Here is a 57,671-nt window from a genome sequence, read left to right on the forward strand (position 1 = left end):
AAATCTCACTATACAAAATAACCTTAATCCTCTCTTTTTGTTCTTTCTGTTTATGTACTTAAATTTAAAACTTTATTAATAAAAGCTAACTTAAGATATACCAACCGATAAGCCCAACTACCAAAACCCACAAAAAAACCTCTTTAAGTAAATCTTTTGATACTATTAAGTAAAACAAGATGTAAACAAAAAAAGTCGCAATAAACCCATCTTTCCACATATAAAAGCAAAACAAGTTAATGTTAGAAAAAAACGACATTAATATCCATTTTTAATTTCAGCCTAATTAAAAAAAATTGATAAATGTGACAAAAGTCACTTTTCAGTCCAAAAACCAATCGTACATTTGCGATAAGCAATATGAAAAGAAGTTTAGAATCTATAGCATACAAAGAAAATACCGAAGCCTTGGCAAAATTTGCTAAAGCCTTAGGTCACCCTACACGTATTGCCATTTTAAAACATCTTGAAAACCAATCCTGCTGTTTTACGGGCGATTTGGTAGATGTGTTTCCTTTGGCGCAATCTACTATTTCCCAACACCTTAAAGAATTAAAAAATGCGGGGTTAATTCAAGGCGAATTGAAACCACCAAAAATAAAATACTGTATTAATCAGGAAAACTGGAACATTGCAAAATCTCTATTTCAGCAATTTTTTGATTGATATTTTTTAATAATCACATCGTCTATTGGCGATAAACAAAACAAATATTATGAGTAAAGTAATTAAAATACTAGGAACAGGTTGCCCAAAATGTAAAACCATGACCGGAATTGTTAAAGAGGTCGTATCAGAAAACAACATAGATGCCACCGTTGAAAAAGTAGAGGACATTATGGAAATTATGAAATTTAACGTGATGACCACACCGGCATTGGTAATTGATGATATTATCACCATAAAAGGTAGAATCCCTTCAAAAGATGAAGTATTGGCGCTTTTAAAATAACCATGCCGTTTGTTTAAAAAGCATATTGAAAAATTTGGTGCCATTTACAATACCGTAAAATTATCATGCGCTATTTCTGGAACCATTAATACGATTGAAAATGTTTGATTGGATACAAAATTTAGCAGATTGGTTGGTATACGATGTTTTAAACTTAACCAAAGGCGTACATCTGGCAGAAGCCCTCAATTTTTTTATTTATGACTCTATAAAGATATTACTGTTACTCTTCGTCATAATCTTTTTTATGGGCATTGTAAACAGTTATTTTCCTATAGATAAAGTTAAAAATTACCTTTCAAGAAATAAATTGTACGGCTTGGAATACTTAATGGCGAGTCTTTTTGGTGTCGTAACGCCTTTTTGTTCTTGTTCTTCGGTGCCCTTGTTTATTGGGTTTGTTCGTGGCGGCATTCCTTTAGGGGTTACTTTTGCCTTTTTAATTACGTCGCCTTTGGTGAATGAAGTAGCCATCGGACTTTTTATTGGCTTATTCGGATTAAAAACTACCATTATTTATGTAGTTAGCGGCATTTTATTAGGTACTATTTCGGGCTTTATTCTTCAAAAATTAAAATTAGAAGCTTATTTAACACCTTGGGTGAAAGAGGTTTTGGCAAACGCCCAAAAAGAACAAGATATTTTTATTGCAGAAAAACAGAGCTTAAAACAACGATTATCAGTCATTTGGAGTGAAGTGTTAAACATACTAAAAGGTGTTATTCCTTATGTTTTAGTGGGAATTGCCATTGGTGGGTTGATGCATGGTTATATTCCGGAAGGTTTTTTTGAAAAATACATGGCAAAAGACAACCTTTTTGCCGTACCAATTGCTACTATTTTGGCTGTACCTATGTATTCAAACGCATCTGGCATCCTTCCAGTAGCGCAAGTTTTAGTAGCAAAAGGCATTCCAATAGGTACTGCCATCGCTTTTATGATGGGCGTTGTTGGTTTATCTCTACCGGAAGCCATGCTTTTAAAAAAGGTAATGACCTTTAAACTAATTGCCATCTTTTTTAGTGTTGTTACGCTATGCATTATCATTTCAGGGTATTTATTCAATATCATATTATAAACTATAAATCAATAAAAAAATGAGTAAAACAATTAAATTTATTACCGTATTAGCCATCGGCTTCATGCTAACGGCTTGCAATGGTCAAAGCAAAAGCAAAGACCAATCTCCTGCGCAATCCATTTCGAAAATTGAAGTTTTAGACTTCCACTCTACCCACAGATGTATGACGTGTAATGCTATTGAAGCCAATACAAAATATACATTGGACACCTATTTTTCAAAGGAATTGAAAGATAAAAAAATTACATTTCAAACTATAAATGTAGATGAAAAAAAGAACGAAAAAATAGCTGAAAAATTTGAAGCATCTGGTACTTCATTAATTTTAAATGTGATTAAAAACGGAAAAGAAAAACAAATAAATTTAACCGAATTTGCTTTTATGAATGGAAACGATCAAGATGTTTTTTCCAAAGAATTGAAAGACAAAATTAATACCGAATTAAAAACACTCTAAATGGATTTTTTACAATCACTTTTAGAAAATTACAATATTCCCATTTTATCGGCCTTTGTACTCGGACTAATGACTGCCATTAGTCCGTGCCCATTGGCAACCAATATTACAGCAACCGCATTTATCTCTAAAAATATTGCGAGCAAACGAAAAGTGTTTTTAAGTGGTTTATTGTATTCTTTAGGAAGAGGATTTAGTTATACAGCCATTGGTTTAATTTTATATTTTGGTGCTAGCAAGTTTCATATCGCTCGATTTTTTAACCAAAATGGCGAAAAATATTTAGGTCCTTTATTAATAATAATTGGTTTGATTATGCTAAACGTTATCAAACTTAACTTTTTAGGAACCTCGAATTTTCAAGAAAAACTATCCGATAAATTTAAAGATAAAGGTCTTTTAGGTTCTTTTTTAATTGGGGTTATTTTTGCTTTGGCTTTTTGTCCCTATAGTGGCGCCTTATTTTTTGGTATGTTAATTCCGATGACAATCGCATCATCAGAAGGACTTTATCTGCCCATAATATTCGCTTTTGGAACAGGATTACCTGTTATTTTGTTTACCTATTTACTAGCCTTTACAGCAGGAAAAGTGGGCGTTTTTTATAACAGAATTACAAAAATTGAAAAAACCATGCGATTAGTGGCCGGTGTTGTTTTTATTCTAACAGGATTGTACTATGTTTCCATTTTTTTAGGCGTATTGTAATGACCAAATTTAAAAACCAGAAACGTAGCCATCAAGTGAACTCTAAATGTTTATTTTCTTTTTTTCAGTATAGTTTAGTTTTCCTATACTGGTAAAAAATCAGCGATTATCTGTTAAATCAGCGGGAGACCAAATATAAGTGTATGGAAAATTTATCCCACAGATTTCGCGGATTTACACAGAATAAAAAATAATTTTTTTCTACGTTATAAAGAAATCACCATCAAACAATCAATTTATGTGTTTATGATACTTTGCGGACAATCAATCTTTCCTAAATCAAGATCTAAAGAATTACATGTCATTTTGTTTCAATAGTATTTTCCAAAAGCAAACCGCCTTTGTACATCCCTTTTAAAACGGGACGAATGGCTCTTCCCAATTCAGTTAAACTATATTCTACACGTGGTGGTACTTCAGGAAAAACCGTTCTTTTAACCAATCCATCTACTTCCAATTCTTTAAGTTGCTTGGTCATCATTCTTTCACTAATATCCGGCATAAGTTTTACCAATTCATTATATCGCTTATCACCTTGATACAGATGTAAAATAATGGTTCCTTTTCTTTTTCCTTTTATAGAATTGATAAAGGTATCAATTGGACAATAACTTTTTTTCATTTTTTTTCCTTTGGATGTGCAGGATATATTCAAAATAGCACAAAATGTTCGTTAGGGCAAAAATTGTAAGGTCTTGTATACCAACATATTTTCACCGAACTTTGTTGTAAAATTAAACAAAAGTTATAACATACTATCATGAAAACCGAATCAACATTTAAAGCATTTCGTGTAGAAGAACACGAAGGAACCTTTAATACCGCTATAAAAGACATGCCTTTTAAACCCTTAGAAACGGGCGATTTACTTATAAAAGTACATTATAGTTCCATAAACTATAAGGATGCGCTATCGGCAAGCGGAAATAAAGGAGTTACGCGACAATACCCACACACACCTGGCGTAGATGCCGTTGGAACTGTTGTTACTTCAAAATCAGATTTATTTAAAGCAGATGAAAAAGTGATTGTAACCAGTTACGATCTAGGTATGAATACCGATGGTGGCTTTGCCGAATATATTAAAGTACCTGCAGCTTGGGCCGTAAAATTACCCGAAAATCTTAGCATGAAAGAAGCCATGATATTGGGTACTGCAGGGTTAACAGCAGGTATGTCTGTATTACGCTTAACACAATTGGTTAAACCAAAAGATGGAACTATTATAGTATCTGGAGCTACGGGTGGTGTAGGTGCCTTAAGCGTATCTATACTTAGCAAATTAGGTTATGATGTAGCAGCTATTACAGGTAAAGAAACCGAAACCAATTACTTAACACATATGGGTGCAAAAAGCATTATAAAACGAAGCGATTTTGAAGCTTTAGATAACAAACCGCTTTTAAAACCACAATTTGCCGGTGGTATAGATACTGTGGGCGGTGTTATTCTTGAAAATATAATTAAAACAACTAACCATATGGGCGTGGTAACCAGTTGCGGTAATGTAGCGTCTCCAAAACTTAATTTAACCGTATTTCCATTTATATTACGAGGTGTTACTTTAGTTGGCATAGACTCTCAAAATTACCCGATGCATTTTAGAGAGGAAGTTTGGAATAAATTAGCATCCGATTGGAAACCGAGTACGCTATCTGAAACATGTAATGAAATAACATTAAACGAATTGGATAAAAATATGGCGCTCATTCTTAAAGGGCAATTAAAAGGGAGAACGGTTGTTGCTTTGTAAGCACAAAATTTCAACCACCTACAAAGGAATCCTTTAATTTTAAAGGGCACTAAAAAAGTAGCATAAATAATAAAAGCAGTAAAATATAGAGGTATCTTTATTTTTACTGCTTTTTTCGTATTTGATTATTAAAAATACAAATTATGCTAGCTTAAAAGAAAAACCTGCTTTTAAGTACTTACTAAATGATGGCAAATAATACTATATTTACTCAATAATTTATTTCAATTGAATTCAAAACTAATTGCAAACGGTATTTTAAGGGCAGTAGCTATTATTTTAGGCATTACTTTGCTGCTATGGTTTTTATACAAAATACAATCGGTTATTGGGTATATTGCTATTGCTGCCGTTATTTCTTTAATTGGCAGACCTGTTGTGTTGTTTTTAGAACGCCGCCTCAAGTTTAAAAACACCTTTGCTGTTATTGTTACCATGGTCATTCTTATAGGGTTATTTATTGGCCTATTGGCTTTGTTTATTCCTTTAATTATGAAACAAGGTCATAATTTATCGTTGTTAAATATCGAGGAACTTCAAAGTAACATGGAGTCTTTATATATTGAAATTACCGACTATTTCAATATGCATCAAATTGATTTAGAGCGATCTATAAAAGAATCCAACTTCCTTTCAAAAATAGATTATTCATTAATACCTAATTTTTTAAATTCGGTTGTTAGTGGTTTGGGAAGCTTTAGTATCGGTTTGTTTTCTGTATTATTTATTTCCTTTTTCTTTTTAAAAGACAGTCGTTTATTTGAAAGTGGCGTCCTTACTTTTATTCCTGAAAACAAAGAATCGGGATGGAAAAACTCTTCAACAAAAATAAAAGATTTACTTTCAAGGTACTTTGTTGGTCTTATTTTTCAAATACTAATCTTATTCATTATTTACACCATCGGGCTATTAATTTTAGATGTTGAAAACGCTATTGTTATTGCCTTTTTATGTGCTTTATTAAATCTTGTTCCCTATGTTGGCCCGCTAGTTGGAGGCTTTTTAATGTTAACACTTACCATGACAAGTAACCTTGGCGAAAGTTTTAGCGCCGTTATTTTGCCTAAAACATTTTGGGTGTTTATTGTATTCATTATCGGTCAATTGGTTGATAATTTTTTCAGCCAGCCCATCATATTTTCAAAAAGTGTGAAATCGCATCCGTTGGAAATATTTTTGGTCATTTTAATTACAGGTATTTTATTTGGTATTATTGGATTAATGCTTGCTGTACCAGCTTACACAGCTATTAAGGTTATTTTGAAAGAGTTTTTATCTGAAAATAAAATTGTAAAAAAACTGACTAAAAATTTATAAAAACCTTTTGAATACTTCTGTTTTAAATATTGAAATTCAAAAATTTATAGCTGAAAATTTAAATGCTAATATTGCTTCTTTGCTTTTAAAAGGAACCCACTTTGCCGATATTGAAACTAAAGCCATTATTGAACAAATTGAAGCTAAAAAACGTTGCGAAAAGAAACTGCCCACTTGGTTTGAAAGCGAAAATATTTATTACCCCAACAAATTAAACATTGAACAAACCTCGTCTGAACTAACGGCTGAATACAAATCGAGTTTAATGAATGGTGAAACTATCATCGATTTAACCGGTGGTTTTGGAGTCGATTGTTATTATTTTTCGAAAGTTTTTAAAACGGTTGAACACTGCGAAATTAACGAAGCACTTTCTAAAATAGTAACACACAATTACAAACAATTAGGAGTTCAAAATATAAAAACCCATGCTATTGACGGGATTAACTATTTAAAATCCAGTCACAAAAATTACGATTGGATTTATATAGACCCTTCCCGCAGACATGATAGTAAAGGAAAAGTCTTTTTTCTGAATGATTGCCTACCAAACGTACCAGAACATATCCATTTACTTTTTAATCACGCTAAAAATATTTTAATTAAAACATCGCCGCTGCTCGATTTTTCGGTTGGTATTAATGAATTAAAACATGTTAAAACCATACATGTAGTAGCTGTAAATAATGAAGTTAAAGAGTTATTATGGGTATTGGAAGCTGGATTTAACGATGCTATTTCCATAAAAACCATCAACCTTAAAAAAGACACCCATGATGTTTTTAATTTTTATTTGGAAGATGAAAAAAGTGCTACTTCAACCTATAGCGAACCACTCACCTATCTATACGAGCCTAATAGTGCTGTTTTAAAAGCTGGTGGATTCCATTCTGTTTCTAAGCAATTGAAGGTTTTTAAGCTTCACAAACATTCGCATTTATATACTAGTGATACTTTGCTGAATTTCCCCGGAAGGGTTTTTAAAATTGAACAAAGTATTCTTTATAACAAAAAGAATATAAAAAAACTAGGCATAAAAAAAGCTAATATTACCACCCGAAACTTTCCCGAAACGGTGGAACAATTGCGTAAAAAATTCAATATTAGGGATGGAGGCAACACCTATTTATTTTTCACGACTAATACGGAAAATAATACCTTGATACTTCTAACTACAAAGGTTGATTAATTATTTATACAATCTAATTTATCTATAAAAATAGTCTTGTAATCAATGTCTGTGATGGTAGTAGATAGCTTGGTTCCTTTTAAAAATATTGATTTTATTGGTGATGTTTTTAAGCTATTAATTTGAGATTTAGATAAAGTACCTTTAAAGCTAAAGTCGCCACAATCCATACCCCATGTATGATAAAAAGTGATGGTGCGATTATTATCCAGCCTTACTTTTACATACGACCTATTGCTTGGTAAGTAACTTGCACAGCCCAAATCTTTCTTTAAATTAAAAAAAATATTAACACTTTTACCTCTTTTAAACAACTCAACCGATAGCATATCATTAATATGATAAGGATCCGTTCTAACAATTTCAATTCTGTTAATGTCATCATATTCATTCATTGCATAATGACATGTGTTTCTAAATCTAATAAGTTCTAGCTGCTTTGCTTGTTCTCTTTCATCTGTAATTTGAAGAACAGCAACTTCTTTAACCTCTATTTTTTCCTTAGCTTTTTTAGCGTGTGCAATAGCTTCTTGTTTAATTAATTCAATACGTTCAGCCTTATAATCTCTAACAGTATCAGCTTGTTGTGCTTTTGCAATACGTTCTGCTTCCAACTTTCTTGTAGCAGCCTCTTGAGCTTTTTGTAATCGCTTATCTTCTTCTACTGATTTTGCTTTAGCAATTGCTTCCTGTTTTGCCTTATCTATACGTTCTGCTTCCAACTTTTTTATAGCAGCCTCTTGAGCTTTTTGTGTGCGTTTTTCTTCGGCTCTTACTTTGGCAATAGAATCTACCCGATTTTTCTCAAGAAGTTCTAATGCTTTTTGTCTTTTAAATTCCAATAATTTTAAGCGTTCCTTTTCTGCTTTAGCTTTCGAAATTGCTTCCTGTTGTTTCTTTTCAATACGAGCTGCTTCCACCTTTCTTGCAACTGCTTCCTGAATTTCTCGTATGCGTTTTTCTTCTTCTACTTTAGCTTTAACAATTGCTTCCTTTGTTTCTTTTTCAATACGCGCTGCTTCTAACTTTCTTGCAGTTTCTTGAGCTTCTTGTAAACGTTTTTCTTCTGCTCTTACTTTTGAAATAGAATCCAGCCTATTTTTTTCAATAAGTTCTAAGGCTCTTTGTTTTTCAATTTCTAATAATTTTAAACGTTCCTTTTCTGCTTCAGCTTCTTTTACAATTTCCTGTACCACTGCTTTTCGTTTTGTTTCTTCAGCAATAATCCGAAGTCTTTCGCTGTCTTGAAAATCGTAATATAAATCCATAATGGCTTCATTCAAATTCAAATATTGAGAATCCACAAAGCCCACAAAACTATTATACTTCACTTTATAAATTTCTTTTCCAAAATAACCCAGCACCATACAAGCATCACCCTCTTTAAATTCTGTTAAAGCACCCGATGTTTTATCAAAATTTTTATATAGCGTTCCGTCTAGTGAAAAATCACTAGCTAAGTTTGCTTCTTGAGAAGACACCTTAATTGATAAACTTAAAAAAATTAAGATTATGTACTTGACCATAATTATCCTTTTAAAGCATGCTTTGTTGAACAAAGTAACCTTTACGAATTCTAAGATATGAAAAACAAAAATCTATTTATAGCTTATTCATTAGTTTTTAAATTCACATTAAAAAATAACTACATATTTAAGTAATTATAACTTATATTTGTAGCACGATGGAAAATATTTCAAAAAATATAAAGCATTTAAGGAAGCTAAAAAACCTATCTCAAGAAGTTCTTGCTAAGGAACTAAAAGCAACGCGCTCTAGAATTGGATCTTATGAAGAAGGACGCTCTGCTCCTACAATTGAGTTTCTAATAAATTTATCTGATTATTTTAAAATACCTATTGATATTTTAGTTAGAAAAGACTTGACCAAAGCCAAAGATTTCTCATTCATTGAGTTAAATAATCAACGTGTTTTATTTCCTATTATGGTTGATAACGACCATGATAATTTAATTGAAGTAGTCCCCGTAAAAGCATCTGCTGGTTATTTAGCAGGTTATGATGATCCTGAATATATCGAGCAATTGCAAAAAATTAAACTGCCATTTTTACCCACAGGAAAACACCGTGCGTTTCCCATTAAAGGTGATTCAATGCTACCAATGAAAGATGGCTCGTTTGTAATTGGGCGTTTTGTTGAAGATAGAAGCGACATAAAAACCGGAAAAACCTATGTTTTAGTGACCTTAAACGATGGTATGGTTTATAAAAGGGTTATGAATAATATTGATTTTAACAACTCCTTATTGTTAATGTCTGATAACAAAAAATATAACGATTACAGCGTTTCCATTGAAGAAGTATTGGAACTTTGGGAATTTACATGTAGTATAAACACCCAAGAGTATAGCGAAGAAGAACTGAAATTAAGTAGCATTATAAACATGTTTAACGAGCTTGGTGTGGAATTAAAATCTTTAGAAAAATTAATGTGATGGTTTATACAGTCATTGATGTTGAAACCACGGGAACTGGAAATAAGATCACCGAAATATCTATTTTTAAGTATGAAGACGATGTTTTGATTGATGAATTTACATCGCTTGTAAATCCTGAAATCCCTATTCCAGATTATATAACAGCTTTAACAGGTATTGATGATTATATGGTAGCCAAAGCACCTACATTTTCTGAAATTGCTGAACAAATTTTAGCCATCACCCAAGGTGCTGTTTTTATTGCCCATAGTGTCAATTTTGATTATAATGTCATTCGAAATGAGTTTAAAGCTATTGGCATCCATTTTAATAGAAAGAAACTTTGCACCGTTAGGCTTTCTCGAAAATTATTACCTGGTTATAAATCGTATAGCTTAGGAAAATTATGCGACCAATTAGATATTCCTATCAATGGAAGACATCGAGCCAGAGGTGATGCTGAAGCCACCGTTACACTATTTAAAATTATATTAAACCAACCAAATGCCCAAGATGTTATTCAGTCTTTTTTTAAGAAAGAATCGAAAGAAGCGACACTGCCATCGCATTTAAACCATGATACTTTTAACCAGCTTCCCAATACTACGGGTATTTATTATTTTAAAGATAAAAAAGGGACTATTATTTATGTTGGAAAAGCGAAAGACATAAAAAAGCGGGTGTTGAGTCATTTCTATAGTAAAACAGAAAAGGAGTTAAACTTATCGAGAGAAACAGCCGATGTAGATTTTGAACTCTCTGGCAGTGAAACTATTGCTTTACTTATGGAAGATGCCGCCATAAAGCATCATTTCCCAAAATACAATCAAGCTGCAAAACGGATACCTAAAGCCTATGCTCTATTTAATTATAAAGACAGAAAAGGGATTATCCATTTAGCCTACAATGTGCTAAAAGCAACACCACAGCCCATACAAATATTTTATAGTATTCAAGAATGTCGCCATTACTTAGAAATTCTGTGTAAACAATTTAATTTATGCCCAAAATACTGCCATTTACAAGAAGGTGTTACACAATGTTCGCATTATGAAATTAAAACCTGCAAAGGTATTTGTAGAGAAACTGAATCTATCGCCTTATATAATATTCGGGTGAATCAAGCCATTGCGTATTTTAAAAACATTTCGAAAGATGTTGTCTTAAAACAACAAGGAAGACACGAAAACGAAGAAGCTTTTATTATGATTGAAAATAGCTGCTATCGTGGGTATGGCTTTGTTGATAGAGAAGAACAAATTACCACCAAAGAAGATTTGGAACGGTTTTTAATTCCTCAAAAGGATAATGTAGATATCCAACGGGTTTTACAAAAAATACTATTAGAATAAACCTGTTGAAATTTTATTTTGTTTACCAATTTTTTTTCAAACTCAAAATCTACATACCATTTAATTGATTAAGAAGTGTTCTATAATCGTTATTATTCGGATATAATTCAATTAAACGAATGGCTATATTTTTTGCTTTTTCTTTTTCATTATTTTTTGAATACAAATAGGCTAATATATATAATAAGCTTTCGTTTTGAGGTGCTTTTTTTAATCCTTTAACAGCAATGTCTTCAGCTTTTTTAAAGTCCCCTACTTTATCATATAATAAACTCAAGTTGTAATAAGACCTCGTGTTTTCTGGCATGTACTTAATGGCCAAATTTAATTGTGCAATAGCATCTTCGGTTCTATTTAACTCTGCTAACAATAATGCGTAAGAATAATAGGTTTCTCCATATGCTGGTTCTTGTTTAATTATTGTTTTAAAAGCGGCTTCTGCTTTATTAAAATCTTTGTTTCTGTAATATAAATTAGCCAAATTTGTTCTAACAATATTATTTATATTATCAATTTCCAAAGCACTTTCATACCCTTTAATGGCAGCTTCCAAATTGCCTTTTTTCAAATTATAATCTGCTTTTTTTATTCTCCCGCCAACAAAATCTGATGTTGATTTTAAGTTTGTTTCAAACTCCGTTTTTACTATTTTATAAACTTCTTTGTATTCTTTTGGTATATCATTTTCACTTAAAGCACCAATAGCAAAAAAAGCTTTTACTCTAACTGCTCGCTTTTCATCTTTGAGTAATGGTAAAAAATAATTTACATAATCGTTAGTATGCATGGTACCAAGAGCATCTAAAGTTGCGGCTTTTACCAAAGGCGATTCGTCTTTCAAAAACTTCAACATATCATCTATGGTATTTGAATTAACATAATTGCTTATGCCTTTTATTGCAGATGCTCTTGCTATTTCTGGATACGACGTATCGTGCGCCAGTTTAAATAAATCTTGTAATCCGTGTTCACTACCCGTTAATCCTGGAGCTAGCAAATCGGAAAAATGATTTTCCTTTGGTTCGCCATAATGTTTTTTGAAATTCTCTAATGCCCATTCATTACTTTTATCGGTATGGCATCCTGTACAGGCGTTTGGTGTACCATATTTTATACTTAAATCTGGTCTTGGAATTCTAAAACTATGGTCGCGCCTAAAATCGTTACCCATATAATATCTTCCCGTCATGTGGCAATTTATACATTGTGAACTTTCTGTATTGATTGGGTGAAAATGGTGCTTAGGTGTATCGTAATTAGCGGGCACATGACATTGAAGACACAAAGCGTTACCATCAAACTTAAGCTTTGTAGAGTGCGGATTATGGCAACTGGTACAAGTAACATTATTATGGTACATTTTACTTTGTACAAATGAGCCATAAACATAATCTTCATCTAAAATTTGTCCGTCTGGATAGTAAGTATTTTGAACAATTAATTGCGGAAAATAATGATCTAGCATAGTACCTTCAAAATTATAATGCTCTGAAATTTGCTCACGTCTCATGTGGCATCTAGCACAATCATCAACCAACTGTTTTGGGTCTGTAGCATGAGTCATTTTCAAATCATTAGTAAATTTGTAATTATCACCAAGCTTTGTTGCCTGTTCAACATGGTCTTTACCAGGACCATGGCATGCTTCGCAACTCACATTAATTAGAGCATATTTGGTATCATAACTATGTGTTTTTTGGTCGTAATTCTTTCTAACGTTTGTTGAATGGCAATCAGAACACATGGTATTCCAGTTTAAACCACCTCTAGACCAATGTAACCACTCAGAATGTACAACCTTAAAATCTGGATATAAATCAAACCACTTGTTTTTTTCGGTATCCCAAGCTGTTCTTAAACATTGAAAATGACCATTTGGGAATTTAACTATGTACTGTTGTAAAGGTGTTATCCCAAAAGTGTAAACTATTTTATAATCGTGATAATCGCCATCAGGCCCTTCGGTATTCACATAAAAATCTGAATCTTTTTTATAAAAACGAGACGTAACACCCTGACTTGTAAATTTTATATCATTGAAATTTCCTAAAATGGTAGAATCGTTTGCAATTTCCATGGCTTTATCATGGTGAGATCCCTGCCAATCCTTAAATTCTCCTTCATGACATTTTTTACAAGCCTCATCACCTAAAAAGTGGTTATCAGGTATCAGTTTAGTTGATACAAAAATAGCCTTATCATGTTCTGTAACAGACACATAATCTGATTTTTTTTTACAAGAACTATATATAAGAGCTATCAATATGAATACAATAAATTTGCACCGTGGTAAAAAACAATTCATCTGTTTTATATATTCAGAAGTTAAAGAAAATATGTTTGATTATATAAAATCATTCATCTTGTAATTATGCAACCAAAAATAACCACTTTATAAGTGTTATCAAAAGGTTATATCATATTATTTAATGCTTAAATGAAGATTTAAAAACCTTATAAAACAAAAAAGCCTCACTAAAATAGTGAAGCTTATTGTGAGCCCGACAGGATTCGAACCTGTGACCGCCTCCTTAGAAGGGAGGTGCTCTATCCAGCTGAGCTACGAGCCCTCAACACGATTAACAAAATATTTTTGTTTTCCGGTGTGCAAATATAAAATTAACTATATATCTAGCAAAGATAAAGTTGATATTTTTATCATTGTGCTCTATTTTTTTATTAGCAGGTTAATATTCACCTAAATACTCTTATTAATATATTAAATTCGTCGGTATTTTCATTATAAGTCAATATCTTTAGCGTTCAAAATCATCTTGAAATGATTAAAGAATTAAAAGAAAATTATGGCTACCTGTTTGAAGATAGCCTGTTAATGGAAATAAACAGTGTTGGAACTTTTAAGGAAATGCCTGAAGGTTTCCAGCTCATTGATATTGGCGATTATATAAAATCGATGCCTTTATTAATTAGTGGTGCGATAAAAATAATGCGCGAAGATAATAAGGGCGATGAACTTTTACTCTATTTTATAGAACGTGGCGACACGTGTGCCATGACTTTATCCTGCTGTATGGGGCAGAAAAAAAGTGAAATTAGGGCTATAACCGAAACCCCTACCAAACTTATTATGATTCCTGTTGAAAAAATGAGCGAATGGATGGGAAAATATAAAAGTTGGCAAAATTTTATTCTCCAAAGTTACCATGATAGAATGACCGAACTTTTAGAAGCCATTGATACGATTGCTTTTTTAAAAATGGAAGATCGTATTTTTAAGTACCTTAGGGATAAAGCTATGGTTAACCATAACGAAGTTATTCTTGTAACGCATCAACAAATTGCTTTCGATTTGCATACGTCTAGAGTCGTTATTTCTAGGTTATTAAAAAGCTTAGAAATTGAGGGTAAAATTCAACTTTTCAGAAATAGCATCAAAATCTTAGACCTTTAAAAGTATGTAACTTATGTTACTGTTTTTAACTTATAAGTAGTATAGTTTTGAAACTTAAAATATAACTATGTCTGTTATAGATTTTTTAGGTTTTTTAGGAGCATTCATAATTGGTACGGTACTCGGGCTTATAGGTGGCGGTGGCTCCATATTAACAGTGCCCCTTTTAGTTTATCTTTTAGGTTACAATCCCGTTGTGGCAACCGCCTATTCTCTTTTTGTAGTGGGTACGTCTTCCATTTTTGGCGTATATAAAAAACATAAAAAAAAGTTAGTAGACTTTAAAACCGGGTTAGCATTTTCTTTTCCTTCTTTTTTGGCTGTTTATTTTACAAGACGGTATTTGGTTCCAAATATTCCAGAAGAAGTTTTCAATTTAAACGGCTATATTATTACCAAAGAAATAGCCATCATGGTATTTTTTGCTATTGTAATGCTAGCGGCATCAACTTCCATGATAAAAGAAAAAAAGAATACAACCCAAACTTTTATAAAACAAGTTTATTATAAAACATTTATACAAGGTTTGGTAATCGGTGTTATTACTGGGTTAATTGGTGCTGGCGGAGGCTTTTTGTACGTACCCGCGTTAGTGCTTTGGGCTGGTTTATCAATGAAGAATGCCGTGGGTACTTCGCTGGTTATTATAGCCATAAATTCCATTATAGGTTTTTTAGGAGATTTACACGCCTTAAATACAGACTGGGTATTCCTATTAACATTCTCAGGATTAACCATTTTAGGTGTGTTTTTAGGAGATTATCTATCTAAATACATTTCAAACAAAAAACTAAAAAAAGGATTTGGATGGTTTATAATGGTCATGGCCATTTATATCATGATTAAGGAATTTACCCAGGGCTAAAAACCGTAACTTTTATTACTATTAAGGTTTTATTAATATTTTATTTTTACAATTAACAAACTATTTTGACTATGAAGATTGAACAAATATATACAGGCTGTTTAGCTCAAGGGGCTTATTACATTGAAAGTAATGGTGAGGTTGCTATAATCGATCCATTAAGAGAGGTAACACCATATACAAACAAAGCTGAACACAATGGCGCAAAAATTAAATATATTTTTGAAACGCACTTCCATGCCGATTTTGTAAGTGGCCATGTAACCCTATCTAAGTTAACAGGAGCTCCAATAGTTTATGGCCCAAGTGCAAGCCCAAGTTTTGATGCTATTATAGCCAAAGATGGACAAGTTTTTAAGTTAGGAAACATAACCATTACTGCCTTACACACACCGGGCCACACTATGGAAAGTACCACCTATCTTTTAAAAGATGAAAACGGAAACGACCATGCCATATTTAGTGGAGATACCTTGTTTTTAGGTGATGTGGGTAGACCAGATTTAGCACAAAAGGCTGCAAACATGACCAAAGAAGATTTAGCGGGCTTACTTTTTGATAGCTTAAGAAACAAAATTATGCCTTTAGGAGATGCTGTTATAGTTTATCCCGCCCATGGTGCAGGTTCTGCATGCGGAAAAAACCTAAGTAAACAAACTATCGGGACTATTGGCGAACAGAAGAAAACAAATTACGCATTGCGCGCTAACATGACCAAAGCTGAATTTATAAAAGAAGTGACCGATGGTTTATTACCGCCACCACTATATTTCCCTTTAAATGTAAAAATGAATAAAGAAGGTTATGAAGATGTTGAAGATGTCATAGAACGTGGCACCACACCTTTAGCACCGCTGCAATTTGAGCGTATTGCAACCGAAACAGGCGCCATAGTTTTAGATGTACGCCATCAAGATGATTTTGCAAAAGGACACATTCCTAGATCTATTTTTATAGGTATTGAAGGCAATTTTGCCCCTTGGGTTGGCGCATTGATTGCCGATGTAGAACAGCCTATTTTATTAGTAACTCCAGAAGGTAAGGAAGAAGAAACCATCATCCGATTATCGCGTGTTGGTTTTGATAAAACCTTGGGGTATTTAAAAGGTGGTTTTGAAGCTTGGAAACATGCTGGGTTGGAATATGACACCATTACATCTATTTCTGCTTCAGAATTAGAACAGGCTTTAGAAAAAGAAAATGTTCCCATTTATGATGTTCGAAAAGATGGTGAATTTAAATCGGAACATGTTAAAAATGCACACCACACTTCTTTAGATTATTTAAATGAACACCTTAACGAATTTCCTGAAGACAAACCTTTTTACCTACATTGTGCAGGTGGTTACCGATCTATAATTGCGGCCTCTATTTTAAAAAGCAGAGGTATTCATAACTTAATTGATATTAAAGGTGGATTTGATGCCATTAAAGAAACCAATATTCCAGTAACAGATTACATATGTCCAACAACATTATAGTTTTTTCCGTTTTTTTCCTTCTTTTTGGGTGTCAAGTTAATAACAGGCATGTTAAGATATTACCACCAGAAATGTTCAAAAATCAAATCACAGATCCTTCAGTACAACTCATTGATGTAAGAACGGCTAATGAATTTAAATCTGGACACATTAAATCCGCCACAAACATTGATTATTATTCAAGTAATTTCAGTAATCAAATGAGTAAATTGAACAAAGAAAAACCTGTTTATATTTATTGTAGAAGTGGAAACAGAAGCATCAAAGCCGCTAACCTATTAGCTAAATTGGGTTTTACCGAAATTTACGATTTAGAAGGAGGCTTTCTAAATTGGGAAAATAATGAATAAGAATAGGCTTTTTAACTGTATATAGTTATAGCTTGTTTTTATAAATTTACTATAATCTTATATTTAAATGAAGGAGATAACATTTGTTAATTAACAATTGTAACAATTTAAGTAATTTTGGTCTGTCTTAACAGACTCTTTCCCAATGAGTGGAATTAATAGCGCTAAAAGCATTCTTTTGTTAAGAATGCTTTTTTTTATGATAGAATATAGTTTTTTCTACCATAAGTATTAATTCCTTAATCTTTTTTTCAGCTGATATTCATACAATGAAGGTATATCTTCCATAGGTGTATTAGTAAATTCAATATGAGCCTCAGGTTTGTAAGAAATAGAAACTTCTTGATTTCCGCTTACACCAATTAATCGCGCAAAGGGACCATCTTCTACCCCATTTAAAATAATAGGCTTATTAACATCTATACTTCCCAAAAAGTTTACTTTAATATTCCAAAATGTATTGTATGCCCCATGAGAAGGTTTCCAATAACCTGCACCTCCTCCATAAAACAAAGGGTAGCTCCTATCTTCATTTGGCGTTAAATGAACTTTAACATTATCAAAAAGATTTTGGTGATTTGCTCCAGAATGTTGATCAAAATAAGGTGCTACAAATACTTCGCAGTTTAAATAAACACACTTTGTAGTGAGCGTGTTTATGCTCAAGGAATGTACGGCTTCATTATAAACATTAATATTTTCGGCCAAAACATTGTAAGCTCCAGATAATGCTACAGTGTAATGCGCTATTTTGCTACCTGTAGTTGTAATATTTTTAATTGTAACGTTGGCTATTTCTTCACTTAAAACACCACTGTCTGCATTATCAATAGCTACGTTTTTAACCCAACCATTATACAAACGTGTTAAATAAATACCATTGTAACCTTGTTCCAAATGATGAGCGATTCTAGCGGAATGAGGAAAAGTTATTTTAAAATGCTCCATCCCTACTTCTTCAAGATGCTTCCACTCTACCAATTGCGCTTCATAATTTGGCAGAATATCCATTGTTAAAGGAGCATTTATGGTAATGGTATTACCCGAAATAGCAATAATGGTAACTTGTTGTTTTACTAATGGTAAGTTTGGAAAATTCCAATGATGCGATCCAATTTTGGGTACCAGATTTTTGTATAAATCTTCAATAATCTTCCCTTTCTCACCTTCTTTATTGAAAAGTTGCAATTCTACAACATCTCCTATTTTTAAATTTTTTATTTCTGAAGCTTTAAATTTAAATTCACCACGCTTTCCATTTGAAATTTTAGCAAGTACGTTGTATGGTTTTTCATAGGTTTCAAGATAGGACTTTACGCGTTCACCAGGCACTCTTGTCCAAATAAAACCTCCTGCCCAAGTGTATAGTGAAAATGGTAAATCAACATTATTTTCCTTTTCTATCTGGCGTTTATCAAATTTTATCATGTACTCTCTAAGTTCTTGTAAATCTTCTGGATCTTTACAGTACATTAGGGGTCGCTGACAATAAATTTCTGTACCATTCTCTCCAGTACCAGTACCTCGCAAAACAAAATGACTCCGCTCTAAATAGAGAATATCACTCAATATAATACGTCCCGCAGGTAATTGCAAAACAACATTACCTTGAAATTTTGACGCTTCGGCAATAGCTTTCTTTAGGGATTGGGTATCATCAAGTAAATCATCGGCAATTACGCCGTAATCGGATGCATTAAAAATTCTTCCCTGACTAATCGGTATATCAACTTCACCATTTCTATAGCCTGCAAAACTAAAATCTGGTAAATAATTGGCATCATTAATCACCTTATTCTGAAGTATTTTAGGTAATTCTTGTGCTAAAATTGTAGCATTGTTGCAAATAAGTAATAAAAGTAATGTAACTATTGAATTAAAAGTAGAATAAGAATAATTCATTATAATTTGTTTTTTTAACTTCTAACAAAATAAGCTAATTATTGCTTATTAAAAATAAATTACAAATAAAAAATGCTGATAAACAAATTACCAGCATTTTTTATATTAGAAAAACTTAATGTTAGATTCCTAAAGCTTGTCCACCACCAATTTGGATAGTTTCAGCTGTAATAAAAGAAGCATCTTTACTAGCTAAGAAAGAAACAACACCAGCAACTTCTTCTGGCTGACCTAATCTACCTAATAAAACACTATTTGCCCAAGAAGCAAAAACTTCTGGTTTAGACGCTTTAATTTGTGCGTGGAAAGGCGTATCAATAGTACCAGGAGATACTGCATTTACTCTAATTCCATATTCAGCTAAGTCTTTAGCTAAAGCTCTCGTGATAGATTGTACTCCCCCTTTAGATACTGCATAGATTCCAGCTCCAGGTCCTGCACCATTCCAAGCTGCATTAGACGTATAGTTAATTATGCTAGGGTTATCACTTTTCTTAAGGAAAGGAATAGCTGCTCTTGATGCAAAAAATACCGAATCTAAGTTTAAAGCCATAACAAATCTGTATTGTTCAGTTGTCATTTCTTCAAATCTAGCTCTAACACCAATACCGCCAGTGTTGTTTACAAGAACATCAATTTTCCCGTATTTTTCACCAATTTTAGTAATGTTTTCTGTTACTGCTTCGTCTTTTGTCATATCAAATCCATAATATTCAGCAGGGATATCCAATGCCGCAAGCTCTTTTACTCTTTGTGCGCCTACTTCATCTTCGATACCGTTTAGTACTACTGTGTATCCGTCTTTACCTAATCTTTTTGCTACTTCGAAACCTATTCCACCTGTTGCTCCGGTAATAACTGCTACTTTTCCTTTTGAATTACTCATATTCTTAAATTTTGATTTATTAATTTTTATTTACTCTACTAATTTTAATTATTCTACTGACTCTATATTTTTTGCGAAATAGTAAATGGCTCCAACTCCTAATGGTACAAATACTGCAATAATGACAAATATTGGTGTATAAGAGAAATTTTTAACGATTATTGGAACTAAAAAGTTCATAATAATTACGGAGAATACACCAATCATACCTCCTAATCCAGCTAATGATCCTACAGATTTTCCACTAAAAAAGTCACTTGGTAATGTTTGTACGTTACTGATTGCAAATTGGAACCCGAATAGTACAAAAAATACGATAGCCACAAATTTTTCGGCTGTATCCCCAAAAAGAACGGTTGCTATAAGACCTAATAACATAATGATTCCTCCAATAAGAATAGTTGTTTTTCTTCCTTTATCTATCGAGTTTGTTTTGGCAATAATTTTTCCTGAAACATAACCTCCAACTATACTACCTATAGCAGCACCTACATAAGGTACCCATAAAAACAGTCCAACTTCTTTTACATCAAACTTATATACATCAAATAAATAAATTGGCATCCAACCAACAAATACCCACCATATAGGTTCTAAAAAGAATCTACCAATAACAACAGCCCAAGATTCTTTGTATGAAAGAATTTCAGTCAATGATTTTCCTTTAGTATCTGCTGTGGCATTTTGATCTGCTTGACTTTGACCTTCTACAATATATTTTTGTTCTTCTTCAGTTATCCAAGGGTGTTTTTTTGGACCCGCTTTGTTAATTAGCAACCAAGGAATAATCCAAACAATTCCAAAAGAACCCACAACCATAAAAGTAATTCTCCAGCCATAAGCCACAAACAATGCAGCAATAAATGGAGGGGCAATTACCGAACCTATAGAAGCTCCAGCATTAAATAATCCTTGTGCAATAGCTCGTTCTTTAATAGGAAACCACTCGGCATTACTTTTAACACCACCCGGCCAGTTACCAGCTTCAGATAATCCTAAAGTCGTTCTAAAAAAGGCTAGTGAAAAGAACCCTCTTACCGTTGAGTGTAAAAATGAAGATAATCCCCATACACCAATACTAATTACATAGCCTATTCTTGTTCCCACTTTATCAAACAATTTTCCTGAAAATAATTGTCCTAAAGCATAAGCTACCATAAAAATGTTTAAAATGTAACTATAATGTTCTTTTGTTAACCCTAAAGATTGCGAAATTGAACCTTCAACGTCCTCACTTCCCCACATTATGGCCAGGGCGCTCCGATCTATATAATTTATGACCGTGGCCAAAAATATTAATCCGATAATAAACCAACGTAATCCTTTTACTTTCATATTTATTTATTTAAAGTTACTCTACGTTATAACAATATTGATATAGCGTTTTAAAATGTATTTTCATTTTTTCCCTAGCCAATGTTGGATTTTGATTTTTTATGGCTTCATAAATAGCTGTATGCTCCTGAATTCCTTTAACAGATTTATTTTCATTACAAACATGGTGCTTTTCAAAATTTGTAATAATTTCAGGTGTTATTGACAACATAAACGTATTCATGGTACTATTTTTACTGGCTTTGGCTATGGCCAAATGAAACAGTAAATCTTCCTGCACTGCACTTTCATTATTTAAAACTTTTTCTTCGAATGCTTTTAACGCATTTTCTAAAGATACCAGATCCTCTTCTGTTCTTCGTAATGATGCTAGTTTTACAGTTTTTAATTCCAACAGAATTCTAGTTTCTACCAACGATTTAAAATCTGGACTTTCTAATTCTAAAATATCATCAACAATACCATTCATGGCAATAGCACCCACATTTGCTACAAAGGTGCCGCTTTGAGGAATGGACTTTAATAATCCATAAAACTCTAATTTGTGAATAGCGTCCCTTACAATACCTCGGCTTACTCCAAACTTATCCGACAACATACGCTCTGAAGGTAGCTTGTCGTTTGGCTCTAAGTTTTTGTAATTGATCAATTCACGTATCTTATCAATTACAATATTTTGTATACTTTGGTTCTCGTTTGTTGATAATACTTCTAAATTCATACCATTTAAATTATAATTGGCCTCCCCTTTTTATGCTTTAACCCTTGGCTCCCTTAATCCACTAAAACTAATGAGAAACCTCTAACTCATAATACTTTACTTTAGCAAAAGCATCTTTATCTCTTGATTGAAAATAATTACCTGCTTTAAAATAGTTTTCAAAAACACCCCATCTTCTCATGTGTATATCTTCGTAAACTTTATATTCATTTCCATTTAAAACAACGACCATTTTCCCTTCTGAAACTTTTACTTCTAAAGTAAATTTTCTAAAACCAACTTCTTGTTCGAAATTAAAACCGTCATCATCATCCCAAGCATCTTCGTGCAATAATTGATTATCAGATGCACTTAAATTTTTAAGAACTTTTGTTTTTACACGCACTTTGCCATCTTGCCAATAAATTTTTAAAATGGGTGGTGCATTATTATCTTTTTGTCCTATTAAATCGCGTTGCTCATCTGTTAATCTACCATGAATTTGCATGATAATTACTTTATGGTATTTGCCTTCAGAATCTTCAGTAATTTCTTCAATAGCCAATTTACCTTTCATGGTACCACCTTGAGCAAAAGTCCAGTTAACATCATTATTTCCCGGTTCCATTTGTTCTCTTAATTCTGAACGGGTGTATTTTGTATTTGCCGTTGTAGCTTTACTTGGAAAAGAATAAAAAACCAAAGATCCATCTGTTGAATCATTATACATGTAAGGGATTAATCTTTCATCTGTGGCATAATTCAAAATTTCTGGTGGTTCAATATTCATAGCACCGCCTTTATCATTAAGTTCTGGTGTGGTAACACTCCAATGGCTTAAGTCTATTTCAGGTAACTTGTACTTCTTTTTCTTTTTCTTTTTGTCCTGTTTTTCGACTTTAGAATCCGAATCTGAAACGTTGCTTTTTTGTGCATAACAAGCAACGTTTACAGTTAGAAATGCTAGTAATAAAATGCTTAAAATTCCTTTTCGGGTTTGTTTCATTCTTCGTTTAATTTATTATTATAAAATTAAAATCCAGGAGTAATAATATCTATATTATCAAAAAATACTTCAGTATTGCTATCAACAGCATTAGGTGATCTAACATAAATCACAATTTGATTTGTTGATGGTTTAAATGTAAATGTATTAGTTGTAAATGTATTCTCTGAAGCCGAACCTTTACTTGTATTGAAGTCATTTGTGATTTCAAAATAAGCATCAGCATTATCTAAAATACTTGTTTCAGAAGTAATTTCGGTATTTAAAATAAATACATCTGTGTTAATACCTTCCGCCTCCGAGCGAGAATCAATCGTAAACGTATATTCAACCCCCACTTCAACTGTTACCACTTGGTATAAACGACGGCCAGGAGAATAAAGCTTAAGACCTCTTGTTTTTACACCATCAACATAAGAACCATCACTTGTTGATCCCGGTTGTTGGTTACTATCACCTGTATTAGCTGAAAGCCAACCATCCAAAGCAGAATTGGTCCAAGTACCTATCATATTCCAATCGGAAATATCACTAGTATCGGCAGTACCATTTAAAACAATAGCTTTAAACGAAGCTTCGACACCTCCCACAGGAACTGCTTTAGTAACACTTTTAGACACACCTGCATCATTTGTAGTTGTTAATTTCACATCATAAATACCCTTAACAGCGTAAGTATGTGTTGGATTAAGTTCCGTTGAACTAGTACCATCCCCAAAATCCCAACTATGAGAAACTGCTAAAAGTGACGCATCTGTAAAATCTACTTTTAGTGTAGAAACACTAAAAGTAAAATCTGGAACTGTAGATAATACTAATCCTTCTATACTTTTGGTAACAGAAGTTTCAATATCTAAATAATTAGTTGCTGTTAAAGTTACTTTAAAAGTATCTGCTGTAGCATAAATGTGTACAGGACTAAAATCTGGATTGTTTTGTGTATCCTCTGCATTCCATTCTACAGTATTTCCATCACCAAAATCCCAAACTAATTTTTTGGCACCATTGGTTAAGTTTTCAAAAATTACTTCTGAATCTTCAGTAGTAAAATTGAAACCAACAAAAATAGGAGCAACTATAGCTGATGCTTCGGCAACTAAACCATCGGCACTTGTTGTTTTTAACGTTACTGTATATTCCCCACCTACTTCATATTTATAATTTGGATTTGCTTCTGTTGATGTATTACCATCGCCAAAATCCCATAAATATGACGTTGCATCTGTTGAATAGCTTCTAAAGACAACCGACAAATTATCACCAGCTTTTAAACTAGTTGTAAATAATGTATTAGGTTGGATATTATTTACGTTTCCTGTTGGAGGAACAAACTCTTCATAACCACTATCATAACAAGATATAAGGCCTAAAAACATTATGGATAGCATAAAAACACTTCCATTAAATTTTTTAATTAATTTATAATTCATGATTTTAAATTTTAGACGTTTATATTATTATTGTTTAACTGATATAGCAAATGCATCTAATCTACTCTCTACACCTGAATTAGTCATCAAAATTATAACATTTTCATTGGTTCCAGCTTCAAATGTAATGGCGTGTTTTTTGAAAACATCTGCTACTCTTCCTACATTGGTATCTGTTCTAGAGGCAATAATATTTGCTTCTAACTTTGCTTCTGCAAGCGTTGTAGCATTTGTACTTACTATAGATACCGTTACATCACCAAAAGTATTGGTTTGAAATTCAGTAAAGTAAGTTAACACATAAGTTGCTCCAGGAGTCACCTCTATTTCTTGATACCCCACTCTGCTACCATCTGAAGGAAATTTGGCTGCTTGATAACCATCAGGCAAAATACCCAACTCAGATTTTGTATTAATCTGAAAAACACCTCCCCATGCAGAAGTACTAGGAGCTCTCCAAGAGTCTCTACCATCACCAGTTCCATCAAACAAGGTTCCATCATCAAAACCAGGTTCACCTATCTCAGGTATAGGAATTGTTGGTACTGCTTGAGTTATAGTAATTGTTTTTTCTGTATAATTAGATTTGCCAAGATTATCAGTTACTGTTAAACCAACCGTATATTCACCTGGACCAGGAAATGAAAAAATCAATTCTCTATCTTCTAAAGTTGCAGGAGCTAACTCTGCTATTTGACTTTCTAAATTTGAAACATTTTGCTGTATTGCAGGCGAAACATTAGCTTCAGCTGCTGCTAATTTAACTTCTAAAGCATCAATTTGATCATTTAAAACAGTCAATTTAGCTGGATTGGTTTCACAAGGGATTTTGAACTCTAGTTTAGCAATCTCATTTTCCAATGCAACGACTTCTGCCAATTGAGCATCAATTAATTGTTCTAAAATTGGTAGCTCTTTATTAATTAGTGTTACGCCTTCTGCAGGTGAAACTTCCCATTTATAATATATACCATTTACAGATAAGTTTGAACCTGCTTGAAAATTAATTTCATATTTGGCCCATAATTCTTCTTTCTCACAGTTGAATTCTGAACTCGAAACATCTGTAGTGTTGTAAAAAGGCGTGGGACCTGTAAAATCTTGTAAATCGCCTACATTTGCTAACTCATCGCTAACACAGGCCGTTAAAGAAACAAATGCTCCTAAAACTATATACTTTAAATTAAACAAATATTTTTTCATAATTATGTTTTTTTAGTATCCGTTATTTTGGTTGTAAAAATTAGGTAGATTATCTATTTCTCTTTGAGGGAAAGGAAGATATTTCTTTTCATTTGTATAAAACAAACTGTTGCTAGTTGAAAAAGCTCTTAAAACATCATCTGCTTTTCCAAATCGTATTAAATCATATAAGCGTTGATTTTCATATACAAATTCTACTCTTCTTTCTGCTAATAATTCATCCTTTGTTAAATTTACAACTTCTTCAAGACCTGCTCTTAATCTCACTTTATTAAATGCATTTATAGCTCTTGAGTCTGTAGTACTTGAATTATTACCTAAAATAGCTTCTGCGTATAATAATAATACATCTGCATATCTTAGCACTATCCAGTCGTTACCTCCAATTTCACCATTAGTTGGGAATTTAGCATTAAATGTGTCATTTGTAATTACAGTTGGATTATAAGATATGGCATCAATACTAGCATAAAATCTTACTGGTTGTAATTCTGGAGACATTACGCTTAAGAAATCAAGCGATGCTATATTAACACCATTAGATGGGCCTTGTAATGTCATAGCAAAACTAAACGATTCTGAGTCTGTTTCTACTTGATCTCCTAAACCACTATCGCTAGTTGTATAATTATCACTACTAACAAGATCGTAAGCAATTGAAAATATAACTTCTTCATTAATTTCAAAAGCTGAACTGTTCGACCATGAACCATCAAGCACCCCATCTGTATAACCTGATGAAATGGCATTACCAAATACATGTCCATAATCTACAACTAAATTTGCATAATATTCAGCGTCAGTTATTACACTAGTATCATTATCAAAGTTTACCGCATTACTTCTGTCAGTATATAATAAATCGTAACCGTAAGATGCGCTATTTTCTACAACAGATGCTAACAAAAGCTCTGCTTCTTCGTAATTAGGACTAGGTTGACTTAAATATGCTTTTGCAGCTAAACAAATAGCAGCTCCTTTTGATGGACGGTATCTGTTTTGTTCTACTCCATCTAAATAAGCTATAGATGTTTTAAAGTCCGCAATAATTTTCGCATAAACTTCAGCCTCAGGCAATTGTGGATAATCTAAAGCTTCGTCTTTTGTTATGTCCAATACTTTATCTACATAAGGTACATTTTGATAAGCTCTTACTAAATTAAAATGGCATAAGGCTCTCATAAAGTAAGCTTCACCAACCGTATATTGTTGATTTTCTGGAGCTAAAAAACGGTTATCTATAATGGTATTGGCATGTTTTATTGTAGACATATTGTTTGAATAATACGTTGCTACATCACCATTATTAGGATCTACATTATAAGCATTTATTGCAGGAAAGTTTCCATTTTCTGAATTGGCTCTTACATTGTCAGATCTTAATTCTATTAACAAATACTCATTCGCAGGAACTTTTTGGTAAGCATCTAAAACACCATTTGCTAATAATTGAAACCCATTACTTGTTTGTAGTAACTCTTCAATTGAAAGTGCTGTAGGGTTACTAAGGTCTAGTTCTTTCTCACAGCTTGTAAATAAAGCTACGAGAGAAAAACAAACTATTATATTTTTATATATATTTTTCATAATTAATTAAAATTGAAAGTTAATACCAGCTGAAATTGTTCTAACTATTGGACCATCTCCTCTTTGATAACCTGAAGTTAAAGGTGTATTAGCATTCTCTGATGTTTGCCCTGAAGCATCTGGGTTGAAGCCTTCGTAACCTTTAGCGGTAAAGAACAATAAATTCTCACCTGTTATATAAAATCTTAGTCTATCAATATTATTTCTTGAAGTAAAAGATTCTGGTAATGAATAACCTAAGGTTATGTTTCTTAACGTTATAAAAGAAGCATCTTGAATATGGTCATCTGTAAATCTTCTATGTACAGTTAAATCTCTGTCTGGGAAACTTGCAAGCTCATTTACTGCAGATTCACTAGCATAATATAATTGATCTAAATCGGCAACCCTTACTTCGGCACCATGAGATCCTTGCCATTGGAATGCAAAATCAAAATCTTTATAAGTAAAATCTGAACTGAAACCCCATTCAAAATCTGGATAAGGGCTTCCTAATTCTGTTCTATCTTCATCATCAATAATACCATCGTTATTTAAATCTTTTACATAAACATCTGCAAAATCATTATTAAATCTGTTAAATGGATTGTCTACCCATTCTAAAGGTATTTCTTTTTCATAAACCCAACCATAAAAGGAAGTGATTGGTTGCCCTACTCTAGCTATAAATTGTGTTGCTCTGGTATCTTGTGAAATTTCAGAAATAATTTGTTCACTTTTACCTAAACTTTGAACTGTATTTCTATTTAAAGAAAACTGGCCTGATGCTGCCCAACTAAAATCTTGGGTAGTAATAAGTCTTGAATTTAATTCTATCTCAACACCTTCATTTTTAACTTCACCTATATTTTGCAACCAGTTATCGGCACCATACGTACCTGGTACTGGAGCAAAAAGAATTAAGTCTTCACTGGTTCTTGTATAATAATCTAATGTTAAATTTAGAAGACTTCTACCAAATGTAACATCTATACCAGGATTAAACTCGACTAATTTCTCCCAGCCTAAATCTTGATTCGCTAATGTTAAGCCTTTTACACCTGTTTGTCCATTATAACCAACGGTACCATAAGTTTCTTCAAATCTGTAAAGCGATTCAAATATATTGTTAGATATCTCATTAGATCCTGAAATACCATAACTTGCTCTTAATTTTAAAAATGTAACAATATCACTTGAAGACATAAAATCTTCTCTTGATATTATCCAACCTGCAGATGCTGCTGGGAAGAACCCAAATCTTGAATTAGGACCAAATCTTGTACTACCGTCTGTACGAGCTGATAGTTGTACTAGATACTTTTCGTTATAATTATAATCTATTCTTCCAAAATAAGAAACCAATTTATCTGTCCCATTATCTGTATATGTGGTACCACCATCTGCAAGTGCTATATTGTTGTTAAAATCGTTGGTGTAACCTACAGCTTCTGTTTCTTGTAAGTAAAAATCTCTTTGTGTGTACTCAAATCCAAATACCGAATTGAAATTGTGCTTTCCAAAACTCTTATCATACGTTACAAGTGATTCGAATGCGTATTGATTTAATTCATCTCTTCCTTCATTTCTATAAGTTTCTTGATCTCTATTTTCTTGACCATACAAATAGTCAAAATCATTACTCTTACCATGTCTAAAAACACCTGAAATACTTTGTCTGAAATTAAGTCCTTTTGCTAATTCGAAATCAATATATGAAGATACGTTTAAGCTTAATTTTTTCTTTGTTCTAGATCTTTCTAAGAAATGCACTAATGGGTGCACATTTTTAGTTGTAGATAAAGTTAATCCTCCTGAAGTTAATCCACTATTTATTGGAAGTCCTGAAGCGTCTCTAAGAATATGTCTTGGATCATTTGGGTCTTGAGTAAAAACGTGATCGAAAGCGCGTTCAAAACCATAACTTCCTACTCCAAGGTTTTCAAATAGTTTTCCTGCATCTGTTGAAACTCCTACATCTGTAGAGAAATTTGTAACATATTTTAAATGCTCCTCATTTAAGTAAAGTGGGACGTGTCCATATTGTCTTAATGGATCTGTAAATCTTGCCGGTAATTTAACTTGATCGTTATAATTTGCATTTAAATTTGCACCAAATTTAATTTTTTTGTTTTTTGATTTACTATCAACTTTTATTCTAGCATTATACTTTTTAAAGTTATCTTTTAACGCAATACCCTCATCTTCAAGATATCCTAAAGATGCCGTATAACTTGTTAGTTCTGTTCCTCCTCTCACTGCTAAAGAGTGACTGGTTATAACACCTCCAACAAAAATTTCGTCTTGCCAGTTTTTTTCTCCATCACCTAAAGAGGCAATAAACTCCATAGCTTCAAGCTCTGCATAAGCTGAGTTATAATAACCGTTATTTTGAGCCGCATTATCTCCAACAATTCTGCCAAAATTAGGACTGTCTGGAGAAATAGCATCAATAACACTCTGTAATCCATCTAACCTTGCTCTTTCGTCTGCAATTGATGTATTAAAATTTTTATTATTATTAGAATACTTATATCCTGTAAATGTATTAAAAGAGAATTTGGTTTGACCAGAAACACCTTTTTTAAGCGTTACTAATATAACACCATTTGCTCCACGAGAACCATAAATTGCTACAGATGATGCATCTTTTAAAACACTTATTGATTCAATGTTATTATTATCGATAGTACCCAAAATATCAGCATCATTACCCAACACAACGCCATCTACAACAATTAAAGGAGAAGAAGATCCTGTAATAGATCCAGGTCCTCTTAAAGTAATTTTAGGGTCTCCACCTGCTTCTGATGCTACAGTTTGGATTCTTAAACCAGCTACTTTTCCTTGAAGTGCGTCTTCTACACGAGCCACAGAAACATTTTCAATATCTTCACCTGTTACCTTAGTTAAAGCACTTGTTAATGTTTTTTGTTTTTGGCTTCCATAACCAATAACCACAACTTCATCTAGTTTAGCGACATCTTCTACCAATGAGATGTTTATGCTTTTTTGATCGTTAACCGTTACAACTTGAGAAATAAAGCCAATGTACGAGAATTGAATGACATCTCCTTTTTTTGCTTGAATCACATAATTACCATCAAAATCGGTTGTGGTTCCTTTAGTGGTATTCATTATAATAACATTTACACCAGGTATTGGTATGTTATCTGTTGCAGACACAACCACACCACTTAAAGTTTTGTTTTGCGCAAATACTGCAACATTGAAAAGCAATATTGCAATTAGAGCCAGCTTGTTTTTTAAATTCATAATTAATTGTATAAAGTTTGTTTAGCTTTTGTTGTACTTTTCACATGCACAGTACAACGTAATTAAATATCTAATTAAAACACTCTTTTTCTCGTTTTGTGAGTTTTAAAAGGTTAGCTTTAATTAAATAATAGCATGTGGTATGTTTCAATTATGGGTTAACCCCTGACTTTTTTGTTTTAAAAAATTATAAAATAAACTTTCAAAATTCCTTTCAAGGAAAACCAGATTGGGAAACCAGATTGGTAAACCAGATTGGTTGTGTAAATATATATAATATTTTGTTAAAAACAATAAATTAAAATTAAAAATGCGGATTCTTTCAACTTTAATTTCAATAACGTAGGATAATTCTAAATAACTTCCAAAACGATTGCAAAGCAATGAATATCAAAAAAGAAGCTTAATTTATACTAATAAACTGTAGCTGCAAACTATTTGCAGGATTCCCTATCTTACTTTTCTTTTAAACATAAAAAAGGATAACTATTAAGTTATCCTTTTTATGTAAACTATAAAATTGAACTTTCAAAATTCCTTTTTTTAAAAGGATATTAAACAGCTAAACCAATTTGACAAACAATACATATACATATGGTCTTCTCAAATTGTACTATCAGATTTTTTTCTTATTACTTTTTATCTCCAAAATAAGATGGTCCAACGCCAGTTAAGAAATCTTCTCTTACAGGACTAAAAGTATCAATTAATTCTCCTTCTTCTAAACAAACCGCACTATGCAATAAATTAGGTTCAATATACACGCCATCTCCTGCTTCTACAATTTTCTTTACTCCATCAATTTCAAATTCAAATTTACCTGAAACACAAAAGGTAGCTTGCGTATGAAAATGTTGATGTGGTGCACCTAGTGCGCCTTTATCAAATTTCACTCTTACCATCATGATTTGATTATCATAACCTAAGAACTTTCTTGATACGCCTCCACCAAGTTCTTCCCATGTCATATCTTTTGTGATGATGTACTTTTCACTAAATCTTTTCATAATTTTTTATTTATTTATTTCTGTTAATTTATAAGTCCCTATCCATTCATAGGTTTTATTCTCTATTTTAATTTGATGCGTACTGGTTTTTGAATTGTCTTTAAATGAAAACATAAACATTTTTTTATCGCCATTTTCATTTTCTATATTTACTGCTAGATAAGCATCATCACTATAAACTATACTTAGGTTTTTTATGTTACTAAAGGCATTTGTTGCTATTTCACTAACTGGTGCGTAATGCCCGTGAGACTCTATAATAGATACAAAATAAACATCTTTACTATTATTTTTTCTAATAATAAACCCAGGATCGTTTCTTAAATTAAAATTAGGGTCGTTAGCGCCAATACGTGTAAACAATAAATCATCATCATTTGAAACTACCGACGTAAGTGTATAAAAACGTTCTTTATTAAACCAAGAAAGTTTAGCATTGCCTGTTCCAGATTTTCCTTCGGCTTCTTTCCATAAATGTTGATAGCCATTTTTTGTCCCTAATGGTTTTAAGTTTTCTGATTTTGTGTATTCAAAATTAGCCGACATTATTTGCCCCAAATAATAATAAGGCAAATCATATTGATGCTCATTTTCAGCATTTATTTTGATGATGTCTAGAAGGTATGGATTTTCAAAAGTCTCATCATTAACAAACGCCATAGTTCTGTGCAAATTAGTACCGGGATATGCATTTATTTCTTTGGCACTTACTACTTGTAGGTTAGAATTGGAAACATCAAATAGATATTTTTCCGAATGGTGCATGCTTCCTGTTTCAAAATCGCCACTAAAATGTGAAATTTCATCTTGATTTACAGTGTTATGAGCAATAGTTTGTTTTGCCCAAGTTGTATTTTCTTTTAAATAATTACCACCGCCCTTTTGTTGTATGTTCACATAGCGAGACATGCCGTAATCTTGGATTACCTCGTTACCTCCTTCATATAATGAAAATGATAATTTATCATAATGCCCATGGCTTAGCCCTTGTGCAGAATACTTCATTACTAAAGTTAGTTCTTCCTTAGATCCTTTTGCGCGTAGTATCGCTACGCCACCTTCATCTCCATTTTTTCCATCAGATAAATTCATCGATTTTTTTACAAATGGTGTCGCTAAACCATCACGTACACCAATAGCAACAGATAATCCTGTATCATCTAATAATACCTCGCCTTGGTCCTTGGCTATAGACAGTAAATCTGTTCTGTTATCTCCATAAAAGTAACCAATATTAACGGCAGAAACCAATTCTCTAGAATAATAGGACATCCCTTTTTGTCCATCATTTAAAGGAAAAAAATTACCATCAGCATCGGTTAAATTCAATAATGTGCTTATTGATTTTAACAAAACACCATCTTTATATTCAAAAATTTTAAGTTCTGGTTTTACATTTTCCAAGGCCTCTGCAAAAACCAAGAACGGATACATGGCATAGCGTTGGTAATAAGGACCTTCTGTATAATAACCATCAGGTGAAAAAGGTTCTTCTAAATTGGCTAGAAAACCAACTTTTTGACCTTTCTTTTTAATGTAACCGCCATCATTGTCTTTCTCGTTAGGGTCAATATTATCCTTTTTTAATCCATGCAAAGCGGTTTCCAATAATTTATCATCATCCATAACCAAGGCAATCATGCCAACTGCCACATTACCCCATGTACTATGGTTATGTACCCTGTTAAAAAACTTTGGATTTTCAACTGAAATAAATTTTGCAAACGGTCTAAAAAGGTCTTTTTCTAAATGTTTGCGTTCATTTTCGCTTAAATAGTTATAAACACAATCATAAGCTTGACTTGTATACACCAACCAGTTAGAATCGTTTAAACATTGCCAAAAAAGTTTGCCTCTAGCATACGATCGTGTTTGTGGATGTACAGGTAAGGTTGGGTATACTTTGGCATATTCCAAAAGCATATCTTTTACGTATTTTGCGTAGGTTTCATCATCTAATATTTGGTATAAAACACCAGCCTTTTGTAAAATTATAAAGTTTTTTTTGTGACGCTCGTGTGTATATCCGCCAGAAAAATCTTTAGGAATAGGCACTTCAATACCATTTAATATTTCGGCATCTACTTCCGCTTTTACTTTAGCTAAAGTTTCATCAAATAAAGGGACAGTACCTAATTGTGATTTAATTTTTTCGACACCAGTTTTGGTTAATATCAAACTAGGATGTTCTTGTTTGTTTGATTTCTTTGCGTTAGAAATTGATTTGGTTTGTGCTTTACAAGAAGCAACAACCAATGTTAAACTAACTAAAATTATTTGGAACTTTTTTTTTAAAAACATCTATTATATATTATATTTTTTTGTCAAAATCTCAATTAAAATTTCTATTCGTTTATACTTCAGATGGAATAAATCAACAGAAAAAACTAATAAGCATTTATTTTGCTTTATATCAAGTTATATTAGTGGTTTACCAGATTGGTTTACCAAATATAGGGTTATTAAATTAGTTAACCAAAATTTGAATGGTAATTTATCATTTTAAAGGTTCTTAAAGAAACTATTATTGACTAAAAATTTATTTTTAGACGTTTATAAAGACATAATAAACACCATTAAAAACAATTAATAAATTAAACTTTACTAATAATAAGTATGAAAAAGCATAAAAATATTATGCTAAATATAATTATTTATGGCTTTTTGCACTAATTTAAAATGTGAAAGTTAAGTGGCTTGCTGGTTGTAAAACAACTTTTCCTTTTTCCTTAACACCCGAAATTTCCATCTGTAATGGTTTAGGGTCTAAAGATTGTACAGTTATTGAATTCTTATTGAGCTTTACAAATACGTCGGCTTCTTCTGATAAGTTAATTTTGAGTTTGTCTAGTTCGAACGATTTCACAGAAAAAAACATGGAATAATCTTCCTTAGTCAATGCAGTTGGTTGTATACCATTTATTTTCCATTTGGAATTTTTTACGTTCCAACCTTTTAAATCTGGATTGGTTTTATCTGTTTCAATACTACCATCAAACTTTTCAAAAGGAAAAATAACAGTTATAAAACTAAAATCTGTTTTATTGTTTTTTGAAACTACTGCCCATTCTTTTCCTTTGATTCCTGAAATAGTAACCGAATCTGTAACTTGTAATTGATAAATATCACAACCTGAGCCATCATAAAAAGTAGAACGCAATACGTTTGGCGCTTCTTCCAAACTATAATGTCCTTGCCAAACTTGTTTGTAAATGTGTGGTTTATTAGCTTTAAAATTATCTTTTACAATCCAGAAATCGTCTTTTATGTAAATAACTTGACGGTTATAATTTACCCCTATATTTTCAAAACCATTATGACTTCCTATATAAACATCTAAATTTTCATTACTGCTCCAAGCGATTGTTGTTGGTTGTGGTAAGGATTCAAACTTACCAAAACCACTACCTCCTTGGTTGGAAGTGTACTTTTTTCCTTGTAATTCATCATCTACCAGAGCAACATTTTTAACCATAGAATTTTTAAAAAACTCATAATCTTTAAGCGAATAACGCACTTGGTAATTTGGCAAAATAACATGTCCGTTCGCCATGGCTTGAACGCCCAACATATCACCGTGTTGATGGTCTGGTTTGTTCCTATCTAGTCCGTTAGAAACCACCATCATGTTATCTTTTTCGTTCCAACCTTCACGCATGATGTAATAACCTGTAATTGGAAATTCAACCGACTTAAAATCTGGTGTTTTTGTTTCAATAGCATTCAACATTTGTAATTGAAAATCGCTTACATACCAAAACATATTTTGTTCTACATGGCTATTTGCAAAATAGCCCATTTCGGGATCATCAAATAATAAATATCCTAAAGTTAAAGCACCCGAGATATCATTCTTTTCAGCCCAAGGTTCGTTGGTATCATCTGAAAAAACGGGAGCCGATTTATCTGGATAGGCAACTTTTGTTAAGGTTACAAATAAAGATTTTAGTTTGTTCTCCCAAAAATCGTTCACTTGCATGTTGCTATTCTTGGCTAATTGATACACGTAATAATAGTTGTCAATATCGCTCATATGATAATGTATACTGCGTTCAAACTGAAAACCGTCGCCATTTATTTCTTTATCTAAATGTGCTTCCAATTGGCTCATGGCACGTTCGTACCACTTATCGGTTCCTTTAAAATCTCGAAATAAAATGGAAAGCATAGCTAAAGCCGACATACCCCTTGTTTGATGGTTTCCGGGAACAAACTCAGCATTGGTTTCATATAAGTTTGCACCATGCTGCAATAAGGTAGCAATGGTTAACAGTTGATCTTCATCAGAATAATGGGTTTCACCCAAAAACATATTATGAATTTGCAACCAATTTAAAATGCGATACCCAGAACGGAAGGCTTCATAAACACCATTTCCATCTTCAATGGTTTCATATGTATTAGCCAATAAAGCAGAGTTTAGTGACTTTAATTGATTTTTGAAATAATTTAAATACGCTGTGTTTTTATTTTGATATTTGTAATAAAAAGCAATGTCAACCATTTTATGCTGGCGTGCCAAATGGCGCAATGCATAGGCATTTACCGGTTCGCCGTTTTGATAATTAAACGGTAATTTCCAAGTGGTTGTTCCAGAAAATTTGGATAAATGATCTAATGCCCTTTCGCTATGTTCATTTTCAGCATTTCTATAAATTGACTTATAGGTTTCAAATCGACCATCAAAATCTTTCCAATTATAAAAATAGCGTTCTGAAAATTTTTCACGAAAATATTTGGCAAGTGTTTCAGTTGAAATAACCGAAACACTGCCTAAAGATTCTTGTACTTCAATATTTAAATAATTTGAAAGTTTATTGATTTCAATTATTTTGGTTGAAGAAATTGTTTGAGAATAGGCCTTTTGAATACTAACAAAACTGATAATTATCAAAAAACTTTTTAAACACTTCATTAGTACATTAATTTCAATTCTAAGTTTTGAACTACTTCAATTTTACCAGAATTTATAATTGTGTTTTCTCCTGGTTCTTGTCCTTTTTCACCCCAAAGAATAGCAATACGTTTTACTGGATTATTTTTAAAGGTGTTTTTTGAAAATTCTACATTAACAATGCCTCTATTTTTAATTAAAATAGAATCTTTTTCAGATTTTCCTGAATTTGTAAACGTATTGTTTTTTAAGATTAAGTTTCCACCAATAGTCGATTCATCATAACCACCACGGTAATAATCCAATGCAACTTCTTGAATGTTATCGAACGTTGTGTTATTAAAAACAACAAACTCTGCATTATAATCGCCACCATCATTGGTTTCTTTATTCAGCATAAATCCTCGTTCGCAATTTTTTACAGTGGAATTTGTAACCGAAACCGTATCAGCAAACGATCCTTTTGAAACTTCTAAAACAGATTTGAAATTTTTAATCTCTACATTATTAATAAATAAATCATACGCTTTACTCATGTTTTTATCTAAAGTTGTAAAGGTGTTTTGCGATTTATTTCCTGTTAATATTAAGTTTTCAAGTGTTAAACTGCCTTTAGGGTAGATCTCGAAAGCTGTTTTATCTGAAGAAAAAATTAATTCAGGTCTTCTATTTTTATTAGCTGAAACGATTGAAATTGGTTTATTAATTAATAAACTAGAATTTAATTTATAAGTTCCTTTTTTAAGTGAAATAATATCATGAGCATTGGCTTCCTTTAGTGCTTTAATAAGTGCTTCAGACGTTGAAACATTGATTGTTTTAGATTTCAATACGTTATTCGTATCAAACCAATTAGTTCCGAATTTGGTTTTATCAATTAAAACAGCATTTTCTTTTACAGGATTTACAATGGCTCCAATGTTGTTACTATTTGAGGTTCTGGTATTTCCGAAAAAATCTTTAGTGATTGTTTCAAAATCGAAACCTTCATATAAATTGTTCCTATTTTCATTTGTAACAAATAAATTTATCGATTTTTCAGTTACAGAAATAGCTTCGGTAATTAATCCTTCTGGTTTTACTTCACTTTTGTTTTCATTATTTATAATGTTGTTGTTAAATGTAACACCATCTACTTTATCATAATTTACTATCGGGTTTTCATCTGGTACTTCATTGTAAATTAAATTATTAGCAACCACAACACGCTCTGGTCTTGCTGAACGAATTTCAGTAGCTGGTAATACATCGCTTTGGCTTACGTTTGAGCCTACACTAAACTGCCAAGGCGATTTACAATCAATAAACGAGTTGTAAGCCACAACTACATCTGTAACTTGATTATATCTATTTAGTGGCGATTTTGGTATACCATTCATAACCGCTAAAGCACTTCTAAAGGCGTTGCCATTTATTTTGTAAAAATAGTTATTGGTAATCCAATGTCCTGTATTTACTACACGAATCCCTCCTATATTGGTTGAATTGTCATTACCTATAAAAACGTTTCCATCAATTATGGCATAATTTCCGTGTCTTAACACCAACGAGCCTTCACTTTCAAAAAACACATTATTTCTAAATTCGTTAAAGTTAGATTTGCTTGAAATAATTTCAATTTCACCATTACATTGATCAAAAAGATTGTTTGCTACTAAAGTGTGTGAAGGCGTCATTGAAGTTCCACTATCTCCTAACTGGATAGTTTCACCATGTGGCCCTCCTTTACGAGGTCTTGGACCAAAATGGTTATTAATAATTAGGTGGTAATTATATATGTTCTCATTCCCTTCCAAACGAATCATAACAGTGGGCCCAAAGTTAGATTTCCCAACAAGGTAATTATTACTTAGGGTATTATGTCTTCCCCAAAACTCCACCCAATGGTCGCTAACATCGCGGTCTGGTTGGGTAAATTCTTCAATAACACATTGAGTTACGGTACAATGATTAGCAATTTTTTCGCTATCAATTTTAAATTGAATCACGTTTTTAGAAGGCGTATATCCATTTTTAAAATACAAACCATTCACTACTAAATATTCTCCACCTAATTTTAAATTTGAAACACCTTCAATAGTTACTTTTCCTATGGTTTCAGCAGTTAATGTAATAGGATTTTCTTTAGTTCCTTTTCCATAAAACTTAATTTCAACGTCGTTCCAGACACCATTTGCCATGATAATATTATCGCCGGCTTTACTGCTTTTAATGGCGTTATTTAAATCGCTTATATTTGAAACTTTAATACTGTTTGTTTGCGCTATTAATTGAAATGATATTAATAAAACTAGCAAGTTTGTGATTGAAAAAATTCTTTTCATGACTGTTTATTTATTCTGATTATATATTTTAAAATTCTAATATTTTAAGCATTTTTCCATAATTGTTGGACTTTTTTCAAATCGCTTCTCATGGCGTCGAACACTACTTTTTTATCAACAGTAATATTGCTTTCTCCTTTTTCAGCACCGCCCAAATCATATTCTAAATGTAAAGATACGGGTGGTTTTAAGTTCTGTTTTTTTAGTAACTTAAAATATTTATCAAAGTTTACCATACCCTCACCAATAGGTACATTTATGGGTTCCCACTTACCATTTACTTGTCCCCATTTAAAATCTTTTAAAACAATTACTTTAATGTTATTGTGCAAAAGCTGTAATCCGTTTTCCCATGAGTTTCCTCCTTCTACCATAGCATGCCTGATATCGTACTGGGCTCCAAAATGTTTAGGATTTGCAGTTTCTAAAATTTTTTGTATTTCCCAATAGGATGCGCCTACGCTTAAACCTGCATGGTTTTGGTAACAGCCTATTAACCCTAATTTTTCATTTAAATTGCTTAATTTTTTTATTTCATCTTGATAGAACAACAAGGAATCTTGCATATTCAAATCTTCCTTGTATTTAAACCAGTTGGTTCTATAAAAAGAAATGTTTTCTGAAGCTGCTGTTTGTAAAATATCAATATCCAAAGCATTGTTTACACTTTCAATACTCGTGGTCATCATGTTACAATTTATACCACTAGCGGTAATCGCTTTTACAGCTTTTGGAAGATCGGTTTTTACCAATTCGGGTAGTACATGCCCTTTGGGGCGTACTGTTAAATCGACTCCTGAAAATCCTATTTCAGCAGCCATTTCACCTGTATTTTTATAATCTAAAAACTGAAGGTGTTTAGAAAATATATTAACATCAAGTACATCATCTGTTTCTTCAAAAAAACCATTTTGAAATGCATAAGTTGAAAAAGGCAACAAACTTGCTGCAAAGGCTGTTTTGGTTATAAATTCTCTTCTTGTTGTCATGATTAACTAAATAATAACTGGATTTACTAATTTAAAATTTAATACAAAAAGCCTTTAAAACTAAAGGCTTTTTGCATAATTACTAATAATAATATATTATAAACAAATTATTCAATAACTATCTTTTTAGTGGTACTAGCACCTTCAGCGTTTATTTTTAACATATAAATACCTTTAGATAACCTAGATACATTTAATTTGCTATCAACAAATACTTTATTTGATAACACTTTTGCTCCTAAAACATTATACATTTCTATAGAAGAAATTTTTGTTTTGTTAGATTCAATAATTAAATAATCTTTAGCTGGATTTGGATATACTTTTAAACCTTCAATAATTCTATTACTTGTTGAAAGCGTTGCGTCTTGGTCATTCGCTTTTCCAGGAGTACCTTTTTGGCTACCGTCGTAGGTTAAAGTTGAATATTCCCAGTTTGAAGCTATATCATTTCCTGCAGCTGTTAAAGGCGCTGAAACTTTTAACATAAATGAAACAGCTGAAGCAGACCCTGAAGCAGGAATTCCTAAAGCAGTAGTTCCTGGGTTATTAGAACAATTGCTTACTCCACCAACAATATACGAACCATATCCATAATCATACAATACTTGATCTATAAGATTGTCAGCCGCATCTGTAATAATTATTCCATCGGGACAGTTTGTAGCAGAACCTCCTGAATATGTACTTTCATTATTTAAGCTAGGTTTTTTATAATCATAAATATAATCAGCCGTTATACCACCTTGTGCGGCTGGTATATTAAAACCAGTAAACATAGCATAAGAATTTGCAGCTAAAGTAAAACTACCTATAGTAGTAGTGCCGTTATTAGAAGCGTCTATAAGTTTCCATCCATCCATTACCACAGGAGATGCTGTTGTATTGTAAACTTCAAACCACTCTGTGTGACCTTCATTATTTGTTGCGTCTGCAGGACCTGTCCAATAGCTTGGTTGAGAACTCAATGCTGCTGTAACTTGAGCATCCGTAGGTTTTTGTGGTCTGTTGTGAATTTCGGTAATAATTACTTCGCCTGATCCTTGTCCAAAAGACATAGTTGCAGTTAATAATAAAATAAAAAGTAAAGTTTTTCTCATAATTTAATGATTTTAAAAAGTTTATAAAATAGTTAAACCAAAATTAAATAGGTTGTTGGTAGTAGATTTACTGGCAAACCAAATTGGTAAACCAGATTGGTATTCCAAAAATAAACAAATTATTGTAAAATCCTATTTTTTTTAACAAAAACATTTTTTGCTAATTAGAAAAACGAACAAGATTAAATCAATAATCTAAATATAAGGATAAAAACGAAACGACAAATCTATTGTTTTAAGAGTTTTTAAATTAAAGCATTGAATAACATATACTTAATCGTTAAAGAAACAATTGAGTGAAATTAATTTATTAATAAAATATGCACATAGTTACCTAAGTAAAGTAACATCTAAAACAAATTAGACATAACATTTCTTTTCCCAAAGAATGAAAACAGCGAGACATATTAAAAGTAAAAGTTCAATTAACCTATTTCGATTAATATCTTAAAAAATATTACTTTAGAGAGGACTTGTATTAATTGCTCATATTTTTTAAAACTTTATCATCATCTTCACAATTATCAATAATCGTGTAGTTTTTAGTATTTTTAAGAGGGATAGAAAAGTAGAACACACTACCTTTACCTAAAACTGAATCTACCCATATTTTTCCATCTAAAAGATCAACTAGTTTTTTTGCTATGGTTAGCCCTATACCTATACCTTCATGCTTTCTACTATACGAGCCATTTACTTGGGTAAAACCTTTAAAAATTAAATCTAGATTTTTTTGGTCTATACCAATACCTGTGTCTGAAACAAAAAAAGTAACATTTGTACTTTCTTCTTCATTACAAATATTAAATCCATAATTAATAGTACCACTTTCTGAAAATTTGAGAGCATTTTTCAAAAGATTTATTAAAATATGAGTTAGTTTTAATTGATCGGTATATATGATTAAATTTTCACTATTTGGCGGAGTTGTTAGATTAAATTCAATATGGTTTTTTCCTGAATTTTCTTGATGAACTTTCATTGATCTATGAATGTCATTAAGAAAAACTCTCAAATTGATATCCTTTAAAACCATTTTTTCTTTTCCAGATTCTATTAGTGACATTTTAAAAAGATCGTCAATAAGTTTAAGTAAATGATCTCCACTACGGTTAATAATTTGAACGTACTCAATAATTTCATCTAGAGACGAATCTCTATCAATTAAACCAGAAAGCCCAATAATAGAATTAAGCGGTGTTCTTAATTCGTGAGACATGGTTGCTAAAAACTCAGATTTTAATTTGTCACTTTCTTCAGCTTTATTTTTGGCTATAGTGAGTTCGAAAGTTCGTTCTTGTACAAGATTTTCAAGATGGTTTCTATAATTTTCTAACTCTTTGTTTTGAACGGTAATTTCTTGTTGCTTTTCTAAAAGTAATTTGTTTTTATTCTTTAGTTCTTGCGTTCTTAATTCTACTTTATTCTCTAATGAAGCACTCAACTCAATCAATTCTTTATTTTGAATTTTAAGCTGATTTTCTTGTTGAAAGCTTTTTAGAGCTTCTTTAACCGTTAAAATAAGATCGTTGGTATGCCAAGGTTTGGAAATATAACGATACAAATCTGCATAATTAATGGAGTTTGTAACACCTTCAACTGTAGCTTGTCCAGTTAATAATATATTTAATGTATTAGGCGATTTTTCATGAAGTTTTGCTAAAAACTCGTCTCCTTTCATTACTGGCATTACATAATCGGCAATGACTGCACATATTTCATAATTTAAATCAATTAAATCATCTATGGCATCTAATGCCTCAATTCCAGATTCTGATGTTTCTATAATATATTTACTGCCAAAAGCAGTTTTTAATTCCGTTTTTAAGCTATTTAAAACTATTTTTTCATCATCAACACAAAATATCACGCCTGTTTTCATAATAGTATTATTTAAATTAATAGCATTCCAGAATTGATACACGATATTAATTCCGATGCCATCCAAGGTTTTCTAATACATTTATATAAGTTTCCCTCTTTTTCTGTTCTTTTAATTGATTCTTCATCTACCTGACCTGTTAACATTATTTTTAAAGACTTTGGATATTTGCTATGAACTTTTATTAGAAACTCGTCGCCTTTAACTACCGGCATAAGCCAATCGCTTATTACTATTAACTTGGTTTGGTTATCTGTCATTATTTCGTCAATAATATCTAAAGCTTCTTGAGCACTTTCGGCGGTTTCATACAAAAATGAATTACCATAATTCTCTTTAAGCTGTACTTTAATGCTATTCAATATTATTTTTTCGTCATCAACACATAAAATTACAATTTTCCCCATGATATTGCTTTTACTGTTCTGTTGGTTATTCCTTGCTTATGTTTATTGGTAAAAATACACTAAAAGTTGTTTTACCGGGTTTACTTTCCACCTCAATTCTTCCTTTATGTTTTTCAATAATTCCTTTTGAAATATACAAACCTATTCCTGTTCCTTCTCCAGTTGGTTTTGTAGTATAAAAAGGGTTGAAAATTTGACTAATTTCATTTTCTGGTATTCCTTTTCCGTTATCTGTAATGGATACAACAACATGTTCTTTATCTGTGAACACTTTAATATCGAGCGTTCCTTGTAAATCCATAGCGTAAATGGCATTGTGAAGAATATTGGTCCAAACTTGATTTAGCTCATCAGAATAACACAGAATTTTTGGCGTTGGCTTATAGTTTTTAGTAACTTCAATGCCTTGCTTAATTTGGTTGCTGTATAGAATTAAAACATTCTCAATACCTTCGGAAACATCTGTTAATACCTGATTATCAGAATTATTTATTCTTGATGAGTTTTTAAGAGCAAAAACAACTTTTGATGCTTTATCTGCTGCAAATTCTATATTGTCTATACTTCTTTGTAGTCCTGTAATTTTATATGCAATATTGAAAATAGCCTCTGAATCTTCTGCTCGTAAAATTTCTAAATACTTTTCAATATTATCAAAAATCATCATGTCTACAAAAGAGTCTGCATAGTAATATGCATTGCTTATTTGATGATTATCCAAAATTTTAATGATGTTTTTTTTGTGTTCTCTTTCTTCCTTTGAAGTTAACATGTGCTTTTTAGAAAGCGATTCTTTTACAAGAACAGAGAAAACATCTCTCTGACTATCAGGCAAATGAACTATAAATTTAGGATACTCGTTTAATACGTAAAGCAGTGCGCTTTTAATATTCCCGATAGATGAACGAATTGCACCAAGTGGTGTATTTATTTCATGTGCAACACCTGCAATTAACTGGCCCAAAGCCGCCAATTTTTCTGAGTTAACCAATTTCTCTTGCATTTGTTTTAAATCGCCAAGAGTTTCGGTCAATTCATTTGATCTTTGTTTTAACGACTCTTCCCGCTCATAAATTTGTTGTAACATTTCATTATACTCATCTACCAACATGCCTATTTCATCATTCCCTTGTTTTTCAACACGCAATTGATAATTTCCTTCTTTTGAAATTTCTTTGGTTGCTTTTGTTAAATGTAAAATAGGTTCTGATAATATTTTTTGCAACCAAAAAGCAAGTATGTAGTTAATAAACATAAGTGCTACTAATAATAAAAACATGGTAATTAAATAGTTCCTTATTTTTAGGGATAACTCATCTGTGGAAACCCTTAAAAAAATGGAGCCTACTTTTGCATTATCATAATAAATAGGTCTGGAAACGCTTAAATAATCTGTGTCAAATTTTTCCCAATGTGTTGAAATATTAGAATTTGAAATTAAAACTTTCTCCCCATTTTTGTAAAATTCTGCAAATATTTCATTTTTATCATTATAAACAATTCCAACATCTACAGATGGAATGTTTTGTAGTTTTTCAAGCGTTTCTACTGCATTTTCAGACATATCAAAATCAAGCGGTACCGCACAATACTCGCCAATTAACGTCGCATTAATAATGGTATTAGCTTTTAAATCACTTTTAAAGTCTGCAATATTGCTAAATATTACATACGTGAAACCAATCAATAATGATGACAACGATACCAACTGAATTATCAGTACCATTTTTACTTTTATTGAAAGATTTTTAAATAACATTGGTATTCTATTTAGATATTATTGTAATCCGTTGGCTGTAATTTTTGAATTACAACCAACGGGTTAATGATTACTTTTACATAAAAGTGATGGTTACCAAATAGTCTACACCTTGATAAAATGCTGGAATTGTACCAACAATTTTTGAGGATGATATGGTTTCAATTAATAACGTTGAAATTCCCATTTCTCCAACAACTGGGTATGTGTACATAATTGGTTCTTCAAATGTTATTTCAGTTTCATCGGAATTAAAAGCCCAAGTAGTTTCAAAAATAAGATTACCTTCAAAATCATATTGCAATAGGCTACCATCAGGATTAAATTTAAATGAATAATTTTTCACCTCATCAGAATCGAGAATCGTAATATCTGATATTTCTATGGCTCCAAATAGTATACTAGGCTCAACGGTTTTACTTGTAATGACCCATGATTTAGATTCTATTATATCTTTTTTTGATTGTCCATTTTCTGTATCATCTTTAGAACAGGATGTAAAACTTAGTATTAAAATTAGTGCTGTAATTAATAATTTGTACTTTTTCATAATAAATTTGGGGGGGGTTAAGTTTATAATTTTTTTATTTAAAATTCCATTGTAAACCAATTAAAAAAGTAGTTCCAATGTTGTCGGCAAAACCAAATTCGCGATGTTCTCCTAATAGGTTTCTTCCTGTTACATCTAAGGATGTGTTTTTGTTTAGTTGATAGGTTACTTTTGCATTTAAATCTAAATTTGTTTTAATAGGCATTTCAACTTTAGATTGGTCTAAATAACTCGTATCATAAATTGTATAATAGTTATAATACTCAAATTTTTGATTAGAATATATATAAGCATCCGAGGCAAAATTCCATTTTGAATTTAACATATAATTTAGTGAGAAACCTCCAAAAAACGAAGGCGTTACGGCGTCGCTCCATTGTGTTGGGTTCATTATTGTATTTGTAACAGACTCGAACGTATTACTATCAGTATTTATATCTACAGTAACTTTTTTAGTTTCTATATCAATACTTTTTCTTCCAGATATAGCTGTTTTTTGATAGGTTCCAAAAAATTTAGTTTTAAAAGAATCGGATACATCGTAATTTAAAGTAAATCCTGCACCGTATTGATTGGCTCTTAAATTGTAATTTTCAAAAACCACATCGCCAGATGCACTAAGAGAAATTATATCTCCTGGCTGTCCTTCATCAGTTAATTGCTGTACAACTTCATAATTTCTATATACATTAGGATTTACAAAATTATCAACTTCAGAATAAAACATTTCTAAATCTAACCTTATATTTGAATTTTTCTTAGTTCGCCAACCAATTTCATAATTTGTAATGGTTGGATATTTCAAATCTTCCTGCCCATTAACATTTAATGAAACTGGAACTGTAATTGTTGGTTGTGTTTGATTATTAGTATAGTCAAATTTCACCATAAGGTTAGCGTTCAAATATGAATCCAAAAAGAAAGGCGATTTATTTGCTTTTGAAAAGACTGCTCTAATTAAATTGTTTTTATCTACACGATAGGTTGAAGCCAGTTCATAATTCTTGAAATAATTTTTATTTATATCGAATTTATCTATTCGCACAGCACCAATCATTCTTAAATTTGAAGTTGGCTTCCATTCTGTCAACATAAAAGCGGAATACGACGAAGCTATTCTTGGCTCGTCTTTAAACTGAATATCTAACTCATTAAAATTTAATCCATCTTCATAAATTAAAGGGCTGTTATATGATAAATATTTGTAATTAATACCGGGTCTGATGCTTAAATTTTTAAACTGTTTAAAATATTCTAAATTAACTTCCATATTGGTGAATTTATAGGAATTAAATTTATAATTACTAAAATCTTTACCTGTATTTACCGTTAATTGCCCACTTAAATTTTTATGGTTTACTCTAGAATTAAAATAATAGCTTTCCGACTCAATTTGAGACAAGGGGGTTATTAAGTTTAAAAAACCTGTTTTTTGGCTTTGCGAACTTTGTGCCCCCATAGCAATATCAATATTTGATTGCTCTGAAAAATTATGTGTGAAAAATATATTTCCTCCAGCTTTTCTTAAACTAAGGTCTACATCGTAGGTTGTACCAAGTGCTTCTCTAAATTCGCTAGATGTCCAAACATCATAATTAGTTGAATTCTTGATTGGTACAACAAACATGGTATTATCATCCAATGATGTATAACTATTTTGATTAAAGTCGAAATAATCTTTATTAAACCTATTACGTTCTGTAAAATTACTTGAAAAACTAAGTTTAGTTTTATCGTTCCAGTTATAACCAATATTTACACTTGCATTAATCGCATTGTTAGTTCCAAATTTACTATTTACAACAATATTTTCACCTTGCTTATGTGCGTGTGAAGTAATAATATTTATAACACCTGTAACTGCATTTGGACCATATAGTGCAGAGGCTGGACCTCTTACTACTTCAATTCTTTCAACATCATTAATATCTATTGGTAGTGTTTCCCAAAAGGTTCCACCACTAAAGTAGCTATACACTATTCGGTTGTCAATCATAACCAAGGTTGTAGTATTCATTGGAAGACTTACATATACGTTTTTAGTGATATCATCATACCCCCTAATATGGATGTCGTAATTCCCTGGTGTTATTTCTCGAACAATAACCCCTTGTGATAACCGAAGTGCCTCTGGAATACTTGTAACACTAGATTTAGCAATTTCTTCTTTACTAATAATCGTTGTCGATAATGGCGTTTCAAATAAATCCTCTGGCTGTTTTGATGCTGTTACTACCACATCAATATTTAAAATTTCATTTAAGGACATATTTTCATAAACACTTGTATCTTGAGCCAATAAATAGCCACTTTGCAATAAAAGCAAACAGCTAAATATTATTATTTTTAGTGTTTTTTTCATAATAAATTAAAACTTTTTAAGTTAAATGTTAATTATTATATGTAATATTTTGTAATCATTTGCGTACTATTCTAAATTAAAATTCAATTAACCATTTAAATTTTTCGGTTCATTCTCGTATTTACATAATTGCTTTCCGATTCTTTTTGTTACAATGGCGTTCATAAATTTAAAATCCTATTTATATATTTTTGAAATCCTTAAAATATCAGAAGAGAACGATTGATTCTCTTTTTCTAATGAAATTAAGTTCACCAATATAATTGGCTTATTATTTTGTAATCCAAATCCTAATGATATCTCACCTTGTTCGATAAACCTAGGAGTGCCAGTTACCGACAATACTTTATATTTTTTACATATAGACGCTTGATAATGTATCCCTTGCATAAAGTAAACAGCTTGATAACCAGAGATGTTTTGTTCTAATTCTGATGGGTAAATTGCTTTAGCTTCTATAGAATTTCCCAATCCTTTAATAAATTCATCCTTATTTATTTCAGAATTATTATCAAAAACAACTAATATTTGAATTTTTGGGGATTGCTGAATTTGAGGGTTGTATTTTAAAACTTTTGATAGTAGTGCTGCTTGTATTTTTTCAGGCACAGGAATATTTTGGGCAAACACTGAATTTCCAAAACAGCAAAAAATGAAAATAAAAACTAGCCCCTTAGCTAAGAAGATTATATTTGGGGGTAATTTTAAGTTAATCATTTAGTAGGTATCAATTTTAACTTTTAGCTCGATATTTATAGCAAAGTATTGAAATTCTTTTCTTTGCTTCATGACTTTTATCAAGTTGCAAAATCAAGACTCAAAACAATTGAATAACCGTGCTATCTCTGGCAAAAATATGCATTTTAACCGATAAATAAGCATTTTATCTATTTTTTAATGTTTTTATTTTAATTAAATCGTTCAACTGCATAAAAAACACTACCTGTATATTAACATCTAAATAAACTTGACTTTAATGTGCCTTTTCATGTTTCAGTATTTTATATCTAATTCAATTAATGTTCATTTTGCTTTTAGATCTATTAAATTGACTTTTATATGTCGAAAAAATCAATCTATTTTATTAAATTGAAAACAAAAAAAAACCTATTAATCAAATGATTAACAGGTTTTTGCGCTTACTTAATTACTCGATTGTATGTCTCAATAAATTATTAAAGCTTTATCTTATTAAATTAAAATTTTAGATAAAAAAAACGAGCCAAACCATGAGGAATGACTCGCAATATACGCCATGGGATTCGAACCCTATCTATACTTTAAGACTTGTACTTACTATTAAAACTAATCGCTTCAACCGAATTCACTTATCTCGTAACAATTGACGCTACCATGCAATAAGACGCAGATTTAAATTTACAAAAAATATTAAATATTTCCAAGTTTTGGACATCATATATTTGTATCAGAATATTTATCGAAAAAGGTTCCTATTAGCTGTAGTTTTGTTTTAGCCAATATAGAATTCCAAGTAATATTCCAATGAATAACTTTCTCTTTATATTCTAGATCTTTAACTTTTATTCCTGTGTTATAACTGTTTTCTGGACGGCTAGAACTAAAAATATAATTATTGGTTATGGTTCCTTTTCTACCTAAAAATCCCCAGATTTTAATAGCATCAATATGCACTTTGTTGGCTCTCGTCGTTCTGTTTAAATCCAGCTCGTTGCTATCTATCAATAATCGTTCGCAATTTCCAACAAATATGCCATGCCTAGAATAATTGTGTATAAGTGGAAGTATATTGCCAACAAAGTTCTTCTCTATTTTTACGGAGTTAATTATATCAAACTCCTTACCCGAACTATGCTGGTGGCTCAAACCAATATGGATGCCTTGTAAAAAACCTTCAATTCTATTTCTAAATACATGAACATCTGTTGATACTTCTCCACCAATTACCAAAGCTTGAAAGCCCAATGATGGGTCTTCTTCACTTAAAGAAGCAACAAACCTATTAAGTGAAGGAACACTACTATCTTTAACTAAAACTAAATTCAAAACTGTTTTTTTTAAATATTTTTGAAGGTCTTTAGTGTTGGTTATGGTGTTAGGTGGTGGATTATTTGTAATTAAAGGCTGCCATACATTGGCATTTCTAATATCTGAATTGGTTCTAAAACTCAAATTAAAATTGCCATAGTTAATTGTTTCATTGGTGTTGGAATTATGGGTTTCGCTAATATTGGACATTAAAATATCCAAAAAAGCATTTCTAGTTCTGTTGTCGTTTTTAATCCTATCTAGCAAAGAATACTTTTTTGGTTTTGGTCGCACAGAAATAACGTTATTCTCAACCACACTTCTTTTTGAATTGACTACTACAATACCGTGTTGATAAAACCCTACATTTAAGTTACAATTGGCTACATGAATACTACCGGGGTTTTGTTGAGCATTATAATAAGTAATACATGAAGCTTGTGGTTTTATACCATGACCACAACTTACTTGTATTTTATTAATGGAAAGCTTAGGCGTATTAACAACGGTTAATGCTCCCTTACGACTTACAACATCGTCCTTATTTTGGTTTTTTACTTGGTTTGTTTGAAAAGACATGTGAGATATATCCAGACTTGCACAACCATCAAACCTAAAAGCTACTTGAAGTTTTGAAGCTTGTATGATGGTTCCTGGTCCGCTTCCAGTAATTAATAAATGTCCTTTATTCTTGATTATTATGGTACTTTCTAGATTATAAATACCAATATCAAAACAAATTTTTGCGTGTTCGCCTTCCTTAATTTTATCAAATATGCGTTCCCATCCTGCTTTAGCACTTACATGATAGGTACAACAACCTCCATCTGATTTTGGCAATTCGGTAAGGGGTGGAAATAACTTTCTACAATCTGAAATTGACTGGATTTCGCCATCTTCAACTTCTATAATACCAATTTTTGCCAAGGAAACGTCTACTCCATTCGGGAGTTTTCTTTCTCCCATGGGCCATTCAATAGAAGAGTCAATGGTTCGGGCCGGAATTAGCCAATAATCTCCAGCTACATAGATGCCCCCACTAAAATTAACCTCAATCCCATCTTCAATTTGAATAAAGTTTGAATTTAAAGGGATGGATTCACCAGCTTGTTCCCAACGAATCATTTTTAAACCTTGAATATCTAGTGCATCTATAGCTTCATTAACACTTATTTCTAAAGTATTTCTGTTTATATCTTCAATTTGAACAAGTTTATTCACGGTTCTACCCAGACTTGTTTTATGGTTTTTAAATTCCACCCAATCCCCTATTGAAAAACCTAAAACTTCATCCCTGCCAAGTGAATTAACTTTTACAACATGGCTTCCAGTAATTTCCATAACCTGGCTTACTACAGAAGCGTTTTCTCTAGACCACTTGAATGTGGACTGCGATAAATTTCCGCCCTTTTGAATTTCTATACGGTATAATTGGTTTTCCAACCGCCTGAAACCACTTGTTTGATTGAAGCTACATGGATCTGTATTTGTCTCAGACGAAACAGTTCTAGCCTCCATAGTTCCGGTGGCTTTTGTGCCTATATTATTAGATGGTATTTGAATGTCTTCGCATTGTATGCCCGCATCTATGCTGGCTGCTTTTAATTGCCAAGTGGTTTGTAGCCTTGTAGTAGTATCTGGATCACCCAGTGCTTTTTCTCGAATATGTGGATCATCCAAAAAAGTAACCTCGCGTTGCCAAGCTTCTAAATAAAGAAGGTAACGACCAGATGTCATATTGGTGCGAATTAACCCATAAGGTAAATCAACTTCATTTGATGCTATTAGAATTCCTTCATTATTAAATCCAAAATTAACGTTTTGATCAAGTTCACAAAGTAAGCCATTAACATACATACGCCCTTGGGATAGCGATAATTCCGAATCGGTATGTAAAAACAGTTGAAAACCGTTTGAATGAACGGGTACTCCTGTACGCCCAATAACATCGATGGTTTGTTTATGAAGTCGATCTTGATTTATATCCGACTGCGCATTCCAATCAGAATCCAATAACACTCTACCTTGCTGCATTCTAACAGCACTGTAATGTTTTTTTCTATCAAAAATCAATCGAGAATAATCACTTGACATAATGTTTTATTTAAAATTTTAATACTCTTTATGAAGCATAAAATACTCCTGCTTCCATTCCAAATCGTAGATACTCTTGGATCCTGATTTGTAAGTTCGATTCCTTTTGCGGTTGAAACAAATTGTGGTACACCCCTATTTCCGAAGCATCATCGGCTCCCTTCAAAAATTCATTTTTACACCATACATTTAATTGAAAATAAGCAGGATTCCCGTAAATGGTAGACATAAAATCGGGCACTACGGTTTTTATTTCTTCGCTCGTTTTAGGATAACAATGATATTTTCTTGGTGTGATGGAATTGAAAGGAAGATAACTATACCGAATACAGCCCGTTTGTAAAAGCTGAACCGTTACCAAGGAAATAAAAATACAGTTTTCCACTAAAGAAATTGATTTTACATCTACTTCTCCTAAAATTGTGGTATTTTTTACTTGTAATATGGCACGTTGCCCTTCTAAAGCGCTGATCGCTTTTTCTTCTTTATTTAGCACATCTACAATACTGTTTTCAATGTGGATAGAGGCATTTTCAAAAGTATTTATACCTGCTACAATGGCATTATTTATTTTCAGCTGTATGGGAGAACCAAGAATTATTTTGTTGCTTGATGCTTTTGGTAAATAAGTACAATGTGTTATAGACAGCCTTTCTAAATTTGTATTATTTTGAATGACCATGTTGTTTCCATCCATAATAAAACCATTAATAATTACTTCAGAAAGTGCCTCTCCTTCAATAGTGAAATCTGTTAAAAATTTCAAAACAGCACACATACCATCTGCCGACCTCAGCTCAATGGTTTGACCCGTTTGAAGCTGTATTTGTAAATTTTCTTCGTAGCTATGGTTATCCAAAACCTCTATTATGGCATTATTTGGTTGCGCTTGAGCTTCATTAATGGCATCTTGAATGTTCAAAAAATTGCCCAAACCAACGTCTTTGGAAACTGTATAAATAATTTCGAAATCAGAAAAACCAGAAGCCCTATCATATTCACCACCTCCCATTTTTTCCAAACTTCCATAGTTATACCAAACATTCACATGGTTTGAACTTAATGCTGTTATAAAATCTGCACCAAACATTATTCTACCCAACTCTGGATCTATCACCACACGATTGGCTGGTGGGCTTAAAGTAGCATCATCCCAGTTGGACAAATTTCCAATACAAATCTCGTTTTTATGAATATCGCGGTTGGAACCTATACGTATAAAAATATCTTTGCCTCGACCATAATGAGCGTTTAAATGTTCTTTAAGCAATCTTCTTTTGAAAGCCACTGGCGTATGGTTAGGTGCAGCCAGCTCTGTAACGGAGGTTTCTGTCTCTGGAAAATTGTACAAAGCCGTATCAATTCCTAAAGGGTGAAACGTATAACGAGCGCCATCTACTTGAAAAGCCGAAGCGTCTGTTCTAGAAAATGCCTGAATACGCCACAAAAAAATACCTATATTTGGAATATTATATTTACCACGTTTGGAATTGATATTTCTTAAATCTGCGGTTCTTGGAATCGTGTCGAAAGGACTGTTCACATATTCTAATTGCTCCCAATTTTTTAAATTAGGAACGCTTATATTATTTGGTCTTAAATGATTTAAATATTGCGTAGTTGCAAGTAACCTAAAATATTCCACGACATTGGCGTCCCAGTTTGTAACATCTCGTGCCAACTGCTCCAAGATGGACAAAGTGCCTTTACGCCTTCTGTAACCAATAGTATTTGCTACCTCAGACCGCGATGTAAATTTTGGATCATGAATGGGAGCCAAGGGCTGAAAACCAATAAGATCTCCAATATAAGGGATGGCCCATTCTGAACAAGTTTCAATAAATTGGTCATCATAAAGCTGGTCTAAATTTTCTTCAATCATGTCTAATTCCTCAGACAGTATGGAAAAAAGGGCTTTTAATGGAGGTAAATCTTGGTGGTTGTCAACCAATTCGGAATCCTTAACCCGATATATTGCAGGAAGCAATTGATACAATTTTTCTAAATCAACATTCATATCTGATTGAATTTAAATGGTGATGGGTCTAGCATAATAAGCTCGGAAGCGGTAATAGAGCTATTAGCAATAATTACTTGTGCCACTAACACTTTTTCTAATGTTTCAACAGTGCCCGTAATGAAGAATTTATCAATGTCTATATAATTGACACCTTCAGTTGATTCTATAAGCGCTATGACTTCACTTAAATGAATATTTTGACCGATGTTCCTATTTTTAAAAGCATAAGTATTTCTTATGTTTTTTATGATTTCATCGTGAACTTTTTGAAAATCATAAGTCTCATCTACATTTAAATTCCCAATAATTCTAAAATATCTTTTTCTAAAAGATTTTATTTGAAGTTGCACACCGGGATAAGAATTTTTTCTGATGGCAGCACTTAATTTATCGAACAGTTTACTGTTTTCATCAATTTCTGCACCATCGGCACCTGCCACTGTTAAGTGAACTTTTTTGCCGTTTCCAGACCAAAGCCAAACTGATTTTGCTTTTTCAATGCCCGCAAAAGATTTGGCAAAGTTTTCATAATCCTTTAACGAAACAATCCTATCCAAGGTATGGATAGATAAATTGGCATTATGGCGCGCATTTTCTATATCTTCTGGGTTTTGTGCACCTTCGGGAGCCAAAGGATTATTTACAGTTTTAAGATATAAAGGCTTAGAAATCAGTTGTGAAATTTGATTGGATTTTAACAAGCCGCTAGACCCTATTCCTTTTCTATAGATAGCCCGAACATTCAATTTTCCAGTTGGTAATCGGGAACCGTGAATACCATCGCCAAAAGTTATGGACGTTGTTCCATCATTACCCCGTCTAACCGTGAAAACATGTTCGTCAGGTTGCCTACCGTAGAAATAGGGCACTTCTTTCCAGAGAATATCGTTGACCCGAATTTCAATAGAAGATGATGAACCAGAAGTGGAGTCATCTGCCACATACGTAACCGGACTGTGTTTGAGCTTAAATTTTTGAAATTGAATTCTAGCATCTCCACTACCCAAAACTTCCGAAACCGTTTCGCCATGAGTTGCCAATGCCACATTGGCGTTTACTCTCACAGTGTTTCTAACAAAACTATTTTCCAACCCTTTTTCTGTTGTAATTTGTGTGTACTTGTCTACCAAAGCAACCTCTTTAATGGTGTGTATTTCCGTTCTTATAACACCAGGCAAATCATCCACTTCTCCTGAAATTAGGACTTTTTGATTTACTTTTAAATCGATATAAAATTCAGATAGAATGATGGCAGATATACCTTTTTCTAATGGCTCAATAATTGGTTTTTGGGTAATTTCTAGTTTTTCACTTTGAATGTATGCAATAGAATTACGCAAATCTGTAATAAGCACTTCACTTGGCCATGTAAGTCCACTAACCTTTATTTTAGTAGACTTCCCACTAATGCCATATTTTGTTTGAGGCACAAGTTCTGCCGAATTAATTTTATATGTTGTAAAGTTTGCATCCTCTGCATTTTTAAGCGCTATATATCCATCGTCTCCACCCGTAACCTCTGCATATTCTGCATCTAAAGTTATTTGATTGGATTTTTCACTAATCGTATATTCGTCATATTCAACATTACCATCAGCATCAATATTCTTGATTTTTTGGGGCGCATTATATCCAAACAAAGCAGCCTTATTTCGGAAAATATACACTTTAACTTCGTTATTTACTTCTGGCTTAGAACTATTTACACTCGTTTTAAATTCATAAGTGCTCCAATTTTGAATTGCCAATGCCGAATTTAATTCATAAGAACTCACTTTTTTGGATGGTCCTATAAGCCCTGATACCGTTTCTTTACTTAGTGTGTATGGTATCATATAATAAGTAGCCATTGGAAACCATTGAAAGTCAGGTAAATATGATATTAAAAACAATCCGTTTTCAAAATGGATTTTGGTAGAATCCATATCATTCAATAATTCAATTTTATTTACTTTTTTCACGGTTTCACCATCTGCATGTACGATTAGAATTTGATCACCCTTTTTTATATTATTATTTGTTCCGTTAATATAAATAACATTGGAGTTAGCAAGATTATTCTGATCATCAAAGGATTTAACGGTCATGGAGTTCCAATCTGATTTAACCTCTATATCTTCAACCGTTTCAAAAATTTGAGGTTCTTCATCCTGTTCGGGCACACTTTGTGCTTTCACCCCTTTGTTCATTTTTACAATTGGATTTTCATTTCCGGCAGCCTTAATTTTTCTTATGTTTTCTGCTCCGGGTTGCATAGAGCTTTCATCTAAAGTGAATGAAAGAAACGTTGTTGCAGCAACACCAGGGTTTAAATCATAACCAATCATGGCCGCCAATTCTGCAACGGATAATCTCTCGGTTGCAGTTCTTAAATAGGATTCGTTTATTATACGCTCTTGGTAAAATGTAAGAACATCTGAAAGTACAGAAAAAGCATCTATAATGGCTACCGTAAAATCGTCGTTAGATCTCGTAGTCAATTTTTTTAAACTTTCCAGTTGGCTCATGGTAAGCTTGGAAAGTAACGACGATTTAAAACCGTTATAATCTCCAATACGATAGTTAATCGTTGACAATCCTGCTCGATTATGTATTTTATTTGGAGTTCTTAAATGAACACCATCACAACAACCACAATTAGTCTGTTCCATTATCTACCGCCTTTAATGAGTAATTTTAAAATTCCCATATCGATATGGTTAGGGTCGTTATCCAATCTTGGAATTTCGCTTTTTCCGAAATCCAATTTTCCTGTATGCAATCCACTAGATGATGTTAATCCGTAACGTTGGAATTTTGTAATATCTACCGAAATAATTCCATCCACTGCTTGAACCAAAGCATAAATTTGACTGAGATATAAGGATTGTCCAAAAATGAGTTTATCAGGATGAAAAAACCCCTTTTGTCCATTTTTAAGCGACTGGTTGCTTAAAAGACTTAGAATTTCTCTCTGTATATCAATTTTAAAAGTATTGGATTGAATGCAAACCTCAACATCAAGTTCCAGTCCTACATATTGAGGGTTTTCAACTTCCAAATCAATACCCGCCATTCGGTATTTTTGCAAGCAATCCCGAAGCTCATTTTCCCATTCTGGAGTTACTTTTTCACCAAGTATCCTATCAGCAGCAATAAAGGTTGTTTGCCAACTGCCTGTCCATCTAAATTTTGCAGATACAGATTGAATATCTTCTTTACAACGCTTTGCCACAGCTTCATAATCTGATGTAATTACAGCTCTTTCTTGCGTTCTAAATGCTTGAGGCGCATATTGTTTAACCTCTTCTTTGGTCTCTGGATTTTTGCCTCCCGTTGCCGGCATTGGGTTGGTTATACTTTTAATATTGATGGTTGAATTATTGACAACTTTTTCAATAGTGTTTCTTCCTATATTACCTCTTGTTCCGTTTCCTATTCTATAATTAGCCAAAAATTTAGAGTTCGCATTGGGTGCTTTACCATTTATATCATTCCCAAATCTTAAATAAGAAGTACCATCAGAATCCATTTCTACAACAAAATGCATATCTAACAACGAGCTATCTACTAATAAATCTTTGACTGCTTTCCATGTATGATTTTGCACTTCAAAAGAATTTCCTGTTTTTAAAACTT

At 32.2% G+C, this 57,671-nt stretch carries 42 protein-coding genes and 1 tRNA gene (1 of these 43 running past the window's edge); 14 read left to right on the forward strand and 29 right to left on the reverse strand.

All coding sequences use genetic code 11. From position 1 onward, the window contains the following. The first annotated feature begins 360 nt into the window (after positions 1–360). The 5 genes from EV196_RS18335 to EV196_RS18360 all read left to right on the forward strand — a co-directional run bounded on the left by EV196_RS18335 (position 361) and on the right by EV196_RS18360 (position 3,198). Complete coding sequence (locus EV196_RS18335) at positions 361–666, forward strand: ArsR/SmtB family transcription factor (RefSeq protein ID WP_132219241.1); 306 nt, start codon at positions 361–363, stop codon at positions 664–666. Positions 667–715: 49 nt separating this feature from the next. Next, positions 716–952, forward strand: a complete 237-nt coding sequence (locus tag EV196_RS18340; protein ID WP_132219242.1) for a thioredoxin family protein — start codon at positions 716–718, stop codon at positions 950–952. A 100-nt stretch (positions 953–1,052) separates the two neighbouring features. Beyond that, positions 1,053–2,030, forward strand: a complete 978-nt coding sequence (locus EV196_RS18350; protein ID WP_132219243.1) for a permease — start codon at positions 1,053–1,055, stop codon at positions 2,028–2,030. Positions 2,031–2,049: 19 nt separating this feature from the next. Then, positions 2,050–2,490 (forward strand): nitrophenyl compound nitroreductase subunit ArsF family protein, encoded by a 441-nt coding sequence (locus EV196_RS18355; protein WP_132219244.1) that lies wholly within the window; start codon positions 2,050–2,052, stop codon positions 2,488–2,490. After that, on the forward strand, positions 2,491–3,198 hold the full coding sequence (locus EV196_RS18360) for an aromatic aminobenezylarsenical efflux permease ArsG family transporter (RefSeq protein WP_132219245.1): 708 nt from the start codon (positions 2,491–2,493) through the stop codon (positions 3,196–3,198). A gap of 301 nt (positions 3,199–3,499) precedes the next feature. Here EV196_RS18360 and EV196_RS18365 read toward each other — a convergent pair whose 3' ends face one another. Continuing rightward, positions 3,500–3,820, reverse strand: a complete 321-nt coding sequence (locus EV196_RS18365) for a winged helix-turn-helix transcriptional regulator (RefSeq protein WP_132219246.1) — start codon at positions 3,818–3,820, stop codon at positions 3,500–3,502. A gap of 138 nt (positions 3,821–3,958) precedes the next feature. Here EV196_RS18365 and EV196_RS18370 point away from each other — a divergent pair, with 138 nt between their 5' ends. The 3 genes from EV196_RS18370 to EV196_RS18380 all read left to right on the forward strand — a co-directional run bounded on the left by EV196_RS18370 (position 3,959) and on the right by EV196_RS18380 (position 7,457). Then, positions 3,959–4,951, forward strand: coding sequence for a YhdH/YhfP family quinone oxidoreductase (locus EV196_RS18370; protein ID WP_132219247.1), 993 nt, complete (start codon positions 3,959–3,961; stop codon positions 4,949–4,951). Positions 4,952–5,179: 228 nt separating this feature from the next. Further along, positions 5,180–6,268, forward strand: coding sequence for an AI-2E family transporter (locus EV196_RS18375; protein WP_132219248.1), 1,089 nt, complete (start codon positions 5,180–5,182; stop codon positions 6,266–6,268). A 7-nt stretch (positions 6,269–6,275) separates the two neighbouring features. Continuing rightward, the gene (locus tag EV196_RS18380; RefSeq protein WP_132219249.1) at positions 6,276–7,457 is read left to right on the forward strand and encodes a THUMP-like domain-containing protein; all 1,182 of its coding nucleotides are present in this window, start codon (positions 6,276–6,278) and stop codon (positions 7,455–7,457) included. On the opposite strand, the gene EV196_RS18385 is transcribed toward EV196_RS18380, so the two are convergent. After that, a complete protein-coding gene (locus tag EV196_RS18385) occupies positions 7,454–8,983 on the reverse strand; it encodes a coiled-coil domain-containing protein (protein ID WP_132219250.1) in 1,530 nt (509 codons plus the stop codon). The two genes, EV196_RS18380 and EV196_RS18385, sit on opposite strands and share 4 nt — an antisense overlap. A gap of 158 nt (positions 8,984–9,141) precedes the next feature. On the opposite strand from EV196_RS18385, the gene EV196_RS18390 reads away from it, so the two are divergent. Together EV196_RS18390 and EV196_RS18395 are read left to right on the forward strand one after the other, a co-directional pair. Further along, positions 9,142–9,912 carry an XRE family transcriptional regulator gene (locus tag EV196_RS18390; protein WP_132219251.1) on the forward strand — a complete coding sequence of 257 codons (771 nt, stop codon included), beginning with the start codon at positions 9,142–9,144 and terminating at the stop codon, positions 9,910–9,912. Then, the gene (locus tag EV196_RS18395) at positions 9,912–11,246 is read left to right on the forward strand and encodes an exonuclease domain-containing protein (protein WP_132219252.1); all 1,335 of its coding nucleotides are present in this window, start codon (positions 9,912–9,914) and stop codon (positions 11,244–11,246) included. Before EV196_RS18390 ends, EV196_RS18395 begins: the two co-directional genes overlap by 1 nt. Positions 11,247–11,295: 49 nt before the next feature. On the opposite strand, the gene EV196_RS18400 is transcribed toward EV196_RS18395, so the two are convergent. Next, complete coding sequence (locus EV196_RS18400) at positions 11,296–13,464, reverse strand: tetratricopeptide repeat protein (protein WP_243652283.1); 2,169 nt, start codon at positions 13,462–13,464, stop codon at positions 11,296–11,298. A 278-nt stretch (positions 13,465–13,742) separates the two neighbouring features. Continuing rightward, positions 13,743–13,816 (reverse strand) — tRNA-Arg (locus EV196_RS18405). Positions 13,817–14,025: 209 nt separating this feature from the next. On the opposite strand from EV196_RS18405, the gene EV196_RS18410 reads away from it, so the two are divergent. The 4 genes from EV196_RS18410 (at position 14,026) to EV196_RS18425 (ending at position 17,354) form a co-directional block, all read left to right on the forward strand. Then, on the forward strand, positions 14,026–14,658 hold the full coding sequence (locus tag EV196_RS18410) for a Crp/Fnr family transcriptional regulator (protein ID WP_132219254.1): 633 nt from the start codon (positions 14,026–14,028) through the stop codon (positions 14,656–14,658). Between the two features lie 67 nt (positions 14,659–14,725). Next, the gene (locus EV196_RS18415) at positions 14,726–15,523 is read left to right on the forward strand and encodes a sulfite exporter TauE/SafE family protein (protein ID WP_132219255.1); all 798 of its coding nucleotides are present in this window, start codon (positions 14,726–14,728) and stop codon (positions 15,521–15,523) included. A 71-nt stretch (positions 15,524–15,594) separates the two neighbouring features. Continuing rightward, a complete protein-coding gene (locus EV196_RS18420) occupies positions 15,595–17,004 on the forward strand; it encodes an MBL fold metallo-hydrolase (protein WP_132219256.1) in 1,410 nt (469 codons plus the stop codon). A 71-nt stretch (positions 17,005–17,075) separates the two neighbouring features. After that, positions 17,076–17,354 (forward strand): rhodanese-like domain-containing protein, encoded by a 279-nt coding sequence (locus EV196_RS18425; protein ID WP_243652284.1) that lies wholly within the window; start codon positions 17,076–17,078, stop codon positions 17,352–17,354. Between the two features lie 231 nt (positions 17,355–17,585). Here the strand turns inward: EV196_RS18425 and EV196_RS18430 are convergent, their stop codons facing one another. From EV196_RS18430 to EV196_RS18550, 25 genes are all read right to left on the reverse strand, one after another. Continuing rightward, entirely contained in the window at positions 17,586–19,256 is a 1,671-nt protein-coding gene (locus tag EV196_RS18430) for a hypothetical protein (RefSeq protein WP_243652285.1), read from the reverse strand. Positions 19,257–19,377: 121 nt separating this feature from the next. Further along, complete coding sequence (locus EV196_RS18435) at positions 19,378–20,142, reverse strand: SDR family NAD(P)-dependent oxidoreductase (protein WP_132219258.1); 765 nt, start codon at positions 20,140–20,142, stop codon at positions 19,378–19,380. Between the two features lie 48 nt (positions 20,143–20,190). Next, on the reverse strand, positions 20,191–21,477 hold the full coding sequence (locus tag EV196_RS18440; protein ID WP_132219259.1) for an MFS transporter: 1,287 nt from the start codon (positions 21,475–21,477) through the stop codon (positions 20,191–20,193). Positions 21,478–21,493: 16 nt separating this feature from the next. Next, on the reverse strand, positions 21,494–22,198 hold the full coding sequence (locus tag EV196_RS18445; RefSeq protein WP_132219260.1) for a FadR/GntR family transcriptional regulator: 705 nt from the start codon (positions 22,196–22,198) through the stop codon (positions 21,494–21,496). A 67-nt stretch (positions 22,199–22,265) separates the two neighbouring features. After that, positions 22,266–23,183 carry a polysaccharide lyase family 7 protein gene (locus EV196_RS18450; protein WP_132219261.1) on the reverse strand — a complete coding sequence of 306 codons (918 nt, stop codon included), beginning with the start codon at positions 23,181–23,183 and terminating at the stop codon, positions 22,266–22,268. A 26-nt stretch (positions 23,184–23,209) separates the two neighbouring features. Further along, on the reverse strand, positions 23,210–24,613 hold the full coding sequence (locus tag EV196_RS18455) for a PKD domain-containing protein (protein WP_132219262.1): 1,404 nt from the start codon (positions 24,611–24,613) through the stop codon (positions 23,210–23,212). A 27-nt stretch (positions 24,614–24,640) separates the two neighbouring features. Beyond that, complete coding sequence (locus EV196_RS18460) at positions 24,641–25,816, reverse strand: hypothetical protein (RefSeq protein WP_132219263.1); 1,176 nt, start codon at positions 25,814–25,816, stop codon at positions 24,641–24,643. A 12-nt stretch (positions 25,817–25,828) separates the two neighbouring features. Further along, the gene (locus EV196_RS18465; RefSeq protein WP_132219264.1) at positions 25,829–27,403 is read right to left on the reverse strand and encodes a RagB/SusD family nutrient uptake outer membrane protein; all 1,575 of its coding nucleotides are present in this window, start codon (positions 27,401–27,403) and stop codon (positions 25,829–25,831) included. 6 nt (positions 27,404–27,409) lie between these two features. Continuing rightward, positions 27,410–30,658 carry a SusC/RagA family TonB-linked outer membrane protein gene (locus EV196_RS18470; protein ID WP_132219265.1) on the reverse strand — a complete coding sequence of 1,083 codons (3,249 nt, stop codon included), beginning with the start codon at positions 30,656–30,658 and terminating at the stop codon, positions 27,410–27,412. Between the two features lie 632 nt (positions 30,659–31,290). Further along, complete coding sequence (locus EV196_RS18475) at positions 31,291–31,665, reverse strand: cupin domain-containing protein (protein ID WP_132219266.1); 375 nt, start codon at positions 31,663–31,665, stop codon at positions 31,291–31,293. Between the two features lie 6 nt (positions 31,666–31,671). Next, entirely contained in the window at positions 31,672–33,966 is a 2,295-nt protein-coding gene (locus EV196_RS18480) for an alginate lyase family protein (protein ID WP_132219267.1), read from the reverse strand. Positions 33,967–34,339: 373 nt separating this feature from the next. After that, a complete protein-coding gene (locus tag EV196_RS18485; protein ID WP_132219268.1) occupies positions 34,340–36,580 on the reverse strand; it encodes a heparinase II/III family protein in 2,241 nt (746 codons plus the stop codon). Further along, positions 36,580–38,883, reverse strand: a complete 2,304-nt coding sequence (locus EV196_RS18490; RefSeq protein ID WP_132219269.1) for a chondroitinase-B domain-containing protein — start codon at positions 38,881–38,883, stop codon at positions 36,580–36,582. The genes EV196_RS18485 and EV196_RS18490 overlap by 1 nt, the downstream gene beginning before the upstream one ends. Before the next feature lie 44 nt (positions 38,884–38,927). Then, the gene (locus EV196_RS18495; protein WP_132219270.1) at positions 38,928–39,872 is read right to left on the reverse strand and encodes a sugar phosphate isomerase/epimerase family protein; all 945 of its coding nucleotides are present in this window, start codon (positions 39,870–39,872) and stop codon (positions 38,928–38,930) included. Positions 39,873–39,979: 107 nt separating this feature from the next. Further along, complete coding sequence (locus EV196_RS18500; protein WP_132219271.1) at positions 39,980–40,972, reverse strand: T9SS type A sorting domain-containing protein; 993 nt, start codon at positions 40,970–40,972, stop codon at positions 39,980–39,982. Positions 40,973–41,450: 478 nt separating this feature from the next. Further along, positions 41,451–42,854 carry a hybrid sensor histidine kinase/response regulator gene (locus EV196_RS18505; RefSeq protein ID WP_132219272.1) on the reverse strand — a complete coding sequence of 468 codons (1,404 nt, stop codon included), beginning with the start codon at positions 42,852–42,854 and terminating at the stop codon, positions 41,451–41,453. An 11-nt stretch (positions 42,855–42,865) separates the two neighbouring features. Then, positions 42,866–43,261 carry a response regulator gene (locus tag EV196_RS18510; RefSeq protein ID WP_132219273.1) on the reverse strand — a complete coding sequence of 132 codons (396 nt, stop codon included), beginning with the start codon at positions 43,259–43,261 and terminating at the stop codon, positions 42,866–42,868. 25 nt (positions 43,262–43,286) lie between these two features. Further along, a complete protein-coding gene (locus tag EV196_RS18515; protein WP_165876198.1) occupies positions 43,287–44,987 on the reverse strand; it encodes a HAMP domain-containing sensor histidine kinase in 1,701 nt (566 codons plus the stop codon). Positions 44,988–45,096: 109 nt separating this feature from the next. Beyond that, positions 45,097–45,570, reverse strand: a complete 474-nt coding sequence (locus EV196_RS18520; protein ID WP_132219275.1) for a hypothetical protein — start codon at positions 45,568–45,570, stop codon at positions 45,097–45,099. A gap of 34 nt (positions 45,571–45,604) precedes the next feature. After that, positions 45,605–47,932, reverse strand: a complete 2,328-nt coding sequence (locus EV196_RS18525) for a TonB-dependent receptor plug domain-containing protein (RefSeq protein WP_132219276.1) — start codon at positions 47,930–47,932, stop codon at positions 45,605–45,607. A 177-nt stretch (positions 47,933–48,109) separates the two neighbouring features. Then, a complete protein-coding gene (locus tag EV196_RS18530; protein ID WP_132219277.1) occupies positions 48,110–48,649 on the reverse strand; it encodes a YfiR/HmsC family protein in 540 nt (179 codons plus the stop codon). A 696-nt stretch (positions 48,650–49,345) separates the two neighbouring features. Beyond that, on the reverse strand, positions 49,346–52,033 hold the full coding sequence (locus EV196_RS18535; protein ID WP_132219278.1) for a DUF6519 domain-containing protein: 2,688 nt from the start codon (positions 52,031–52,033) through the stop codon (positions 49,346–49,348). 28 nt (positions 52,034–52,061) lie between these two features. Further along, entirely contained in the window at positions 52,062–54,050 is a 1,989-nt protein-coding gene (locus EV196_RS18540; protein ID WP_132219279.1) for a hypothetical protein, read from the reverse strand. Further along, the gene (locus EV196_RS18545; RefSeq protein WP_132219280.1) at positions 54,047–56,704 is read right to left on the reverse strand and encodes a putative baseplate assembly protein; all 2,658 of its coding nucleotides are present in this window, start codon (positions 56,702–56,704) and stop codon (positions 54,047–54,049) included. Before EV196_RS18545 ends, EV196_RS18540 begins: the two co-directional genes overlap by 4 nt. Then, positions 56,704–57,671, reverse strand: partial view of a putative baseplate assembly protein gene (locus EV196_RS18550; RefSeq protein ID WP_132219281.1) — the 3' end only. The gene runs 1,624 nt beyond the window's last position; only the last 968 of its 2,592 coding nucleotides appear in the window; its start codon lies beyond the right edge, outside the window; the stop codon is at positions 56,704–56,706. The genes EV196_RS18545 and EV196_RS18550 overlap by 1 nt, the downstream gene beginning before the upstream one ends.

The sequence above is a fragment of the Mariniflexile fucanivorans genome, from assembly GCF_004341235.1.
GTDB classification, from domain to species: Bacteria; Bacteroidota; Bacteroidia; order Flavobacteriales; family Flavobacteriaceae; genus Mariniflexile; species Mariniflexile fucanivorans.

What these genes read in the sequence shown, in the direction of transcription:
- EV196_RS18390 (WP_132219251.1), top strand. Translation starts at nt 9,142, where the DNA reads ATGGAAAATATTTCAAAAAATATAAAGCATTTAAGGAAGCTAAAAAAC.
- EV196_RS18505 (WP_132219272.1), bottom strand. Translation starts at nt 42,854, where the DNA reads ATGAAAACAGGCGTGATATTTTGTGTTGATGATGAAAAAATAGTTTTA.
- EV196_RS18430 (WP_243652285.1), bottom strand. Translation starts at nt 19,256, where the DNA reads ATGAATTATTCTTATTCTACTTTTAATTCAATAGTTACATTACTTTTA.
- EV196_RS18465 (WP_132219264.1), bottom strand. Translation starts at nt 27,403, where the DNA reads ATGAAAAATATATATAAAAATATAATAGTTTGTTTTTCTCTCGTAGCT.
- EV196_RS18335 (WP_132219241.1), top strand. Translation starts at nt 361, where the DNA reads ATGAAAAGAAGTTTAGAATCTATAGCATACAAAGAAAATACCGAAGCC.
- EV196_RS18540 (WP_132219279.1), bottom strand. Translation starts at nt 54,050, where the DNA reads ATGAATGTTGATTTAGAAAAATTGTATCAATTGCTTCCTGCAATATAT.
- EV196_RS18515 (WP_165876198.1), bottom strand. Translation starts at nt 44,987, where the DNA reads ATGGTACTGATAATTCAGTTGGTATCGTTGTCATCATTATTGATTGGT.
- EV196_RS18435 (WP_132219258.1), bottom strand. Translation starts at nt 20,142, where the DNA reads ATGAGTAATTCAAAAGGAAAAGTAGCAGTTATTACCGGAGCAACAGGT.
- EV196_RS18450 (WP_132219261.1), bottom strand. Translation starts at nt 23,183, where the DNA reads ATGAAACAAACCCGAAAAGGAATTTTAAGCATTTTATTACTAGCATTT.
- EV196_RS18385 (WP_132219250.1), bottom strand. Translation starts at nt 8,983, where the DNA reads ATGGTCAAGTACATAATCTTAATTTTTTTAAGTTTATCAATTAAGGTG.
- EV196_RS18395 (WP_132219252.1), top strand. Translation starts at nt 9,912, where the DNA reads ATGGTTTATACAGTCATTGATGTTGAAACCACGGGAACTGGAAATAAG.
- EV196_RS18490 (WP_132219269.1), bottom strand. Translation starts at nt 38,883, where the DNA reads ATGAAAAGAATTTTTTCAATCACAAACTTGCTAGTTTTATTAATATCA.
- EV196_RS18455 (WP_132219262.1), bottom strand. Translation starts at nt 24,613, where the DNA reads ATGAATTATAAATTAATTAAAAAATTTAATGGAAGTGTTTTTATGCTA.
- EV196_RS18410 (WP_132219254.1), top strand. Translation starts at nt 14,026, where the DNA reads ATGATTAAAGAATTAAAAGAAAATTATGGCTACCTGTTTGAAGATAGC.
- EV196_RS18460 (WP_132219263.1), bottom strand. Translation starts at nt 25,816, where the DNA reads ATGAAAAAATATTTGTTTAATTTAAAGTATATAGTTTTAGGAGCATTT.
- EV196_RS18370 (WP_132219247.1), top strand. Translation starts at nt 3,959, where the DNA reads ATGAAAACCGAATCAACATTTAAAGCATTTCGTGTAGAAGAACACGAA.
- EV196_RS18535 (WP_132219278.1), bottom strand. Translation starts at nt 52,033, where the DNA reads ATGTCAAGTGATTATTCTCGATTGATTTTTGATAGAAAAAAACATTAC.
- EV196_RS18510 (WP_132219273.1), bottom strand. Translation starts at nt 43,261, where the DNA reads ATGGGGAAAATTGTAATTTTATGTGTTGATGACGAAAAAATAATATTG.
- EV196_RS18415 (WP_132219255.1), top strand. Translation starts at nt 14,726, where the DNA reads ATGTCTGTTATAGATTTTTTAGGTTTTTTAGGAGCATTCATAATTGGT.
- EV196_RS18520 (WP_132219275.1), bottom strand. Translation starts at nt 45,570, where the DNA reads ATGAAAAAGTACAAATTATTAATTACAGCACTAATTTTAATACTAAGT.
- EV196_RS18350 (WP_132219243.1), top strand. Translation starts at nt 1,053, where the DNA reads ATGTTTGATTGGATACAAAATTTAGCAGATTGGTTGGTATACGATGTT.
- EV196_RS18475 (WP_132219266.1), bottom strand. Translation starts at nt 31,665, where the DNA reads ATGAAAAGATTTAGTGAAAAGTACATCATCACAAAAGATATGACATGG.
- EV196_RS18525 (WP_132219276.1), bottom strand. Translation starts at nt 47,932, where the DNA reads ATGAAAAAAACACTAAAAATAATAATATTTAGCTGTTTGCTTTTATTG.
- EV196_RS18440 (WP_132219259.1), bottom strand. Translation starts at nt 21,477, where the DNA reads ATGAAAGTAAAAGGATTACGTTGGTTTATTATCGGATTAATATTTTTG.
- EV196_RS18480 (WP_132219267.1), bottom strand. Translation starts at nt 33,966, where the DNA reads ATGTTTTTAAAAAAAAAGTTCCAAATAATTTTAGTTAGTTTAACATTG.
- EV196_RS18530 (WP_132219277.1), bottom strand. Translation starts at nt 48,649, where the DNA reads ATGATTAACTTAAAATTACCCCCAAATATAATCTTCTTAGCTAAGGGG.
- EV196_RS18360 (WP_132219245.1), top strand. Translation starts at nt 2,491, where the DNA reads ATGGATTTTTTACAATCACTTTTAGAAAATTACAATATTCCCATTTTA.
- EV196_RS18545 (WP_132219280.1), bottom strand. Translation starts at nt 56,704, where the DNA reads ATGGAACAGACTAATTGTGGTTGTTGTGATGGTGTTCATTTAAGAACT.
- EV196_RS18365 (WP_132219246.1), bottom strand. Translation starts at nt 3,820, where the DNA reads ATGAAAAAAAGTTATTGTCCAATTGATACCTTTATCAATTCTATAAAA.
- EV196_RS18500 (WP_132219271.1), bottom strand. Translation starts at nt 40,972, where the DNA reads ATGAGAAAAACTTTACTTTTTATTTTATTATTAACTGCAACTATGTCT.
- EV196_RS18425 (WP_243652284.1), top strand. Translation starts at nt 17,076, where the DNA reads ATGTTCAAAAATCAAATCACAGATCCTTCAGTACAACTCATTGATGTA.
- EV196_RS18445 (WP_132219260.1), bottom strand. Translation starts at nt 22,198, where the DNA reads ATGAATTTAGAAGTATTATCAACAAACGAGAACCAAAGTATACAAAAT.
- EV196_RS18340 (WP_132219242.1), top strand. Translation starts at nt 716, where the DNA reads ATGAGTAAAGTAATTAAAATACTAGGAACAGGTTGCCCAAAATGTAAA.
- EV196_RS18495 (WP_132219270.1), bottom strand. Translation starts at nt 39,872, where the DNA reads ATGACAACAAGAAGAGAATTTATAACCAAAACAGCCTTTGCAGCAAGT.
- EV196_RS18485 (WP_132219268.1), bottom strand. Translation starts at nt 36,580, where the DNA reads ATGAAGTGTTTAAAAAGTTTTTTGATAATTATCAGTTTTGTTAGTATT.
- EV196_RS18470 (WP_132219265.1), bottom strand. Translation starts at nt 30,658, where the DNA reads ATGAATTTAAAAAACAAGCTGGCTCTAATTGCAATATTGCTTTTCAAT.
- EV196_RS18420 (WP_132219256.1), top strand. Translation starts at nt 15,595, where the DNA reads ATGAAGATTGAACAAATATATACAGGCTGTTTAGCTCAAGGGGCTTAT.
- EV196_RS18355 (WP_132219244.1), top strand. Translation starts at nt 2,050, where the DNA reads ATGAGTAAAACAATTAAATTTATTACCGTATTAGCCATCGGCTTCATG.